Here is a 57525-nt window from a genome sequence, read left to right on the forward strand (position 1 = left end):
GCCGGCGACATCCAGCTCACCAGCGACGGACTCACGGCCAGCTCGCTGACCGCGAACGCCAGCGGCGCGATCCAGATGTCCAACGGCACCAGCCATGTCGGGACGATCCACGGGCTGAGCGGAACCAACATCAGCTTCACCGGCGACGCCTTCACCATCGACGGCGATATCACGGCCGACGCCGCCACTGGCATCGTCAGCCTGACGGCGGACAGCGGGAACCTCAGCCAGGCGGCGGGCACGATCTCGGGCGCCTATGTGAGCCTGACGTCGAACAACAGCTCGGTGCTGCAGGATGCGGCCGCGAAGGTCGTGGCAGGCAGCGGCCTGGCCGTCACCAGCGCCCATGGCGACATCGCGCTCAAGGGCGCGAATGATTTCAACGGCACCAACGGCAGCACGCAATTCATCTATGGCAGCGGCAAGAACGTCTGGATCCACAATCTCGGCAGCATCGCCTTTACCGGCGGCACCGTCGGGGCGCTCAACCTGTTCTCCGACAATGGCGCGATCACCCAGGCCGGCGCGATCACCGCGGCCAGCCTGAACGCGAGCGGCGGAACCGGCGTCACGCTCAACACCAGCGGCAACGCGATCGACACCGTGGGCACATTGAACGGCGGCACGGGCAACGTCACGCTCAAGACCGCCAACGCGCTCACCCTGACGGGCGACATCGGCGGCAACACCGTCACGCTGACCGGCGCCAGCACGATCGTCCAGAACGCCGGCGCGATCACCGCGAACAATTTCACCGCCAACGGCACGGCTCTAGCGTTCAACGGCACCAACTATGTCAGCCAGATCGACGTCCTGAACGCCAGTGCCGGCAGCGCCTCGTTCATGAACCGGTCCGGCATCCTCATCGGCGGCCATGTCAGCGCGACGCAGGATGTGTCCTTGACCTCGCAGATCGGTGCGATCGGCGGTGCGGGCTATGTCTCGGCCAACGCGCTGAACCTCTCGTCCGCGCGGAACATCACGCTCGACAATGCAGCGAACGCGTTCAGCAGCCTGACGCTCTACGCCATGGCCGGCGACGTATCGCTGACCAACCATAACGGCTTCCAGATCGCCGCCGGCGGCGTCAACGCCGACATCCACAGCGTGACCTTCGATCTCGGCGGCGGCGCGCTCACGGCATTCGACGCCAACAGCAAGATCACCACGGGCCGGCTGAACCTCACCGGCAACGGCAGCAACGCCACCGTCTATGGCGGCGCCACCTTCGGCCTGGGCGACATCACGCTCGGCACCGGTACGCTCGATGTCACCGTGGCGGGAAATCAGGACCTGGCGCTGGGCGGCGACATCCTCGCCCGCATCGTCTCGCTTTCGAGCGGGGGGACGATCACGCAGAGCAGCGGCGTGGTGACGACCGGCACGCTCAACCTGTCGTCGCATGGCGCGATCTTCTTCGACAGCGCCAACAATGTCGCCGGCATCGGCGCAGTCGACACGCATGGCCCGGGCGATTTCGCTTTCCGCAACGCCGGCGACCTTGTCCTCACCGGCGCCGTCACCGTGAACAAGGCGACGCTGAACTCGAACACCGGCTCGGTCACCGGCAGCGGGCTCACGGCAAACACGCTCGTGGTCGACGCCGCGACGGGCATCAACCTTTCGGGCAGCCTCGCTTTCTTGCGGGATCTGACGAGCGCCACCGGCGGGATCGACATCAGCAGCAGCAGCGGCGTGCTGAACCTCTATGGAAACATCAACAGCGGCCTTGCCGGCACGACGCTCAGCGCCGCCGGGATCACCCAGACTTTGGGGATCATCACCGCTGGCGCGCTGACTATTTCCTCGACCGGCGATGTCGATCTGACCAAGGCGAACCAGGTCCAGAGCACTGGCACGATCAGCACCGGCACCAACTTCTTCCACTTCGCCAACGCCGGCGGCTTCAACGTCGGCGGTTCGATCATCGCGGGCAATGTGGAACTCACGGCCGGGGGAACCGGCTCGATCACCCAGACCAGCTCCACCGTTGCCGCGGCGACGCTGACGGCGACGGCGGGCGGCGACATCAGCTTCGATCGCGCCAACAGCGTCGGCCTGTACAATGCCCAGGCCGGCACCGGCCGCACGATCACGCTGCGCAACGACGCGGACCTGGTCGTCAAGGCGATCACCGCGCAGGATGGCACGGTCAACCTGACCTCGAATACCGGATCGGTCGGCCAGCAGGTTGTGCCCGGCAATTCGATCTGGACCGGCACGCTCAATGCCAATGCCGCGACGGGCATCGATCTCAGCCAGTATAATTACGTCAATACGCTCGGCAATCTGAGCGCCGCCGACTCGATACGGTACAACAGTGCCGGCACGGTGATGCTCGGCGGAAACATCAGGGCCGGCGGCACGCTGGCCATGAACGTCGGGGGCTATATCGGCCAGCTCACCGGCACGATTGCCGCGGATCATCTCGATCTGAACGCGACAGGTATCGCGCTGATGAGCGCGAACGACATCGGCTCGACCAACGCGAGCAACCTCGTCGCGACCGACGACATCACCTTCCATTCGGCGAACGCGATCCTGCTTGGCAATGTCAGCACCTCGGGGCTGCTTTCGCTCACCGCAGACAGCGGCGACGTCCGGCAGATCGCGGCGTTCGCCGCCGACCGGCTCGATGTCAGCGCGGTTGCGGGCGATATCGTGCTCGATCGGGTCAATTCGGTCAGCACGCTCAACGACGTCACCGCCGGCGGCAGCTTCCGCCTCGGCAGCGACCGCAGCCTGACGCTCGACGGGCGGATTTCCGCGCCCGGCCTGGTGAAGTTCAGCATCGACGGCAGCCTGATCCAGACCGGCACCACCGGCATCTTCACCAATGCGCTCGAGGCGAGCGCGACGGCCGGCCTCAGCCTGCTGAACCACAACCATGTCGGGCAGGTTTCGCTCGATGGTGGTGGGCACGACGTGCGATTCCACAATGTCGGCGCCATCGCGATCAATTCGATCAACGCGGCGGGTGCCACGATCGAGCTGATCTCCGACACCGGCACGATCACGCAGAGCGACCCGGTGAACGGCGCGCTGATCGGCTCGCTGATCGTCAACGCGGCCGGTGGCGCCACGCTGCTGGGCAGGGACAACCAGATCGCGCATCTCGACGTGATCAGCGGCGGCGATGTGAGCATCGCCAGCGGCACCAATGGCTATGGCGGCATCATGACCGTCGACCGGATCGCCGCGGCGGGCCGGCGCGTATGGCTCACCAACAGCGTCGCCGCGATCAACGGCGGCAATATCACCGCGGACTATCTGTACCTGTTCGGGCTCGGCGTCGATCTCACCGCAGCCGCCAACAATGTCGGCACGCTCAATGCGCACACGCCCGGCGGGAACCTTGCCTTCACCAACACCGGCGATCTCCTGATCGACGGGATCGTGACCAACGGGGCCACCGACGTCACGCTGCGCAGCGAGCAGGGCGCGATCACGCAGGCGAACAATGCGATCGTCACCATCCGCGGGCTTACCGCCTATGGCCGCGACGGCGTATATCTCGGCGGTGCGATCGATCGGATCGACGGACTCTCGGCGGCCAGCGACAAGAATGTGACCGTCTTCTCGAGCCATGCGCTCGATATCGCGGGAGACATCACCGCAGGGAGTGCCACGCTCCAGTCCAATAGCGCGGGCGGCGCCATCAACCAGAGCGCCGGTACCATTACCGTGGACCGCCTCTACGCCGGCGCGTCCGGTGCCATCGGCCTCGATCGCGCCAACCATATCGGCGAGATCACGGGGCTGAGCTCGCTCAACGGCGCCACGATCAGCCTGACCACCCAGGGCAACCTGACGCTCGACGGCTTCGTGACGGGCGGCGACCTCAATTTCGACACCGGCACCGGCAGGCTGAGGCAGGTCAGCGGCACGCTCTCGGGCGGGCGCGTCGCGGTCACCGCGGGCGACGTCGTGCTCGACGGGGCCAATACGGTCTCCGAATATTATCTCGCCTCGACCGGCGATGCGACGCTGCGTGCCGCCGGCGCGCTGCGGATCGGCGGCCAGGCGAATTCGATGACGGTGCGCGCGGGCGGCGCGATCACGCAGCTCAGCGCGCTCTTCGTCGGATCGCTCGACGCGAGCACGACCAGCGGCGGCATCAGCCTCAACCTCGCCAACCATATCGACACGATCGCCGGGCTGGGCGGCTCGGATGTCTTCGTCCACAATGTCGTCGACCTGGATATCGCCGGCGACGTGAATGGAGGCAGCCAGGCCTATTTCCTCGTCGACGGCAGCCGGATCGTCCAGAGCGCGGGCACGATCTCGGCCGGCAACGTCACGTTTTCCGCGGGCGCCGGCATCGACCAGGCCTCGACCGCCAAGATCATCGCGAGCAGCTTCAACGGCACCGCCGGCGCTGGCCTGTCGCTGGCCGGCGCCAACCAGATCGACAGCGCCACGCTCTCCACCTCGAGCGGCAATCTGCTGTTCCGCAACAGCGGCAGTCTCGACGCCGCTGCCTTCACTTCGCCGGGCGACCTCACGCTGATTTCCGATACCGGCTCGATCACCCAGTCGGCGGCGCTGTCGATCGGCGGCACGGCGAGCTTCAGCGCGGCGGGGGACATCACGCTCGCCAATGGCGGGAACAGCTTCCTGTCGCTGGGCCTGATCAGTGCCGGCGGCAATCTCGACCTGCGGGCGACGAACCTGACGCTGACCGACGATGTCACGGCCCGGAACATCTGGCTCCAGACCACCGGTGGCATCAGCCAGCAGGGCGGCACCGTCACCGCCGACAGTCTGGGCGGCATCTCCAATGGCGGGATCGCCCTGGGCAATGCCAACCAGATCGCCTCGATCGGCGAGCTGCGCGCGCGGGCGGGCGACCTGACGCTGCACGTCACGGGCGATGTGAGCCTGACCAACGCGGTCGCCGCCGCGGGCAATCTCGTGACGCTCATTTCCGACACCGGCGGGATCACCCAGGCGAACAATCCCGATGCGGTGATCTATGGCAGCAGGCTCAATGCGAGCGCCGGCGGCAACATCACGCTGGGCGGCGCCAACCAGTTCGGCGTGCTCAGCCTCACCCTGCCGGGCAGCGCCACGGTCAACACCGTCGGCAACCTCATGCTGGCCGACACCGTCGACGTGGGCGGCGACCTGTCGCTCACTTCGGGCGGGCGGATCACCAGCTATGGCGTGACCGGCGGCGTGACCGGTACACTCACGTCGCACGCCCAGGGCGGCATCGCCATCGCATTCAACAGCGGCGATGTCGGCGCGTTCGGCGACCAGATCACTGCCTCGGGCGATGTCAGCCTCCTGAGCGAGCATGTCCACCTGACCGGCCGCGTCACCGCGAGCGGGGCCTTCAGCGTGCAGGCGACCAACGGCTCGGTCACCCAGGCGGCCGGCTCGGTCATCACCGCCGCCAGCGCCGACGGCTCGGCGACCGGCGACCTGCTGCTGGGCGGCGACAACACGATCGGCAGGATCAACGGGCTGTCCGCGGTCGGCGACCTGGCCTTCAAGACCAGCGGCGGCATCCAGATCGCCGGTGCGCTCACCGCCGGCAGCAGCGCGACCATGACGCTGATCGCGGGCGGGGACATCGACAATGGCGGCACCGCCGCCGTCTCCGGTGGCACGCTGATCGCATCGGCGGCGGGCCATTGGGTGCAGTTCTACGGCAACGGGCTGGTCTCGTTCGGCAAGCTCGGCGATACGAGCGCCGACAATTTCATACTCTACAACAACGGCGCGGTCGATCTCGTGGGCAACGTCGTCGTGACCAGCGGGATGGTCGTCGACGCGACCGGCGCCATCACCCAGTCCGACGGCAGCCTCACGGTCCGTTCGCTGTCGCTCTATGGCCGCGGCGGCGTCACGGCCGACCGGGAGAACCACGTCGTCCGGCTGCAGGGGAATACCTATTCCAGCGCTGCCTTCCGCTTCACCAATGCCGGGGACCTGACGGTTCTGGGCAATATCGGCAGCGGCGACGTCACGCTGAACGTGGACGGCGATCTCACCACCAATGCCGGGATCGGCACGCTGGGCGTCATCACGCTCAACGCCAACGGCATCCAGACCGGCGAACTCCGGGGCAACGACGTCATCGTCAATGGCGGCGCGCATGACGTGCACATCGGCCGGATCCTCTCGCAGGACGATGTCTCGGTGACCGGCACCGGCTATGTCAGCGTCGGCTCGCTCGACCTGCTCGGCGGCACCGATGTGGCGGGCGACGGCTATAATGTGCGGATCTCGGGCGGCGACGTCCTGCTGGGCGCCGCGAGCGGTGCCATCACGGCCTCGAACTATCTCAGCTATGGGGCGGGAGTCACGCCCGGCTCGGTCGCGATCCTGGCCACCGGCAACGCCACCGTCGGCGTCACGGATGCGAATGCCGCCATCGGCATCTCCGCTGCCGGCGACGTGCATGCGGAGTCGATCAACCAGTTGCGGATCGCCGGCGCCAGCGGCGCGAACGTCACGCTGATCGCGGGCACGGACCTGACGCTTTCGGGCAATTTCCTCGCGAACGGCGCGCTCACCGCCACCGCGACGGCGGGCGACGTGCTCGGCGCATCGGCTCGGCTCGGCGCGGGCCTGACGACGGACGGGGCCCTGACCGTCAACGGCGGCAACATCGCCCTGCTCGAGGCGAGCGGCAATTACGACGTGACGCTCAACGGCACCGGCGCGGTCGATATCGGCCTGGTCTATGTCGGTCGGAGCTACACGCTGAAGGGCGCCAGCTTCCTTGGGGCCGCGCTGACGCCGGTCGGCACCCGGACGGGCGACTGGAGCCTGACCAGCCTGGGCGATCTCGACCTGGGCGGAACCACGCTCGAATATCCCCGCGCCATCGACTTCCAGATCGACGGCCTGCTCAGCAACGGCACGATCCGCTCGGCCGGCGGCGCGGTGACCGGTTCGGCCGGCACGATCAACCTGTACGAACTGCTCGGCGCGACGGGCGTCGACGTCTCCACCACGACCGGCGGGTTCGAGGCCTTCCATGTCGATGGCGGCACCGGCATCGCCCGCATCGCGAGCGCGACCGCGATCGACCTGACCGGCAGCATCGAAGCCGGCGGCGACGTGCATCTCTCCACCGGCAGCGGCGGCATCGCCACGGGCTATGCCAGCGCGGGCGGCAGCATCACGCTGTACGCGCAGGGCGGGAACGCGGTCCTGCGCCAGGCGAAGCTCACCGGCGCGGCTGGCGATCTCCTCGTGCAGAGCACCAGCGGCGATGCGGTGCTCGGCGCGGACAATTACCCGGGCGTCGGCAACGACACCTATTTCGAGCGCGCAGCGGGCGCGACCGGCAATGCCAGGATCCTGGGCAGCACCGGCGCGTTCGTGAACCTCGATCATTCGGCAGCGCTGACCCAGGTGATGGGAGCGGACGCCGCGGTCAACCTGCGGAACGGCGACCTGTCGATCGATACGCTGACGGCCAATGCGGGCACCGCCAGCGCCTATCTGGGCAACGGCGCGCTCACCGTGAACACGGCCTCGGGCGACACGGTCGATCTCCAGGCGATGGGCGGCAACCTCGTCCTGGGCGGCGGCGGCATCACCGCCAACGATCTCTATCTGACCAGCAACCGCGTGGTCGACACCACTGCCGTCTCCCTTCTCGAGGCCGGCAACTATCTCGAGATCGACGGCGGCGAGGTCCGGGCAGCCTCGCTCGGCTCGGGCGGCGACCTGGTCGTGAACGGCGATACCGGCGGGATCGCGATCGACGCGTTGCGCGCCGGGCGGGATGCGTCGGTCGTCACCACCGGCAACCTGGCGATCGATCGGATCTCGCTCGCGGGCGGTGGCCAGTTCGCCGCAGGCGGCACCGCGACGGTGCGCAGCCTGGCCGCGGCCGACGGCTTCGCGCTCGTCGCGCAGGGCAATGTCGTGCTGGGCGCCGATGCGGGGGTGAGCCCCGGAAGCCATTACTCGGTCGAGACGGGCGGCACGCTGGGCGGCTGCGGTTGCGGCAGCGGCGGCGGGACGGTCGCCTCGCTGGGCGGCGATGTGTCGATCAACCTGTTCAGCGTGACGGGCGTGCTCGACGCGGTCAGCGCCGCCACGGGCGATGTCGGCATCTCGATCGGCTCGGGCGATCTGGGGATCAATTTCCTGCAGGGCCACAACATCGCCGCTTCGGTGCCGGGCGTGCTCACGGTGACGAACGTGGAGAGCGGCGGCGGCAGCTATTCGCTGACCGCGGCGGACTTTGGCGGCCTTGCGCTCAGCCCGACCCTGTCCGCCGGCGCCACCCTGGGCGACGTCACGATCATCGACACCGATGGCGACCTCAGTTCGGCGGGCTTCCTCCAATCCTCGGGCAATATCCGTGTCGAGGCGCGGGGCGGGGCGATCACCGGCGCCTTGACCCTCATCGCCGCCGGCGACGTCACTGCGATCGGCCGGGGCGTAGGGCTGCAATATGTGTCCGGTCGCGACGTCACGATCGATGCCGGTACGGGCACCGCCGCGATCTCCAGCTATCTGAGCGTCGACCGCGACTACACGGTCACCGCCGGAGACTTTGCGGGCAATGTCCTGGCGGTCAACGGCGCCCGGGCAGGCGCGCTCCGGATCACCGACACGGTGGGCGATTTCGACTTCGGCGCGAACGGCTTCGCCTTTGGCGGCGCGATCCGCATCGATGCGCTGCACGGGGCGCTGCGGGTCGGGGCGCTGGATGCCGGCGCCGGCATCCTTCTGAACGGTTCGGGCGTCTCCGCCGGCATGCTCCGCGCGGATCAGGGCGGGATCGAAGTGGCGAGCAGCCAGGGCATCGATATCGACGGCGCCCATGCGCTCGATTCGATCCGCTTCCAGGCGGGCGGCAATCTGCGCCTGGGCGAGGCCTCGCTCAGCGGCACCGGCGCCAATATCCTTGCGCTCGGCGCGGGCGGGGACCTGGTGTTCGGGGCGGCCGACCAGGCCTCGATCCTCGGCAGCAGCGTCTTCCGCAATCTCGGCACGCCGCTGAGCGGCACGAGCATCCAGGCCGACGGCGCGGTCGCGATCAACTTCTACCGGGCCGATGCGCTGGCCGGGATCCGCGGCGGCACCGTGCAGCTCGCGGTCAGCACCGGCGACTTCTCGGCGGGCGCCATCCGGGCGGTCGGCGCGATCGCGGTGCAAGGTCCTTCGGGCAGCCTGGCGCTCGGCAACCTGACCAGCAACGCGGGCCACATCGACGTCGCGGGCCAGGGCAATACGACCCTGGGCGACGTTTCCGGCAACTTCGTCGTCAACCTGCTCTCGGGTGCCGGCAACCTGGCCTTCGGCAATCTCGGCGGTGGCGACGTGCAGCTCACCGCGGCCGGCGGAATCACCGCGGCGAGCGTCTCGGCCGGCACGCTTGGCGTGGTGGCGATCGGCGGCAATGCCGATCTCGATCACAACGGCACCGGCTCGCATGTCGGCAGCCTGGGCAGCGTGACGATCGGCAATGGCGACTTCCTGCTGCGCAACCTCCAGGACCTGAGCCTCGACGGCGTGATCGATGTGAACGGCGTGCTGGACTTGCAGGTGGCCGGGGCGCTGACGCAGAACGCCTATTACATCGTCGCCGATCGCCTGCAGGGCAGCGTGACCGGCGCGGCGGTGCTGGGCGGCGGCAACAGCATCGGCGCGCTGGGCAATTTCTCGAGCAACGGCCTGAAGCTCGGCAACAGCACGGCGCTAGCGATCGACGGCCTCGTCCAGGGCAATGCCGGCGCGGTGACCATCGCCTCGCATGGCGGCATGACGATAACCGCCAATGGCCGCATTGCCTCTTCGGCCGCGGGGGATGCGATCACGCTCTCCTCGGACGGCCGGTTCCTCAACCTGGCGGGGGCCGGGACCCTCGCCACGCCGAACGGCCGCTGGCTGATCTACACCCAGACCGGCGGCAATTCGGGCCATTCCGATCCGAACAACGATTTCGGCGGGCTGGCGGGCACCAGCTATTACGGCGCCATCTATGATTTCGGCGCCGGCAGCTTCACCACCGCGCCGAACGCGGGCAACCGCTTCGTCTATGGCTATCGCCCGGTGCTGACGGTCACGCCGGACAGTTTCCACGTCACCTATAACGGCGCGGTCCCCGTCCTCACCGCGACGATCACCGGGCTGGTGAACGGCGACAGCGGCAGCGCGGCCTGGTCGGGCGCGGCCGCACTCAGCGGTGCGCGCCGCGACGCCGGGACCTATGCGGTCTATTCCGCGCTCGGCTCGCTGGCATCGGACATGAACTATGCCTTCGGCTTCGGCATGGGCACGGTCGTGGTCGATCCCCGCGTGATCAGCGCGATCCTCACTGCCGACAGCCGCATCTATGACGGCACCACCAACGCCACCGGCAGCCTCGCGCTGAGCGGCCTGATCGATGGCGACCAGGTGGCGGCGAGCGGCGTCCTCGCCTTCGACAGCAAGAATGCGGGCAGGCGCATGGCCACGGCGAGCGGCATCACCCTCTCGGGCGCGGATGCGGGCAACTATGTCGTCAACACGACGACGACTGCGCTGGCGGACATCCTCGCCAAGACGATCACCGCGACGCTTTCGGCCAATGGCCGCACCTATGACGGCACCACCAATGCCACCGGCAGCCTTACGCTGAACGGCCTGATCGGCAACGACCAGGCGGCCGCGAGCGGCACGCTGGCGTTCGACAGCAAGAATGCCGGCACGCGCACCGTCACGGCGAGCGGGATCACGCTGTCGGGCGCGGATGCGGGCAATTATGTGGTCAGCGGCACGGCGACCGCGCTGGCGGACATCCTCGCCAAGGCGATCACCGCGACGCTGACGGCCAATGGCCGCACCTATGACGGCACCACCAACGCCACCGGCAACCTGGCACTGAACGGCGTGATCGGCGGCGACCAGGTGGCCGCGAACGGCACGCTGGCGTTCGACAACAAGAATGCGGGCATCGGCCACACCGTCACGGCGAGCGGCATCGCGCTCTCCGGCGCCGATGCCGGCAACTATATCGTGGGCACGACGGCGACGGCGCTGGCGGACATCCTCGCCAAGACGATCACCGCGACGCTGACGGCGAACGGCCGCACCTATGACGGCACCACCGCCGCCACGGGCACGCTCGGCCTGAACGGCGTGGTCGCGGGCGATACGGTGTCGGTCGGCAGCACCGGCATGGCCTTTGACAGCCGCAACGCCGGCGTCGGTCGCACGGTCACGGCGAGCGGCATCACCCTCTCGGGCGCGGATGCGGGCAATTATGCGGTCAGCGGCACGGCGACCGCGCTGGCGGACATCCTCGCCAAGGCGATCACCGCGACGCTGACGGCCAATGGCCGCGTCTATGACGGCACCACCGCCGCCACCGGCACGCTCGGCCTGAACGGCGTCGTCCTGGGCGACCAGGTCGGCGTGAGCGCCGGCAGCATCGCCTTCGACAGCAAGAATGCCGGCAGCCGCACCGCCACTGCCAGCGGCCTCGCGCTGAACGGCGCCGATGCGGCGAACTATACGATCGGCGGCACGGCCACCGGTGCCGCGACGATCGCCCAGCGTGCGATCACCGCCACCGCGACGGCGGACAGTCGCGCCTATGACGGCACCACCGGCACCACCGGCCGGATCGCGCTTACCGGCGTGATCTCGGGCGACGCGGTGACGGGCACCGCCACCTATCGCTTCGCCGATGCCAATGCCGGCACCGGCCGCGCGGTGCAGGTGAGCGGCCTGGCGCTCACGGGTGTGGACGCGGGGAACTACGCCGTCAGCCTGTCCGGCGCGCCGGTGATCGCCGACATCACCCGCCGTGCGGTGACCGTGACTGCGCAGGATGCGACCAAGCTGTTCGGCCAGCCCGATCCGGTGTTCGGCTATGCCGTCTCCACCGGTTCGCTGGTGAACGGCGACGGCTTCACCGGCGCGCTGGCCCGCATCGCCGGCGAGCAGGTGGGCAGCTATGCGATCGGGCAGGGCACGCTCGCGCTGTCGGCCAATTATCTGCTCACCGTGATCCCGGGCACGCTCGTGATCAGCTTCACCCGATCGGGCGCCGATGCCAGCGACGCCCTCAGGATGCTGCGAGTCCGCGGCGGCAGCGGCTTCTCGCTCGACCAGAACCCCTCCCGGAATCTCGAGGGCGATGGCGAGCGCGAAGGCGCTGGCGACGGAGACAAGTAGCAAGAGAGCCCGCGCGGTCCGGCCGCGCGGGCTCTCGGCCCTTTTCGGGGGGCGGGCGCCGCGCGGGTCGCGGCGCCCAACGAACCGGGCGCGGCGCATGCGGAACGATTGATCTGGATCAATCCCTCGGCCGCCGATCGGCGTCCAGGTGCAGCGTCAGGTCGGCCCAGGCGTGTCCGTGGCGCAGCATGTGCCGGGTCAGCCGCTCATAATATTGGACGAAGCGCCGGACCTCGGCATCGGACATCGGCCCGCGTGCGGCATGTTCCTGCTCGATCCGCCAATCGGCCACCACGTCGAAGCCGGGCGCCTCGAGGAAGACGAGCTGGTCGATCCGCGCCCAGAGCGCCTGATAGGCACCGGCCAGCCGTGCGTTCACCCAGCGCCGCCAGCGGCCGTCCGCATCGTGCACGCGCTCCAGGTCGTTGATCGGCGCGACGAGCTCCGCCGCCGCCTGGGGTCGCATGCCCAGGCACCAGCCCTCCAGGATCAGCATTTCGGCGGGCCCGGCCACGCGCTCGGGGCTGCCGGGCTCGTCGCGCGCCTTGTCGAAGCGGGGGAGCAGGGCGGGGCCGTGCGCCAGCGCTTCGATCGCCGCCAGCCCGGCGGCGACGTCGTGCGTGCCCGGCACGCCGCGCGTGCGCAGCAGGGGATGCACGGTCTCGGCGAGTCGTTGCCGGGCGGCACCGTCGAGATAGAGATCGTCGAGCGACAGCACGGGGCAGCCGAAACGGGCCGCCAGCGCGCGCGCGATCGTCGACTTGCCGCTGCCCTGCGCGCCGGCGATGCCGAGCACGAAGGGCCGCCGCCGGCCCGGGCGGAGCCGGGCGGCGATGATCCCGGCCGCGGCGGGGAGAGGCTGTACCTTGTCCATCTCCCCGCTTCTTAGCTTGCGCACTGCCAGCGCTGTCAAATATGGCTGTCACAGGCCGGGGCTGCCTCCCGGCGGGGAAAGTGATGTCCAGCCGTCCCACGATCAAGGAAGTGTCGAAGATCGCCGGCGTGTCTTTCAAGACCGTCAGCCGGGTGCTCAACAACGAGAAGCATGTCAGCGAAGAGACGCGCCGCCGGGTCGAGGAAGTCGTGGCGCGGCTCAACTTCCGCCCGAGCCATGCCGCTCGGACGCTTGCCGGGCGCAAGTCGTTCCAGGTCGGCCTGCTCTACGACAATCCCAGCCCCTATTACATCTATCACGTGCAGACCGGCGCACAGCAGCGCTGCACAGAGCTTGGCTATCGCCTGCTGCTCCAGCCGATCGACAGCCAGTCGCCGGATCTCGTCTCGAACGTGCTCGCGCTGATCGACGAGACGCATCTCGACGGCCTGATCCTCTCGCCGCCGGTGACCGAGGCCGCGGCGCTGCTCGACGAGCTCGACCGGCGCGGGCTGCCCTATGTCCGGATCGCACCGGGCACGCGCAAGGATGCCGGCATGTCGGCATCGATGGACGATATTGCCGCCGCGCGCGAGCTGGTCGGGCATCTGATCGGGCTCGGGCATCGCCGCATCGCGATGATCCGCGGCCTAGACAGCCACGCCTCCTCGGCGGATCGCCTCGCCGGCTACAAGGCCGAGCTCGCGGCGCACGGCATCGCCTTCGATCCTGCGCTCGTCGTCGCCGCCGAGAACGACTTCGCCTCGGGCGCGGCGGCTGCGCGCGCGCTGCTGGCGCGCAAGGAGCGGCCTAGCGCGATCTTCGCCGGCAATGACGACATGGCCGCCGGCGCGCTCGCCGTCGCGCATGAGAACGACATCGACGTGCCGGGCGCGCTCTCGATCGTGGGGTTCGACGATTCGGACCTGGCGCGGGCGGTGTGGCCGCCGCTCACCACCATCCGCCAGCCGGTGCACGAACTCGCGGCCGCCGCGGCCGAGCTGATCCTGGGCGGCAATGCTTCCCAGCCGCGCGTCACGCTCGAGCATCAGCTGGTGGTGCGGGCGAGCACGGGGCCGGCCGCGCGGTAACCAAGGCCTGTCCCGTCGCCGGACAGTGGTTAACCATAGGTAACGCTGGCGGCAAAAGTTAAGAAGTCGTTAACTGCTGGCCATGCAACGCCAGCTCGTCATCGAGGGCTACGCGCCCCGCCGCCACCCGTTCCGCCGCCACGTCCGCCGCGCCGTGGCGCAGCAGCGCAAGTTGCGCGACGACAGCGACGTGAAGCTCTTCGCATTGAGCTTCACTGCCTTCTTCGTCTGCTTCTTCACGTTCATCGCCTGACGGCGGGGCGCCGCCGCCCCGCTCCGGGTTCGGCGTCAGCCGAGCCGCATCAAGGGAGCACGTCCGGCACATGCGGCGCGTCCTCGGCCTTGTAGAGCCGATTCGCGCACCAGGCCGAGGCCAGGCAGAGCACCACCACGACCAGGATGCATTCGGCCACGCCGATCCCGGGAATGTTGCTCACTCCGAAGATGCCGACCGATCCGAACACCATGAAGCCCGAATTGACGATGTTGTTCGCCGCCACGGTGCGCGCGGTCTGCGATTTCTCGACGGTGGTGGTCAGGAAGGCATAGAGCGGCACCACGAACATGCCGCCGGTGATCGCGATCGCGATCAGCAATCCCAGCACCGCCCAGCCCAGCGGCATCATCACGAACGCGGCGGTCTTGATCAGCGGCCCGTCGTGCACCGGCCAGAAGCGCGCGACGAAATAGAAGGCGATCACGAACATCATCATCGTCAGCACCGAGCGCACGGCATATTTCGCCGAGACATGGCCCTTGAGCAGCCGGTTGATGATCACCGATCCGATCGCGATGCCGACCGAGAAGATGCCCAGGAACACGCTCGCCACGTCCTTCTGGGCGTGGAACACGTTCTTGACGAGCGGCGGGAAGAGCACGCCCAGCACCGCCGCGATCGTCCAGAACACGCTGATCGAGATGATCGCGAGATAGAGGCGGCGGATGTGCATGGTGGCCGAGATCAGCCGCCACGAGGCGCGGAAGATGTTGTAGTCGATCTTCAGCGTGGTGAGCGGCGGGGCGGCGGGGATCCGCAGCGAGGCGAACCAGCCGGTCACCGCCACGCCGATCACCGCGAAGGCGGCGGCCTTTGCGCTGAGCACGCCGCCGGCGATGGTACCGCACAGGATGGCGATATAGGTGCCGGCCTCCACCATGCCGGTGCCGCCCAGCACTTCGTCTTCCTCCAGATGCTGGGGCAGGATCGCGTATTTGATCGGGCCGAAGAACGCCGAGTGGATGCCCATGCCGACGAGGGCGACCAGCATCAGCTCCAGATTCTTGAGGAAGATGCCGGAGGCGCCCACCAGCATGATCAAGACCTCGGCGGCCTTGATGATCCGCATGATCTTCGCCTTGTCGTAGGTGTCGGCGAGCTGGCCGGCGAGCGCGGAGAAGAGGAAGAAGGGCAGGATGAAGATGCCGGTGGCGATCGCGCTGAACCGGGTCTCGTCCTCGACCGAATTGAAGATCTGGTAGGTCGCGAAGAAGATCATCGCGTTCTTGAACAGATTGTCGTTGAACGCCCCGAGGAACTGGGTGACGAACAACGGCAGGAACCGGCGCTCCCGCATCAATCCGAGCGCCGCACCATGCATAGAACTACCTTCACCTCTGTGCGCGGGCTTTCCCGCTATATGAGGCGCGGGCATAGCCGAGGGAAATGCAGGGCGGCAAACGGTTATTGGGTTTCCCTCTGGTCCCCTCCCTTCCGGGGCGGGGAACCATGCGCTCACCCCCCGCAAGACTCCCGCACGATCAGATCCGTCGGCAGCCGCTCGGCGCTGGGATCGGGGGAGGGATCGAGGATGCGCGAGACCAGCTGGCGGCCGGCCTCGAACGTGTCCTGCCGGATCGTGCTGAGCGCAGGCGTGGAGAGCCGTGCGAGCAGCATGTCGTCATAGCCGACCACCGATACCTGGTTCGGCACCGACACGCCCGCCCGGCGCAGCGCGCGGATCGCGCCGAGCGCGATCAGGTCGGACGAAGCGACGATCCCCTCGAAATGGACGTGGCGCCGCAGCAGCCGGCTCACCGCCGCATCGGCCGATTCGAGCTCGAAATCGACCGGCACCACCAGCTTGGGATCCATCTCCAGCCCGGCTTCCCGGAGCGCTTCGTCGTAGCCGCGCTTGCGCTGCATCGATTCCGGATCGGTGCCGCCCAGGAACAGGATGGCCTTGCGCCCCAGCCGGGCGAGATGGGCGGTCGCGCGGCGCCCGCCGAGCTGGTTGTCCGAGCCGATCGAACAATAGAGCTGCCCGGCCATCTGCGCCCCCCATACCACGAAATTGGCATTGGATTCGGTCAGCTGGTTGAACGCGTCGTGCAGCATGGACTGGCCGAGGAAGATCACCCCGCTCGCCCGGCTGGTCGTGGTGGTGGCGACGAGGTCCGCATAGTTTGCCGGGGTGGTATGGCTCACCGTGAAGTCGCAGTCGCGCGCGCGGGCCGCCTCGCCGATGCTGGCGAGCAGCTCGAGGAAGAAGGGGTGCGAGAGCGGCAGCGGCCGGCCGCGCATGAAGGGCGTGACGATCACGATCGTCCCCTCGGCGCCCACCGGCGCCGCCGGCATATAGGGGCGGAAGGGATAGTCATGGTCGCGTGCCAGCGCCCAGATCCTCTGCTTCGTCCGCGCACTGATCAGCGGATGATCGTTGAGCGCCCGCGAGACGGTCGAGATCGATACGCCGGCCAGCTGCGCGAGATCCTGCAGCGTCGTATTGTTGTTGCTACTGCTGCCCATTGTGCCCAAGCTTGAGGAAAGCCGAATACGGCCAGTTTAGAACGGTGAGGGGGGAGCATTGCAAGCTGGCGACGCGAGCGACGCGCCGCGGGTACCGCGGCTCGGCTTGCTGCAGATCTGGAACATGTGCTTCGGCCTGCTCGGCATCCAGATCGTCTGGGGCCTGCAGAACGTCAATACCAGCCGCATCTTCCAGACCCTGGGTGCCGAGCTCGACGATCTGGCCATCCTGTGGATCGCCGGCCCCGCCACGGGGCTGCTGGTCCAGCCGATCATCGGCCATCTGAGCGATCGCACCCGCGGCCGGCTCGGCCGGCGCCGGCCCTATATCCTGGCGGGCGCGCTGTGCACTGCGCTTGCCCTGTTCCTGATGCCCAATGCGGCCAGCCTCTGGGCCGCCAGCCTGATGCTGTGGGTGCTCACTGCCTCGATCAATATCGCGATGGAGCCGTTCCGGGCGCTGGTGGCGGACCGGGTGCCCGAGAGCCAGCGCACCGCCGGCTTCGCGATGCAGGTGTTCTTCATCGGCACGGGCGCGGTGTTCGCCTCGGCCTTGCCCTGGATGCTCGTCCACTGGGCGGGGCTGAGCGGCCAGCCCGCGCCGGGCATGCTCCCGCAATCGGTGCGCATGGCCTTCTATATCGGCGGCTTCTGCCTGTTGGCGGCGGTGGGCTGGACGATCGTCACCACTCCCGAATGCCCGGCGCCGGCGCGGCCGGCCGAAGCGGCGATGCCGCCGCACGTCCTGTCGCCCGAACGCGCCGCCTCGCTGCTTCGCCACGGCATGGCCTGGATGCTCGCGGGCCTGGGCATCGCCGGCGCCGCGGCCCTCGCCGGCTGGAAGCGCGAAATCTATGTCGTCGCGGGCATCTGCTTCCTGTTCGGGCTGCTCCAGGCAGTGGTGGTCCGCCTGCGCCGGCTCGGGCGCAGCTCGATCGGCATTCTCGAGATCGTAGAGGATATCCGCTCGATGCCGCTGCTGCTCAAGCGGCTCGCCATCGTCCAGTTCTTCACCTGGTACGGCCTGTTCGCGATGTGGATCTATACCGTGCCCGCGCTGGCGCTGCGCCACTATGGCACCGCCGATCCCGCTTCGCCGGGCTATAACGCCGCCGCCGATTGGGTGGGCGTGCTCTTTGCCGGCTATAACGGCGTCGCGGCGCTGGGCGCGTTGCTGCTGCCGGGCATCGGCGAGCGGCTCGGCCGCCGCGCCACGCATGCGCTGTGCCTGGCGTTCGGCGCCGCGGGGCTGCTCGGCTTCCTGCTCGTCGCCGATCCGGTGGCGCTCTGGCTGCCGACCCTCGGCGTCGGGCTCGCCTGGGCGGCGATCCTGTCCATGCCCTATGCCATGCTTGCCGGCAGCGTGCCGCCGGGCAAGGCGGGCGTCTATATGGGCATCCACAACATGTTCCTGGTGATCCCCCAGCTCGTCGCCTCGACGATGCTCGGTCCCCTGGTCGGCCGTGCCTTTCACGGCCAGGCCGAATATGCGCTGGTCCTCGCCGCCGCCGCGCTGCTGATCGCGGCCGGCTTCGCGCTCACGCTCCCGCCCGGCGCCGATACCGGCATCCGATAACATCGCCGACGGACCGGCGTGCGGAGTTGCGCTGCTTTGCATTGCATTGCCAGTTTGTGCAAAACTTGCATTGATTGCAAGGTAAAATTGCATTGCGCGACTCGTCCATGGTCAGGTGATTCCAATCGGTTTCGGCAGGGTTTCGGAATAATATTGTTATATTATAATGCTATAGATCGGTTTCAATTTTCGAGAATTTCCCTCTTGCGGTCATGCTCAATTTACGCAAAGTTACGCAAAGAGCTTCCCGGCAGGGCCGTCGGCGTTTTCGCGCCAGCGGATCGGGTGGCTCGCGGTGGATGGTGGCGCCGTAGAGCGTCGTCGGCACGTAAGGAGGGTGTCTTGGGGGAAGCGCGGCATGGCCGGCTTGCGATCATGCGCAGCAGCGCAGGGCGTTGCCGCACGCGCATTTCCACGCACCGACAAGGGAATTGACGCGATGCCGCGGGGCGGGGGCTCCGGGGCGTCGTGCGTGCAACAGCTCCGCAAAGGAGCGACGGAGGGAGGAAAGATGAAGCAGACCACCATCTTGCGGGGCGGTGCCTCGCTTGCCGCCATGGCCCTGATGGGTCTTGCCGGCATCGCCCAGGCGCAGACCGCCCCGGCGCCGGCCCGTGCGCCCGAAGCGGCCCAGGAAGAGGACGGCTCGCCCACGATCGTCGTCGTCGGCGTCCGCAAGGCGCTCGAGACCGCGCAGACGATCAAGCGCGATTCCGACACCGTTGTCGATTCGATCACCGCGACCGACATCGGCGCCTTCCCGGACACCTCGGTGTCGGGCGCGCTCCAGCGCGTGCCGGGCATCACCACCTCGCGTCTGCAATCGACCGACGATTCGACGCACCCCTCGGGCGAGCCCACCGGCGTGCTCATCCGCGGCCTCACCTTCGTTCGCACCGAATTCAACGGGCGCGACAGCTTCTCGGCCGACAGCTATCGCGGCCTCAACTTCAACGACGTCTCGCCCGAGCTGATGGCCGGCGTCGATGCGTACAAGAACCAGACGGCGGAGATGATCGAGGGCGGCCTGGCCGGCACGGTCAACCTGCGCACCCGCCTGCCGTTCGACCAGAAGGGCCTTGTGGTCGCCGGCAATGCCAAGGCGACCTATGGTACCCGCTCGAAGGAATGGACCGGCGAGTTCTCGGGGCTGATCTCGAACACCTGGGATACCGCGATCGGCCGCTTCGGCCTGCTCGCCGATTTCGCCCGCAGCCATGTCGTCACGCGCACGGAAAGCGTGATCATGGACAAGATCGACACCTTCTGCACGACGGGCTCGACCAATGCCTCGGGCGGCGGGATCGTCAATTCCGACGGCTCGGTCGCCTGCGCCTCGAACCCGTTCGGCGGCTCGGGCTGGGCCTATATTCCGGACGGCATCCGCTATTCGCAGGTCGATTATGATCGCACCCGCCGCGGCATCTCGGCCGCGGCGCAATATGAGAACAATGCCGGCAATTTCCGGATGACCGCGCAGTACAACGACAGCGAATATCACAATGCCTGGCTCGAGCGGGCCAGCCATGTGATCTTCCAGGGCGACGCGTATGGCAAGTCGGCCTTCTATCCGCGGACCAGCTCGTTCCTCGGCGCCGCGCCGGGCACCTCGCCCTTCGTCTTCGGGGCGGATGGCATGCTCCGTTCGGGCACGCTCACCCAGGCGCATGGCAGCTGGCGCGGGAGCTGGGACAGCACCCAGGAAGCGATCAACACCGGCTCGGCCGTGCCGGGCCTGCCCTTCGTCAACAATTGCGCCGCGCCGTCGGTCTGCACCACGTTGCAGGACGGCCTCTATTTCCAGAACGAGGCACGCAACTTCGATCACCGCGAGCGGACCCAGGACCTGTCGGGCAACATCAGCTGGGATCCGACCGAGAAGCTGCACGTCAATCTCGACGTGCAGCACATCTGGGCCAACACGACCAATGACGACATCCTCGTCGCGGTCGGCTCGATGGCCAACATGCAATACGCCACGAACCGCGACGGCACTCCCCAGGTGAAGCTGCTGCCCGGCTCGAACGTCAACTACGCCACCGGCGGCCTCTCCAACCCGCACAATTACTGGATGCCGTTCATCCAGGCGCACATGGAGGACAATGACGCCAAGGAAACCGCGTTCCGCGGCGACATCGCCTATGATTTCGACGAGGGCGGCTGGCTCGATTCGCTCAAGGTCGGCGTGCGCTATGCGGATCGCAGCCAGACGGTCCGCTACTCCACCTTCAACTGGAGCCCGGTCGCGGCTTCGTGGAACTGCAACGGCCCGGGTTTCAACATCGACAATACCACGGGCGGCGCCTATCCGGCCTGCAATGCCGGCCACCCGGACTTCAAGGGCTATGGCGCGGGCATGTGGGAGTCGGTGACGCTCGGCGACGGCTTCTACAATGGCGGCGTCTACGACAATCCGGCGCTGGTCTACATGAACCGCGCCACGCTGACGGATCGCGCCCGGCTGGTGCAGGGAGTGAGCGGCGCGACCACCAATTCGCCGATGGGCTGGCAGCCGATCTGCGACCGCGCCGACGCCACGATCGAGGGCTGCTACCTTCCGTCCGAGGTGATGCACGTCAAGGAGAAGACCAAGGCCGCCTATGCGATGCTCCGCTTCGGCGGGGACGGCATGAGCATCGGCGGAGTCAATGTTCGCGGCAATATCGGCCTGCGCTTCGTGCGCACCGAGATCGCCTCGGACGGCAGCGTCGGCTATCCGCTGACCACCACCTTCAACAACTATGTTCCCTGCGGCGGCCCGCTGCCGACGGGCTGGGTGGTCAACCCGATGTGCTTCGTCACCCCGGCGGTGGCGGCGTTCGCCAGCGGCGGCGGCAGCCCCAACAGCTACAAGGCGAGCTATGACAACTGGCTGCCGAGCTTCAACCTGCGCCTCGGCCTCGACGACAAGAGCTTCGTGCGCTTCGGCTATTCGCGGGGCATGTCGCGCCCGGACTTCGGCCTGTTGCGCAACTTCGTCTCGATCCTGGGGCCGGATCTCAACGGCAGGCCGGACTCGCCCTATCTGGTGAAGAACGGGGCGGGCACGGTGACCGGCTATAATTTCGTGTTCCGCGCGGAATCGGGCTTCCCGGCGCTGAAGCCGGTCACGGCCGACCAGTTCGACCTCACCTTCGAGCATTATTTCGGCCGCAGCAGCTCGTTCACGATCGACGGCTTCTACAAGAAGCTGAACGGCACGATCTCGTACGGCGAGTTCCTGCGCAGCTTCACCAACAACGGCTCCACCCAGACGGTGCTGATGCGCGGTCCGCGCAACGGAGCCGGCGGCGGCGAGCTGAAGGGCGTCGAGGTCGCGTTCCAGACCTTCTTCGACTTCCTGCCCGGCGTGCTGAGCGGCTTCGGCACGCAGCTCAACTACACCTTTGTCGACCAGTCGGGCATCAGCAACTCGAACCTGGTGACGCAGGGCGCGCTCGATGCGGGGGGCACCGGCGGCTTCGGCGCGGGCCTGGACGTCTCCGGCGGACGCGGCGTGGTGATCGACTCGCACCAGCTGGCGGGCATCTCCAAGCATACGTTCAACGCCGTGGCGCTGTACGAGAAGGGCCCGGTGGCGATGCGTCTCGCCTATAACTGGCGCTCGCGCTTCCTGACCAACAATCTCGACTGCTGCATCGGCCTGCCGGTGTTCCAGAAGGCGGCGGGCTTCCTCGACGGGTCGCTGCGCTTCTCGCTGGCCAAATGGGTCGAATTGTCGATCGAAGGATCGAACCTGCTCGGCACCACCACGGTGTTCCAGCAGCAGATCTTCGGGGACTCGAGCGCCACGCCGAACGCCAAGCCGGTGTTCCGCGACGCGAACTGGAGCCGCGTCGACCGGCGTTTCCAGTTCGGCGCCCGGTTCAAATTCTAACTCCCCTCGGCGCCGCCGGTACCCTTCATTCCCGGCGGCGCCAGTTTTTCCATTTCACGAGCGGGTGTCATGCAGCCCAGGTCGAACCCATCCCCGGCGCCGCTGCGCGTCGTCATCGTCGGCGGCGGGACCGCGGGCTGGATGTGCGCGGCCGGCCTCGCGCGCCTGCTGCCGCCGACCGACTATGCGCTGACGCTGATCGAATCCGACGAGATCGGCACGGTCGGCGTCGGCGAAGCCACGCTGCCGCACATCCGCGAGTTCAACGCGATGCTCGGGCTCGACGAGGCCGAGTTCATGCGCGCCACCCAGGGCAGCTTCAAGCTCGGCATCGAGTTCGTCGGCTGGGACAAGCCCGGCGGCCGCTATGTCCACCCGTTCGGCAGTTTCGGCGAGCGCTGGGGCGGGATCGACTTCCAGCATCATTGGCTGCGCGCCCGGGCCGCCGGCCAGGACGTCGGCGACTGGTTCGACCATAGCTTCGCCGTGGCGATGTGTCGCGAAGGCGTGTTCGACCTGCCCGACGAGGACCTGCGTTCGATCCGCTCGACCTTCTCCTATGCCTATCACTTCGATGCCGGCCTCTATGCCGAATATCTGCGCCGCTGGGCGACCCCGCGCGGCGTGCGGCGGATCGAAGGCAAGATCGTCGACATCGCCCGCAACGCCGAAAGCGGCCTGGTCGAGAGCGTCGCGCTCCAGTCGGGCGCCGCGATCGCGGGCGACCTGTTCATCGACTGCTCGGGCTTCCGCTCGCTGCTGCTCGGCCAGAGCATGGGCGTCGCCTGGCACGACTGGAGCGCATGGCTTCCCTGCGACCGCGCCATGGCGGTGCCCTGCGCCGGCGCGGCGGGCATCACGCCCTTCACGCGCTCCACCGCCCAGGCCGGCGGCTGGACCTGGCGCATCCCGCTCCAGCATCGCACCGGCAACGGCTATGTCTTCTCGAGCAGCTTCTGTTCGGAGGAACAGGCGCGCGAGACCATCCTGGGCGCGATCGACGGCGCGCCGCTCGCCGATCCCCGGCTGCTCCGCTTCCAGGCCGGCCGCCGGGCGCGGGGCTGGGAGGGGAATGTCGTCGCGATCGGATTGTCCTCGGGCTTTCTCGAGCCGCTGGAATCGACCAGCATCTTCCTGATCCAGGCCGCGGTCACAGACCTTGCCAACCTGATGCCCCTGCCCGGCGGCGGCCCGCCCGATCCGCGCCTGGCGGCCGAGTTCAACCGGCTGTTCGCGATCCATTACGACCGCACCCGCGATTTCCTGGTGCTCCACTACACGGCGAATGCGCGCCATGGCGAACCGCTCTGGGACCATGTGCGCAACATGGCGCTGCCCGACAGCCTGGCGCACAAGATCGCGCTGTTCCGCTCGAGCGGCCGCGCGCCGGACTATAAGCTCGGCCTGTTCTCGCGCGACAGCTGGCTGGCGGTGCTGATGGGGCAGGGGATCCTGCCCGAGGCCCATGACCGGCTCGCCGATCGCGCGCCGCTCGACGAAGTCGCCGATCGCCTGGCGGAGCTCAGGGAGCGCATCGCCACCAACGCGGCGGCCTTGCCCGCGCATGCCGAGTTCATCGCCAGCTATTGCTCCGCTGCGCGCGGCACCGCGGACGACCGGGCGGTGACGGCATGAGCCGCCCCTTCACCGTGATCGTCGCCGGCCGCGACGCGCCGCTCTGGCTCGCCGCCGCCGCGCTGGCGCGCGGGCTCGCGCCCTCGGGCGTGCAGGTGGAGGCAGTGGCGCTGCCCAGCGCGCTCGCGTCGGTGGATGCCCATGCGACCTTCCCGGCGCTGGAGGCGCTGCACAACCAGCTCCGCATCGACGAGACCATGCTGCTCCGGGCCACGGGCGGCAACCTGACGCTCGGCCGGAACTTCACCGACCTTGCCGGCGCCTGGCCCGCTTTCCTCCATGCCTATGGCTCGGCCGGAACCCAGATCGGCGGGCGCGACTTCTTCGCGCATTGGGTCAAGGCGCGGGCCCATGGGCTCGGCGTGCCGCTGGACGACTTCTCGCTCACTGCCGCCGCCGCGCGCCAGGGACGGCTGATGCTGCCCGACGCGGAGAACGCGATCTATGGCCGCTGCGACTATGGCTATCACCTGCCGGCGATCCCCTATGCCCGGCTGCTGCGCGCGGCGGCGATCGGTCACGGCGCGACAGCGCATGCCGCGGAGCAGCTGACGGTCGAGCGCGCAGGCGATGCGATCGTGGCGCTCGATCTCGGCGCGGGGCGCCGCCTCGCCGCCGACCTGTTCGTCGATGCGGGCGGTGTGCTGGGCGGTGCGCATCTGAGCTGGCGCGCGCATTTCCCGGTCGACCGCGTCCTCACCGCGGCTGGTCCGCCCTTCGCGAACATCCCGGTCTATGCCGAGGATCGCGCCGGCCCCACCGGCTGGACCGCGCTCCATCCCGGCCGCCCGGCGACCTTCGTCATGCATGCCTGGTCGAGCGCGCATGCGACCAACGAGGAAGCGCTTCGGGCGGCCGGCGCGGCTGCCGGCCTGCCGCTGGCGGGGGTGCGGATCGCCGCCGTCGAGCCCGGCCGCCCCGCGCGGCCCTGGACCGGCAACTGCGTCACTCTCGGCGCGGTCTTCGATCCCGTGCATGGCCTCGACCTGCTCGGGCTCCAGGTCGGGCTGGTGCAGCTGCTCGCGGACTTTCCGGCGACCGCGCATTTCGCCGCCGAGCGCGACGAATATAACCGCGCCGCCGGCGCGGCGCTCGACCGGCTTCGCGATTTCCAATCCGCGCATTACGCGCTCGCCCGCTATGCCGGCCCCTTCTGGGACGCGGCGCGGGCGGGCACGGTCTCGCCCGATCTGGCGCATGCCGTCGCGCTGTTCCGTGCCCGGGCCGAACTCGCGCCGTTCGAGGAGGAGAATCTCCCGCCGGACAGCTGGCGTGCGCTGTTCCTCGGGCACGGCGTCGAGCCGGAAAGCTGGCCGCCCGCGATCGACCGCGTGCCGCCCGAGGAAGCGAAGGCGCAGTTCCGCCGCATGCTCGGCTTCGTGCGCGAGCAAGTGCTGCGCCAGCCGACGCAGGAGGCATATCTCGCCGGGCTCGCCGATGGCTGAGCCGCTGCGCTGCGCCGCCGGCCCCGAGCTCGGCCCGCTCGACGGCCTGCCGCGCGTTGCCGCGCGCGCCGCGCCACCCGCCGCCGATCTCGCGAGCCTGATCGAAACCGGCGAGCCGGTGGTGCTGAAGGGGGTGTGCGAGCATTGGCCCGCACGCGCCGCCGGCCGGGCCGGAGCGGGGGCGCTTGCCGCCTATCTCAAGGGCCTCGATCGCGGCGGGCCGGTGCCGGTGATGGAGGCGCCCGCGCGCACCCTGGGCAAGTTCGGCTATGGCACCGACCTGCGCGAGTTCAACTTCATCCGCCGCAGCGCCCGGCTGGGCGACGCGCTCGACCGGATCCTGCGCCTCGCAGGGGAAGAGAATGCGCCCCATGTCGCGGTCCAGATGCTGCCGCTGGCGGCGCAGATGCCCGATTTCGTCGCGCAGAACCCGATGCCGCTGCTCCCGGCGGATGTGGTTCCCCGCCTCTGGGTCGGCGGCCCGGCCCACACCCGCACGCACAATGATCGCGACCACAACCTCGCCTGCGTCCTTGCCGGGCGGCGGCGCTTCCTGCTTTTCCCGCCGGACCAGGTGGCGAACCTCTATGTCGGCCCGCTCGACAATCCGCCGCCGCTCTCGCTGGTCGATCCCGAGGCGCCCGACCTCGCCCGCTTCCCGCGCTTCGCCGATGCGCTGGCCACGGCCCGGGTGGCGTTCCTCGATCCCGGCGATGCGCTCTTCCTGCCGCGCTACTGGTGGCACCATGTCACGTCGCTGGGCCCGTTCAACGCGATGGTGAATTACTGGTGGGGCGACGATGCCCCGGGCGTGGAACAGCCGCACGACGTCTTCCTCGCCGCGTTGCTGGCCTATCGCCGGCTGCCGCCCGCCGAGCGCGGCTATTGGCGGGCGATGTTCGAAACCCATGTCTTCGCCGAGGACGGCGCGGCGCACATCCCGCCCTCGCAGCGCGGGCTGCTGGGCGAGATGCGCGCGAGCGAACGCGCCGCGCTCCGCCAGCGCCTGCGCACTGCATTCCTCAAGTCATGATCTCCCCACAGGAAAGAAATCGGATGACCTCTCGCACCCTCGTCACGCTCCTCGCGTTCGCACTGCCCGGCACTGCCTTTGCCGGGAGCCGCGAATGTGCCCAGTCGCCGGGCAAGGTGCTCGAAGTCTGCGTCTCGATCGAAGGTGGCGCGGCGCTCTACGAAGTGAAGCGCGGCGACCAGCTCGTCATCGCTCCCTCGAACCTCGGTCTGGGCTTCGCCGGCGAGCCCCAGGCCCGCTATACCGCGATCACCGATGCCCGCCGCGCCGCTTCGGACACCAGCTGGGAGCAGCCCTGGGGCGAGCAGCGCCGCATCCGCGACAACCATAGCGAGCTCGCCGTGACGATCGCGGGCGACACTGCGCTGAACAAGGCGATGCAGGTCACCTTCCGCATCTTCGACGACGGGATCGGCTTTCGCTATTCCTATGCCGGCATCGCCGATGGCCAGCAGGTGCGCGTCATGGCGGACCGCACCCAGTTCAGGACGAAGGGGGCGTATCAGGCCTGGTGGTATCAGGGCCTGGGCCAGGAGCGCGACGAATATCTCTACACCCAGACCGATGCGCGGCGGATCACCCTTGCCGAGACGCCGCTGACGCTGAAGGGCGACAACGGGCTCTATCTCTCCTTCCACGAAGCCGCGCTGGTCGATTTCCCGAGCATGCTGCTCCAGGGCGACGGCGCCGGCACGCTCACTGCCTGGCTGATGCCCTGGCCCGATGGCGTGGGCGCGAAGAAGACCGGCCCGTTCACCACGCCCTGGCGCACGCTGCTGATCGGAACCACGCCCGGCGCGCTGGCGGACAGCCGGATCGAACTCAACCTCAACGCGCCGAGCAGGCTCCCCGATATCGGCACGTGGTTCAAGCCCGGCAAATATGTCGGCGTCTGGTGGGAGATGCATCTCAACCGCACCACCTGGGGCAGCGGGCCGACCCATGGCGCCAACAACGACAATGTGAAGCGCTATATCGATTTCGCCGCGAAATACGGGTTCGACGGGGTGCTCGTCGAAGGCTGGAACCAGGGCTGGGACGGCGAATGGATCGACAATGGCGACAAGTTCAGCTTCACCCGATCCTACCCCGATTTCGACCTGCCGATGCTGTCGGCATATGCGAAGTCGAAGGGCGTCCACCTGATCGGCCATCACGAGACTGCCGGCGCAGTGGTAAACTATGAGAACCAGCTCGAAGCCGCGCTCGATCTCTACGCCAGGGTCGGCGTGCCGGCGGTGAAGACCGGCTATGTCCGTCATTCCGGCGACATCCTGGACCGCGAGGGCGGCAAGCAATGGTTCGCCGGCCAGTTCATGGTCCGGCATCACCTCAAGGTCATCGAGGCCGCGGCGGCGCGCCATATCGTGATGGACACGCATGAGCCGGTCAAGGACACGGGCCTGCGGCGCACCTGGCCGAACTGGGTGAGCCGCGAGGGGGCGCGCGGCCAGGAGTTCAATGCCTGGGGCCGCCCGACCAACCCGCCCGAGCATCTGACGATCCTGCCCTTCACCCGCATGCTGGGCGGGCCGATGGACTTCACCCCGGGCATCTTCGACCTAGAGCACGGCAAGACGCTGCTGACCGAGCGCAATCAGTCGACGCTGGCCGCGCAGCTTGCCGAATATGTCGTGCTCTATTCGCCGATCCACATGGCGGCGGACCTGCCCGAGAATTACGAGAAGCATCGCGACGCCTTCCAGTTCATCCTCGACGTGCCGACCGACTGGGAGATGACGAAGACGCTGGCGTCGGAGATCGGCGACTATGTCGTGGTCGCTCGCCAGGCGCGCGGTGGCGGCGACTGGTATCTGGGCGCGATCACCGACGAGATGGCGCGCAAGCTGCCCGTGAAGCTCGATTTCCTGGAGCCGGGTCGGAAATACGAGGCACAGATCTACCGCGATGCCCCGGACGCCGACTATGTGAAGAAACCGGTTGCCTATGCGATCGAGAAGCGGGTGGTGGGCAGCGCCGACACGCTCGCTCTCGACCTTGCGCCGGGGGGCGGCCAGGCGATCCGTTTCAAGCTGCTGAAGTAGCGCCGGCTAGCGAAGTAGGGCCAATCCCGTTCCCCGGCGGAGGCCGGGGCCCGGTATCGGCGAAGCCGGTGAGGTGGGGAGACCTCTCAACCGAGGTTGCAGCTGGACCCCGGCCTTCGCCGGGGAACTGCCGGGCGTGACGCTGCAACGCCATCCCTGCACGGGCCGGTTCGACGAAAGGCGCGGGGATGACGGGAGGGGGAGTGCGGTGGTAGAGCTTGCCCGATGCTCACGCTGCCCAATATCCTGACGCTCTCGCGCATCCTCGCGGTTCCGCTCCTCGCGGCGTTTCTCTGGTGGCCCGAATGGCGGCTGGGCTATGGCATCGCCTTCGCGCTCTACTGCCTGATGGGCATCACCGACTATTTCGATGGCTATCTCGCCCGGGCGCAGGGGACGGTCTCCAAGCTCGGCGTGTTCCTCGATCCGATCGCCGACAAGATCATGGTCGCCGCGGTGCTGCTGATCCTCGCCGGGCGCGGCGTGATCACCGATCTCCATCTGGTCCCCGCGCTGGTGATCCTGGTGCGCGAGATCGCCGTGTCGGGCCTGCGCGAGTTCCTGGGCGGCATCCAGGTCTCGCTGCCGGTCTCGCGCCTCGCCAAGTGGAAGACTACGCTCCAGCTCGTCGCGCTGGGCGGGCTCATCCTTGCCGGCGCGCTGCCCTTTGCCTGGCTGTGGGACACCGCGCTCGCCGCCTTCTGGCTCGCCGCCGCGCTTACGCTGATCACCGGTTGGGACTATCTGCGCGTCGGCTTGCGGCACATGGACAGCTGATGGACCTGCTCTATTTCGCCTGGGTCCGCGAGGCCGTGGGGGTAGGGCATGAAACCGTCGACCCGCCCGAGGCGGTCCGCGACGTCGCCGATCTGGTCCGCTGGCTCGCCACCCGCAGCCCCGGCCACGCCGCCGCCCTTGCCGATCCCGCGCGGCTCCGCGCCGCGATCGATCAGCGCTTCGTTCCGCTCGACGCGCCGCTCGGCGATGCGCGCGAAGTCGCGCTCTTTCCCCCGGTCACCGGCGGATGATCCGCGTCTCGATCGATCCCGCGCCGATCGAGCTGGCGCTGGAACTGGCGGCGCTGGAAGCGCGCGGCGCGGGCGGAGTGGCGAGCTTCACCGGCGTGGTCCGCGGCGATGGCGGCGTGACCGCGCTCGAGCTCGAACATTATCTCGGCATGACCGAGGATGCGCTCTGCACGCTTGCGGAGGCGGCGATGGCGCGCTGGAGCCTGTTCGGGGTGACGATCCTCCACCGTGTCGGCCGCATGGGAGCGGGCGAGCGCATCGTCTTCATCGGCACCGCCGCCGCGCATCGCCGCGAGGCGCTCGACGCCTGCGCCTATCTGATCGACCGGCTGAAGACCGACGCCCCCTTCTGGAAGCGCGAATGGCGGGGAGACAGTGCGACTTGGGTCGAGCCGCGCAGTTCCGATGCAGAGGCGGCAGAGCGCTGGCAAGCTTAAGGCGTCAACGATAGCGTATGCGGCAGCTAGGTCAGCTACGCGAAGCCTCTATGCAGCCGGGCTAGGGCCGGGCCTCGGCCAGCACGTCGGCCAGCAGCCGGAAGTCGCGCTCCCTTGGGGAAGCCTTGCGCCACACCAGCGCGATCCGCCGCGATGCATTCTCCGCCTCGAGCGGCCGCGCCGCGACCTGGGTATGGTCTAGGATGCCCGAATCCACCGCCATCTCCGGCAGCATCGTCACGCCCAGCCCATTGTCGACCATCTGCACCATGGTGTGGAGCGACGTGCCGAGCATCGTCGCCTCGGCGCGCAGTTCCGGGCGGTTGCAGGCGGCCAGCGCATGTTCCTTCAGGCAATGCCCGTCCTCGAGCATCAGCAGCCGCGTCTCGTCGATCTCGGCCGGGCGGATCGAAGCGCTGGGGTCCATCTCGCCCTCCGGAAAGGCGACGAACAGCCGGTCGTCGAACAGCGACGCCGTCTCCACATCGCCGCACGCATAGGGCAAGGCGAGCAGCACGCAATCGGTGCGGCCATGATGCAGCCCTTCACAGGCCTGGCCGCTGGTCTCCTCGCGCAGATAGAGCCTCAGGTCGGGATAGTCGCGGCGCAGCTTCGGCAGGATGCGCGGCAGCAGGAAAGGGGCGATGGTGGGGATCACGCTCATCCGCATCTCGCCCGAAAGCGGCCGCCCGGCGGCACGGGCAAGATCGCCCAGCTCGTCCGCTTCGCGCAGCACCCGCCGCGCCTTGTCCACGATGCGTTCGCCCAGGGGCGTGAAGCGCACCACGCGGCGGGTACGCTCGACCAGCACCACGCCGATCAGCGTCTCCAGCTCGCGGATGCCGGCGGAGAGCGTCGACTGGGTGACGTAGCAGCTTTCCGCCGCCCGGCCGAAATGGCCATGGTCCTTGAGCGCGACGAGATATTGGAGCTGCTTGAGCGTGGGGAGGTAGGTGGTCTGCGCCATTGATCGCCTGTATCGATGATTGGCGCATATATAAGTGGCGTGGGCGATAACTCAAATCCTCCCCGAGACGGGCTCGGGGAGGATTTGGAAGTCAGGCCGCCTCGCTCAGCTCGTCCGGCAGGCGGATCATATAGTCGAACGCCGAGAGCGCCGCCGTCGAGCCCGCGCCCATCGCGATCACGATCTGCTTATAGGGCACGGTGGTGCAGTCGCCCGCCGCGAAGATGCCCGGCTGCGAGGTCTCGCCGCGCGCGTCGATCTCGATCTCGCCGCGGTTCGACAGGGCGATGCTGTCCTTCAGCCACTCGGTATTGGGCACCAGGCCGATCTGGACGAAGATGCCCTCGAGCTCGATCCGGTGCTCGGTGCCGTGGTTGCGATCCTTGTAGGTGAGGCTGGTCAGCTTCTCGCCGTCGCCCGCCACCTCGGTGGTCAGCGCCGAAGGGATCACCTTCACGTTCGGCAGGCTGCCCAGCTTGCGCTGGAGCACCGCATCGGCGCGCAGCTGGCTGTCATATTCGATCAGCGTCACATGCGCGACCAGCCCGGCCAGGTCGATCGCGGCCTCGACGCCCGAATTGCCGCCGCCGATCACCGCCACGCGCTTGCCCTTGAACAGCGGGCCGTCGCAATGCGGGCAATAGGTCACGCCCTTGTTGCGATATTCCTCCTCGCCGGGCACGCCCATCGTCCGCCAGCGCGCGCCGGTGGAGAGGATCACGGTGCGCGCATGCAGGCTCGCGCCGCTTTCCAGCACCACTTCGTGCAGCCCGCCTTCCTGTCGCGCCGGCACCAGCTTCGCGGCGCGCTGGTGGTTCATGATGTCGACGTCATAGTCCTTGACGTGCTGCTCCAGGTGCGCGGCCAGCTTCGGCCCCTCGGTGTGCGGCACCGAGATGAAGTTCTCGATCGACATGGTGTCGAGCACCTGGCCGCCGAAACGCTCCGCGGCGATGCCGGTGCGGATGCCCTTGCGTGCCGCATAGATCGCCGCCGCCGCGCCGGCGGGGCCGCCGCCGACCACCAGCACTTCGAACGGCTCCTTCGCCGCGATCTTCGCCGCGGTGCGCTTGGCGGCACCCGTGTCGATCCTGGCGACGATCTGCTCCAGCTCCATCCGGCCGCTGGCAAAGGGCTCGCCGTTCAGGAACACGCTGGGCACCGCCATCACCTTGCGCGCCTCCACCTCGGCGGGGAACAGCCCGCCATCGATCGAGACATGCGTGACGCGCGGATTGAGCACCGCCATCAGGTTCAGCGCCTGCACCACGTCCGGGCAGTTCTGGCAGGAGAGCGAGAAATAGGTCTCGAAGGCGAAGTCGCCGTCCAGGTTCCGCACCTGCTCGATCAGTTCCTGCGCCGCCTTGCTCGGATGGCCGCCGACCTGGAGCAAGGCGAGCACCAGCGACGTGAATTCATGCCCCATCGGGATGCCGGCAAAGGCCACGGCGATATCGGTGCCGGTGCGGCGGATCTGGAAGCTGGGCTTGCGCGCATCGCTGCCGGTGCGAGCCACGGAGACCTTGTCGGAAAGCGCCGCGATCTCGTCGAGCAGTTCCGCCAGCTCGCGCGACTTGGCATCGTCGCCCAGCGAGGCGACCAGCTCGATCGGCGCGCGGATGTTCGCGAGATAGCCCTTGAGCTGCTGGGTCAGGTTTGCGTCGAGCATGGCGGAAACTCCACAAATTCAGATACAAAACGGCCCGGGACGAGGGGGATGGTATTCGTCCCGGGCCGCACGGTGGCGCCCGCAAGGGGGGCTAGACGGGCGCCTGGGGGATCAGATCTTGCCGACCAGGTCGAGCGACGGCGCCAGCGTCTCGGCGCCCTCTTCCCACTTGGCGGGGCAGACTTCGCCCGGATGCGCGGCGATGTACTGCGCGGCCTTGATCTTGCGGAGCAGCTCGGTCGCATTGCGGCCAACGCCCTCGCTGGTGATCTCGACCAGCTGGATCACGCCCTCCGGATCGACGACGAAGGTGCCGCGATCGGCCAGGCCCTGGCCCTCGCGAAGCACGTCGAAATTGGTCGACAGGACGTGGTTCTGGTCGCCCAGCATGTAATAGTTGATCTTGCCGATCGCGGGCGAGGTGTCGTGCCAGGCCTTGTGGCTGAAATGGGTGTCGGTCGACACCGAATACACCTCGACGCCCATCTTCTGGAGCTGCGGATAGATGTCCGCCAGGTCCTCCAGCTCGGTCGGGCACACGAAGGTGAAATCGGCCGGGTAGAAGAAGAACACCGCCCACTTGCCCTTCGTGTCCGCGTCGGTGACCTGGACGAACTTGCCTTCCTTATAGGCCTGCGCGGTGAACGGCTTGATGGTGCTGCCGATGAGAGCCATTGCTTGGTATTCCTCCAGAACGGGGGTTGTTGTTGCAATGGCGAGATAGGGCTGCTGCGGCGCAATGTGAAATTGGAAAGCCCGTTCGCGATGATCGGTTTAATCGATCAATTTCGGCCGAATGATTGATTGCATGATTTATCTGCAATGCCATGCAGCTATGGCGGTCAAACCCCGATCTTCACGAGGCGCGGCAATGCTACCGTCAAGGGAAAGCATGCTGCGCTGCAGGATATCAAGGCCTAATCCTTGCGCGGCGGGGCAGGAGTCAGCATCACCGGCGGCCCGCAGGGCTTGAGCTCGGCGGTCGCCATCGTGCGTGCCTTCAGGAACAGCGCAGTCGCCACCGCTTCGTCGGGCAGCCGCACCGTGCCGCTGCTGAGAAGCTTTCCGTCACGCGAGAAGCGCTCGCCCCGGAACGCTTCGCCGCGGCGCGCGGCTTCCAGCGCTTCGGTCCGATAGGCCAGGGCGCCCGACTGCGCCATCGTGATCGAGGCGCTGGCGATGGGTGATTCCGGCCCGCGCTGGAGCCGGACCCATCCGCCGGTAGCGGTGCCGGGCCTCGCGTGTGCCGGAGACCATAGGAGCCGCTCCGGCGGGCCTTCCAGCCCCTCCGCAACCTCGCCATAGCTGCGGATGGATAACTGGCTGGGCGCGTTCAGCGCGTCGCCCTCGGGCCGATAGCTGGCGTCGAGCACGAAGCTGCGGTCGGCATTGGGAGACTGGAGCCATACCCAGTTCACGCGCATCGGCTCGGCACCGTCCTGCCCGATCAGCACCATCATCTCCAGCACGCCCTGCCTTACCGTTGCGGCGGCGCATTTCTTCTCCGCCTGCGCGGCGGGCATGCTCGCCAGAATGATGGCCAGCCCGGTCGTCCAGAACATGAGAATCCCCCTCCTTGCCGCGCACGATCCTCGCGGCGGGATCGCCTGGCAAGATGATTCCGTGCCGGAACGGCCGGATCAGATCGACCGGGCGAACATCGAGATCACGGTGATCAGGATCATGCAGCCCAGGATAAGGTCGAGCGGGCGGCGCGCGCCGAGCCAGTCGACGATCCTGGTCCAGCGCCGCTGCCACGGGCCCTCATAGGCGCCCAGGCGCCGGATGCGCGCGCGGCGGCGCACTTTGCTACGGTCCAACATGGCCGGGATATGGGCGGGCCCGGCATTAAGCTTCGAGAGGGAAAGCGCGCCCCGGCATAAGGATCGCGTAAAGTCCGGCGCGCTCGCCGTTCAACGCGTCAGCGCGACATACACCGAATAGGCGCTGGTGATGGTCAGCAGCACGCCCACCAGCGTCATCAGCGCGCGCGTGGGCACGCGCTTGGCGAGCAGGCCGCCGAACGGCGCCGCGATCAGTCCGCCGATCAGGATGCCCACGGTCTGCAGCGTGAAGGCCGCCCAGCCCAGCGTGGCGATGAACGCGGCCGAGACGGTGGCGGTGAGGAAGAACTCCACCGTGTTCACCGTGCCGATCGTGGTGCGCGGGCTGGCGCCCTGGACGAGCAGGTTGCTGGTCACCACCGGCCCCCAGCCGCCGCCGCCGGCCGCATCGAGGAAGCCGCCGGCCAGGCCCAGCGGCTCGATGATCTTGGGCTCGCGCGGCTCCACCTTGCCGCGCCAGGCGCGATAGAGCAGATAGACGCCGATCGAGGCGAGATAGGTCATCACGAAGGGGCGGGTGACCGAAGCGTCGATGTTGCTCAGCACATAGGCGCCGATCACGCCGCCGATCACGCCGGGGATCAGCAGCCGGCCGAACAGCTTCCAGTTCACGTTCTTGTGCCAGATATGGCTGGCGCCCGACGCGGCCGTGGTGAAGGTCTCCACGGTGTGCACCATCGCCGATGCCTGTGCGGGCGGGACGCCCATCACGCTCACCAGCAGCGTGGAGTTGATCACTCCGAACGCCATTCCCAGCGCGCCGTCCACCATCTGGGCGGCGAAGCCCACGGCAATGAACGGCAACAGGGCGGAAAGGTCGATTCCAAAGATCATTCGCACCTTGAAGTTTGGGCCGGAGAGGAATGGATGACGGCGGCGACGCGTTCCAACAAGATACATAGTGTTTAGCGCGGCAAAGCCTGGGATGGGCCGTTCTGGAAATCGGAAGGATCATGCACTAAATGGGCGCGGCAAAGGGGAACCGGCCATGTTCCAGCGTCTTAAGGCGTATCTAGATTCCATCCGCGCCCGCGATCCCGCGCCGCGCAGCCATGCCGAGATCCTGCTCTATCCGGGCGTGTGGGCGCTCGCCTATCACCGGATCGCCCATGCACTGTTCCGCAACCGCCTGTTCTTCCTCGCCCGCGTCGTCAACCACTGGTCGCGCTTCGTCACGGCGATCGACATTCATCCGGGCGCGAAGATCGGCCGCAATTTCTTCATCGACCATGGCTTCGTCGTGATCGGCGAGACCGCGGAGATCGGCGACGACGTCACCATCTATCAGTGCGTCACCCTGGGCGGCACCAGCCCGGACAATGGCGTGGGCGGCAAGCGCCACCCGACCATTCGGGACGGAGCGATCCTCGGCTCGGGCGCGCAGGTGCTGGGGCCGATCATCGTGGGCGAACGCGCCCGCATCGGCGCCAACGCCGTGGTTACCCGCGACGTGCCCGAAGGCGCGGTGATGGTCGGCATCCCGGCCAAGTCCACGCTGGTCGAGGCGCAGAAGTGGCAGAAGGATTTCGTGCCCTATGGCACGCCGTGCAGCGAGCTGTTCGATCCGCAGACCCAGAAGCTCGAGATCATGCGCTGCGAACTGGAGGCGATGCGCAAGCGGCTCGATGCCGTACTGGCCGAGCGCCGCGAGCAGGGGGAGCAGCGCGACAGCGCCTAGATGGGTACCGTAACTCCGCTCCCCATCGGACGTCCCGGCCAGGTCGGCTTCGAGCGCCCGGAGCTCACCCGCATCCTCGATCTCTACGGCCGCATGGTCGCCGCCGGGCATTGGCGCGACTATGCGATGAACTTCGACACCGATGCCGCGATCTTCGCCGCCTTTCGCCGCGCCGCCGAACGCCCGGAATACCGGATCGAGAAGCGCCCGGCGCTGCGCAACCGCCAGGGCATGTGGGCACTGGTCAACGAGAGCGGGATGATCCTCAAGCGCGGGCACGAACTGGGCCCGGTACTGGCTCCGGTCGAACGGCGGCTGATGAAGCTGGTTGAGGAATAGGGCGGGCCCGCACCGCAAACCCGCACCCGCTGCATCATGCCTGCACCGCAACCTGCCAGTCCGCCCGCATGCCCCAGCGCGCGCTCGCCCTGTTCCTGACCAATGCCGTCGGAATCTGCCTCTTCCTGGCGCTGGCCTCGCAATTCTGGATCGAGCCCGAATGCACCGACGTGCCGGATGGCTTTGCCTGGTTCGTCGAAGCTGCACCTGTCTTCGGCGCGTTCGCACTGGTCAATTGGATCTGGTTGTTCTGGGCCGGTGGGCGTTGTCGCCGGTTGGCGGTGCTGCTGATCGTCGCCATCCCGGGGTGCTGGGCGCTGCCATTGCTCGTCGACAACGCCTGGCTTGGCCTGTGAGGCATTGGCGGAGAACCGGGGGCGCCTGCCCCGCATCGTCCCCGTGCCCGTCCTGCCTGCGGGATGGCCGAGGCTTCCGCGCCGCGCTATGCCCGCAGGCTGATCGAGAGGAGATTGTGGTGACGGATGGCGTGAAGCTGGAGGGCAAATGCCTGTGCGGTGCGGTGCAGGTGCGGATCGCGCCGCCCGAGCCGCATATCGGCGCCTGCCATTGCGGAATGTGCCGGCGCTGGGGCGGCGGCCCCGCTCTGTCGCTCAGGCTGGTGTCCGATCCCGAGATCGCAGGCGCCGAGCATGTCGTGCGTTATCCGTCCTCCGACTGGGCGGAGCGCGGCTTCTGCCGGACCTGCGGCACGCATCTGTTCTATTTCTACCGGCCGCAATCGGGCTATTCCTTCCAGGCCGGCCTGTTCGAGGGCCTCGACGGCTATGACCTGGGCGAGGAGATCTTCATCGACGAGAAGCCGGGCTATTATGATTTCGCCGGCGAGCGCGAACGGATGACCGGAGCCGAGGTGATAGCGAAGGCCGGGGTCGAGGGCGCCTGACGCCGCGCGCTTTCGGCAATCGCCCGGATCAGCGCTCCCAGGCCGCCGGGACCGGGCTCATCCCCCCGGTCTCGCGGATCACCACCAGCGTCTCGAAGGTCCGCACGCGTTCGTCCGCCGAGAAGAGCCGGCGGACCAGATCGTCATAGCTCTCCATGTCGCGCGCGATGACCCGCACCGCGAAATCATGGTCGCCGGTGACGTTCCAGGCCTCCATCACTTCGGGCTCGGCGCGGAAGATCTCGAACATCTCGGCCACCGTGTTGGCATTCTCGCGTTCCAGCGTCACCAGCACGATCATCGAGAGCGGCCAGCCCAGCGTCCTCGGCCGCACCACGGCGATCTCGCGCTCGATCACGCCGGTCTCGCGCAGCCGGCGGATGCGGCGATAGCAGGCGGGGGCGGAGAGGCCGACCTTCTCCGCCAGCATCGCCACCGGCTGCTGCACATCGACCTGAAGCAATTCGAGCAGCTTGAGGTCGAACGAATCGAGCGATTCAATCTTCGTCATCGCAACAGCATAGGGCGATAAAGTTTATCGCATAACCGCAAAGATAAACCGCTCTTATCGACGGAAACCCCTATCTCTCGGCGCGTTCCTTCCACATCCGGTTCGAGTATCGTCCGATGAGCAGTCTTGCCGCCCCCCGGTCCCTTTCCCCGCGCCTCGATGCCGTCGGCCTCGGCGCATTGTTCCTGTCGATGCTGTCGGTCACTATCGGCGCGACGTTCGCCAAGCAGCTGTTCCCGCTGGTCGGTTCCGAAGGGGCGACCGCGCTGCGCCTGATCGTCGGCGCGGCGATCCTCTCGGCGATCTTCCGGCCGTGGCGGTTGCGGTTCGACACCGGCTGGCGTTCGCTGCTTGGCTACGGCCTCGTGCTCGGGGTGATGAACCTCAGCTTCTACAAGGCCCTGTCCTACATCCCGCTCGGCATCGCCATTGCGATCGAGTTCACCGGCCCGCTCGCGGTCGCGGTGCTCACGTCGCGCCGCCGGATCGATTTCCTGTGGATCGGGATCGCGGTGTTCGGCCTGCTGCTGCTCCTGCCGATCTGGAAGGGGGCCGCGCATCTCGACTGGCGCGGCGTCGCGCTCGCGCTGATCGCCGGCGCTTGCTGGGCGGCCTATATCCTCACCGGCCGCCATGCCGGCCAGGCGCATGGACCCGCCGCCGCGGCCGGGGGCATGCTGATCGCGGCCCTGCTCGCCGTCCCTGTCGGCGTGGCGCATGCCGGCGCCGCGCTGCTGCGGCCCGAGGCGTTGATGCTCGGCCTGCTCGTCGGCATCGTTTCCAGTGCCATCCCCTATGCGCTCGAGATGATCGCGCTGCCGCGGCTGCCGGCCAACACTTTCGGCACCCTGCTCAGCGCCGAGCCTGCGGTGGGCGCGCTGATGGGGCTGTTGCTGCTCGGCGAGGTGCTCACCGGCACCCAGTGGCTGGCGGTCTGCCTGATCGTCGTCTCCTCGGTCGGCACTGCAATCAGCGCCCGTCCCGGCGCGGCGATCGAGCAGCCCTAGACGGGAAAACCCCTCCCGTGCCGGGGGCACGGGAGGGGCAGGGTTTGGAAAGCCGGGCTGGGGACCTTGCTTTCCGCGTGAAGGGCCTATGTCAGGATCAGGCCGTCACGATCTGAGTGGGCGGCAGCCGCTCCTCGAGCCCGCCGAGCAGGCCGACGACGATGCGGCGCACCGGTTGCCAGAAGGCGGAAAGCAGCAGCAGCGCCGATCCGATCACCAGCGCGGTGAGCGCCGCCGCCAGCTCGACCGCACCGGTCGCCTGGAACAGCGCATACATCGCCCAGAGCACATAGATCAGGCTGGAGACGAGCAGCGCGCGGCGGTCGACCGCCAGCGCCACGAAGGCGAAGGCCACATAGAGCGCGATCACCACCGCGGCGACCGGGCCGGTCACCTCGCCGTCGAACACGCCGAGCATGTGGAACACCGGATGCGCGATCAGCGGCGCCGCGGCGAGGTGCAGCCAGAAGGCGACATCCGAGCGACGGGTGCGGCGCTGCAGGTCGCTCATGTCCCAGCGCATCGCGAAGAAGAACATCGCCACGCCCGCAACCAGCAGCATCTCGTTCACCCAGTCCTTGGCCTGGGGCACGAAGGCGAGCACCAGCGAGACGGCGACCCCGACCAGCGCCAGCGCGCCGGCCGCCACGGTGATCGGCACCATGAAGCGCTTCCAGTGGATCCAGGTGGCGGCGGCGGTCAGCAGCCCCACCACCGCGGCGACGCCGCCGGCCAGCTGCTGCTTCTGCAGGTCGCTCGCCAGGTGCATCTGCTCCTCGATCCAGGGGATGTTGGCGGCGAAGATGCCCGAGAGGCACGCCCCGACGCCGCCGACAAAGCCGAACGTCAGCAGGATCGAGGGGAGCGCCATGCGGCGGCGCGCAGTGAAATATTCGGCGAGCATCCAGCTCGTTGCCGCCACGGCGAAGCCCCCGCCGATCATGTTGCCGCCGACGACGCGCTCTTCCGGCCCCGCGCCGATCAGCATCACCCCGAAATAGGCGCCGATGCGGGCCGCGGCGACCAGGATCAGCGCGGCGGCGATCGCCACGAAGATGTCGTTGAAGCCGGTGAGCAGCTTGAAATGTTCTTCGTCCACCGCGGGCGCCGCTCGGCGCTCGGCGACATAGTTGCGCAGCGCATTGGCGGCGGCGGGGGATAGCGCCCCCGCTTCCACGGCACTGGCCAGATCGCTCTCGCTGTACATGGCAGTTTCCTCCTGTGCGGAGGTTGTACCATATGTGTATTAGTGATGCAATACGGTGAAGCGGTGCGCCGCACCTTTCCCTGGAAGGAAGGGGAGCTTCAGCCCTGTTGCAGCTTGCTCAGGATCAGCATCGTCTGCTCGCTGCCCGAGCCCGGCACGATCTCGCCGGTCCGGTCGGTGATCTGAGCCCATTGCGCCTGCACTGCCTCGGGGGTCAGCGCCGCCAGCCTTGCGCCCTGGGTCAGCGTCACATAGGCGGCCTGGACCACCCCGCCGCCCGCGCCGACGATCTGGTTGGTGGGCGCGTCCTCGGAGACGAGGAACAGCGCGGCAGGGGCGACATTCTCGGGGGCGAAGGCCTTGAAGGCCTCTTCGGGGAACAGGTCCTCGGTCATCCGCGTGCCCGCCACCGGGGCGATCGTGTTGACCTTGATCCCGTATTTGGCGCCCTCGAGGTAAAGCGTCTTGGTCAGCCCGGCCAGGCCGAGCTTGGCCGCGCCGTAATTCGCCTGGCCGAAATTGCCGAACAGGCCGGTAGACGAAGCGGTCATCAGGATGCGGCCGTAATTCTGGTCGCGCATCGTCTGCCACACTGCCTTGGTGCAATTGGCCGAGCCGATCAGATGGACGTCGACGACGAAGCGGAAATCGGCCGGCTCCATATTGACGAAGCTCTTGTCGCGCAGCACGCCGGCATTGTTGATCAGGATGTCGATCCGGCCCCATTTGGCCTTCGCCGCCTCGACCATCGCGACCATATGGTCGTAATCGGTCACGCTGCCGCCATTCGATATCGCCGCGCCGCCCAGCGCCTCGATTTCCTCGACGACCTTGAGCGCCGCGTCCGAATGGCCGGTGCCGTCGCGGGCGCCGCCCAGGTCGTTGATCACCAGCTTCGCCCCCCGCTTCGCCAGCTCGAGCGCATAGGCGCGGCCCAGGCCGCCCCCCGCACCGGTGACGATGGCGACGCGGTCCTTGAAGTCGATGGTCATTGGTCTCTCCCGATATCGGGAGAAGCTTAGGCAAGGCGACGCGCGCGATACAACCTAAACCGTCACCGGGTGCGGCGAAGACGGCGGAGGTGCGTGCAAGCCGCACCCCCGGCCATGGTTCATCGCGACTGGCGGCAATGGTCCTTGATGGTCCTGGAGCAGCGCGGATAGCTCTTCGGATCGGAGGGCATCGGCGCGGCCGCCTCGGGTGCGGGGGGCGCCGGAGCCGCTGCTGGCGGCGCGGGGGCCGTCGCCGCATCCGGGGCGGCGGGCGCTTCCGGCGCCGCGGGTGGCGGATTGGTGGCCGGGGGCGGCGGGGCCGCCGGATCGGCAGGCATGGCGGGATCGGCCGGCGGCGGTGGCGGCGTAGCGTCGGTCGGCGGCGCGGGCGGGGTGGGGGCAGGGGCCGGCACGGTCTGCGGGGCCGTCTGGGGCATGTCCTGCGCGATGGCGGTGCCGCCCATCGCCAGGGCCGATGCCAGGAGCATGAACTTCATCGAAACTTCCTCTCTGTCGCCCACCCGCCTGCCTCCAGAAAACGCATGTGCCGGGCGCGACGTTGCGCGCCCGGCACATTCGGTCCCGCAAAAAGGGGCGATCGGCGCTATTGGCGCTGACGGCACCCGTCGAACTGGCCGCGCTTGCACATGGGATACACCGCCTTGGGTGCCGGCGGCGGGAAGGCCTGGGTGGGCGTCTGCGTGCTGGGCACGAAGACCACCTGGGTTCCCGGCGGCGGCGTGGAGCCGGTGCTGAACAGCGGCGCGGCCGGCGCGTAGCCGCCCAGCTTGCTGGCATCGTTGTTGGTGGGGGAATCGGCCTTTTGCGCCGAAGTCTGCGCATGCGCGGCGCCAGCGACGAGGGTCAGCGCGGCGGCCAGGGCAAGTAGTTTCATGGGATGCGTCTCCTGAAACCGGGCGAGATCGTTACGCCCGTGCCTGCAACGCGAGGAGACGCAGTTGGTTTCGTTAAATTGTGGTCATGTGGGGAGGGTGTGCCGCGGCGGGATGACGAAGCGCCCTCCCGAAGGAATTGCGGCTGCGCCACCCGGCTCGCCCCCGGGCGGCGACCATGAACGCGGGATGCCCCCGGGGCGGAAGGTGGCAGGGGGCTCCAACCACCAACCGTCGCCCCGGCCCGGTGCGGGAATCCATTGGGAGACAGGCATCGGACAGGGGGCGTGCGGGCGGGAATCGCGGCCCGGCTCACCCCGGCACAAGGCCGGGGCGGCTGCGGGTCGGCCGGGGGCCATCCCTCACCCCGTCGTCCCTTCCTCACCCCGTCGTCCCCGCAAGGGCGGGGATCCAGGACCGGGCGCGAAGCCGGCACGGGGGAGATCCCGCCCAGCCCGGAAGCGGTCGCGCGAGGGTGTCGATATCCTCCGTTACCCCGGATTCCCGCCCTTGCGGGAACGACGGCATCTGCCGATCGGGCCTTGGCTCAATTCCCCGCGTCGAGCGCATATCCCGCAGAGCGCACGGTGCGGATGATGTCCGGCCGGTTGCCCTTGTTGATCGCCTTGCGCAGTCGGCGGATGTGCACGTCCACCGTGCGGCTCTCGATGTCGCTGTCATGCCCCCACACCGCATCGAGCAGCCGCTCGCGCGAGAACACCCAGCCCGGATGCTCGAGGAAATGCTTGAGCAGCCGGAACTCGGTCGGCCCCAGCTGCACCACTTCGCCCGCGCGGCGGACCTTGTGGCCCACCGTGTCCATCTCGATGTCCGAATAGGTCAGCGCCTCGCCGGCCAGGGCCGGGCGCACGCGGCGCAGCACCGCGCCCACACGGGCGACCAGCTCGCGCGGGGAGAAGGGCTTGGTGACGTAATCGTCCGCCCCGGTTTCCAGACCGCGCACCCGGTCTTCCTCCTCGCCGCGCGCGGTGAGCATGATGATCGGCACATTGGCCGTCTCGGGCATGCGGCGCAGGCGCCGGCACACTTCGATCCCGCTCAGGCCCTCGACCATCCAGTCGAGCAGCACGATGTCCGGCGTCGCCTCCTTGGCGAGCAGCAGCGCCTCTTCCCCATCGGGCGTGTGCTTCACCTCATAATCTTCGCGCTTGAAGTGATAGGCGACCAGTTCCGCGATCGCGGCGTCGTCCTCGACGAGAAGCATCTTCACTCGGGCCATATATTCCCCGTTTCCCCGCTCAGTTCGCTTGGGCCTCGCCGGTCTCGCGCTCGGCCATGTAATCGCCTGTCGCCGCGAAATAGACCATTTCGGCCACGTTGGTGGCGTGATCGCCAATCCTCTCCAGGTTCTTCGCCACGAACAGCAGGTGCGCCACCTGGCTGATCGTCCTCGAATTCTCGACCATGTAGGTCACCAGCGTGCGGAAGATCGAATCGTAGAAATCGTCGAGCGCATTGTCGCGCGCGCAGATTCTCACTGCCGCCTGGGCATCGCGCGCCGAATAGGCGTCGAGCACGTCGTGCACCATGTCCGCCGCCAGCTGCCCCATCGCGGGCAGGATCGAGACGACGTCGATCCGCTCCTCGCCCGCCTCGCCATGGATCATCGGCACGCGCTTGGCGATGTTCTTGGCATAGTCGCCGATCCGCTCGATCACCGCGGCGATCTTCAGCGCGGCGATGATCTCGCGCAGATCGTCCGCCATCGGCGCGCGCAGCGCGATGACGCGGACGACGAGCTTCTCCAGCTCGGCCTCGATCGCGTCGATCTGCTTGTCCTTCTGGCGCACTTCGTTGGCGAGCGCGGTGTCGCCCCGCTGGAGCGCCAGCATCGCGTCCTCGATCGCCTGCTCGGCCAGGCCGCCCATCTGCGAGATGAGCGCGCGCAGCTGCCCGATGTCCTGATCGAACGCCTTGACGGTATGTTCGTGGCTGCTCGCCATTTGCTACTCCTAGCCGTAACGGCCGGTAATGTAATCCTTCGTCCGCTCCTGCTTCGGCGCGGTGAAGATATTGTCGGTATCGCCATATTCGACCAGCTGGCCGAGATGGAAGAAGGCGGTCTTCTGGCTGACGCGTGCCGCCTGCTGCATGTTGTGCGTCACGATCACGATCGCATAGCGCCCGCGCAGCTCGTGGATCAGCTCCTCGATCTTGGCGGTGGCGATCGGGTCGAGCGCCGAGCAGGGCTCGTCCATCAGGATCACTTCGGGGTCCACCGCGATCGCGCGGGCGATGCACAGGCGCTGCTGCTGGCCGCCCGAAAGCGCGGTGCCGCTGTCACTCAGCCGGTCCTTCACTTCGTCCCACAGGCCGGCGCGGCGCAGCGATCCTTCGACGATCCCGTCCAGCGCGACCTTGGAGGCGGCCAGGCCGTGGATGCGCGGGCCATAGGCGACATTCTCGTAGATCGACTTGGGAAAGGGATTGGGCTTCTGGAACACCATGCCCACCCGCGCGCGCAGCTGCACCACGTCCATCGCCGAGGAATAGATGTCCTCGCCGTCCAGCATGATGTCGCCGGTCACCCTGGCGGAGGCGATGGTGTCGTTCATCCGGTTGAGGGTGCGCAGGAAGGTGGACTTGCCGCAGCCCGACGGGCCGATGAACGCCGTCACATGGTCCATGTCGACGTCGATCGAGACGTCGCGGATCGCCTGCTTGTCGCCGTAGAAGACGTTCACGCCCCGCGCCGACATCTTGTGCCCGGTCGCCGTTGCAGTGGAAAGGGGAGTGGCGTCGGTCATTACCAGCGGGTCTCGAACTTGTTGCGAAGATAGATGGCGAGCCCGTTCATGGCGAGCAGGAACACCAGCAGCACGATGATCGCCGCGCTGGTCTTCTCCACGAAGCCGCGGCTCACTTCGTCCGACCACAGGAAGATCTGCACGGGCAGCACGGTGGCGGGATCGGTGAAGCCCTGGGGCGCGGTGACGATGAAGGCGCGCATGCCGATCAGCAGCAGCGGCGCGGTCTCGCCCAGCGCACGGGCCATGCCGATGATCGTGCCGGTCAGGATGCCGGGCATGGCGAGGGGGAGGACATGGTGGAAGACCACCTGGATCCGGCTCGCGCCGATGCCGAGCGCGGCGTCGCGGATCGAGGGCGGCACGCCCTTGATCGCGTTGCGGCTGGCGATGACGATGACGGGCATGATCATCAGCGCGAGGGTGAGCCCGCCGACCACCGCCGCCGAGCGCGGCAGGAGCGGGCCGAAGCTGTGGCCGCCGATCTGCCAGGTGCCCAGGAACACCGCGAGCCCGAGCAGGCCGAAGATGATCGAGGGCACCGCCGCCAGATTGTTGATCGAGACTTCGATCAGGTCGGTCCAGCGGTTCTTCGGCGCATATTCCTCGAGATAGATCGCGGCGAGCACGCCCACAGGGAAGGCGATCAGGAACGTCACCAGCATCGTCAGCAGCGAGCCCTTGAGCGCGCCCCAGATGCCCACCGCCACGGGATCGTTCGAATTGCTCGCGGTGAAGAAGCCCCAGTTGAAGCCGGTGCGCAGCTTGCCGGCGCTCCGGAGCCTGCTCGCATCCGCCTGCGCCGCCGCGGTGCCCTCGCCGCGCGCACCCATCTCGAGCGCAGTCGAGGCGGGCACCCAGATGGTCCTCTTGCCGCCCAGGATCGAGGGGTCCGCCTTGATCGCGTCGCGCACCGTGATCCAGGCGCTGTTCGCCGCCAGCGAATGATCGCCGCCGCTCTCCGCGGCGATCTCCACCTTGTCCTGCAGCCCGGCGCCCGACAGCGCCAGATCGGCGCCCGGCGTCGAGAGATGCGTGCGGTCGACCGCGAGCCCCATCTTCGGGAAGTCGAGATCGAGCGCCACTTCGCTGCGGGTGAAGCCGCGCGCGCCGTTCGCCACCATCGTCGCGATCAGAAAGGCGAGGAAGGCGGCGGAGAGGATCACCGCCAGCATGCCGAACAGCTTGAAGCGCCGCTCGGCCGCATAGCGGCGGCGGATGCGCTTCTGCATCGCCGCGCCCTTCCAGTCGGTCGGCGTCCGCTCGGGCGCGGGGGCAGGGGCGGCGCGCTTACTCATAGGCTTCGCGATACTTCTTCACGACGCGCAGCGCGACGATGTTGAGCAGCAGGGTGATCACGAACAGCGTCAGACCCAGCGCGAAGGCGGCCAGCGTCTTGGGGCTGTCGAACTCGCTCTCGCCGGTCAGCAGGTCGACGATCTGCTTGGTGACGGTGGTGGCGCTCTCGAACGGGTTGAGCGTGATGTTCGCCGCGCCGCTGGCGGCCATCACCACGATCATCGTCTCGCCGATGGCGCGGGAAACGGCGAGCAGCACGCCCGCCACCACGCCGGGCAGCGCGGCCGGCAGGAGGACGCGCGAGATCGTCTCCGAATTGGTCGCGCCCATCGCCAGGCTGCCGTCGCGCATCGCGGTGGGGACGGCGGCGATCGAGTCGTCCGCCAGCGAGGAGACGAAGGGGATGATCATCACGCCCATCACCAGGCCGGCGGCCAGCGCGCTCTCGGCCGAGGCGAAGGGCATGCCCAGATGCACCGCCAGGTCGCGCACCGCCGGCGCCACGGTCAGCGCGGCGAAATAGCCATAGACCACGGTGGGCACGCCCGCGAGGATCTCGAGCATCGGCTTCATCCAGGCGCGCACGCGGGGCGCGGCATATTGGGTCAGGTAGATCGCGCTCATCAGGCCGAACGGGATGGCGACCAGCATCGCGATCACCGCGCCGATGAAGAAGGTGCCCCAGAACAGCGGCACCGCGCCCAGCGACTTGCCCGGATTGTTCGGGTCGATCAGCTGCGGGCTCCAATGCGTGCTGAACAGGAAGTCCTGCGGCGGCACCATCGCGAAGAAGCGGATCGATTCCCAGAACAGCGACAGGAAGATGCCGATCGTCGTCAGGATCGCGATCAGCGAGGCGACGAGCAGGATCAGCATCAGCCCGCGCTCCACCCGGGTGCGGGCGCGGAAGGCGGGGCTGATCCGGCTGAACGCGAAGGCGCCCCCGGCAAAGGCCAGCAGGATGGCGATCGCCGTGCCGGTCCAGCCATAAAAGGCGATCGCCTCGCGCATCGGCGCGACCAGCGCGTCGGCGGTAGGATCGAAGGTCGAATCGGCCCGGCCCAGCGCCACGTCGCGCGCCTCGCCCAGGATCGTGTCGCGCTCGAACGCGAAGTCGGAGAGCTGGGCGGCGGCTGGCGCCTTGAGCACCTGGTCCCTGATCAGTGCGGGGCTGAGCGCGGTCCAGGCCGCGACGAACAGCAGCGCGGGCAGCACCGTCCACATCGCCACGTACCAGCCATGCTGCGACGGCAGCGAATGCAGCCGCTTCTGTCCGCCGCGATCGAACCGCACGGCGCGCGCGCGTGCGGTCAGCCAGCCGATCAGGCCAAGGCCGACCACCACGAACAGGAGCGCGAAGACATTCACCAGGACGTCAGCTCGGTACGGGATTCAGGAAGGGAAGCGATGATGTCCTCGTTTCAGTGCAACTGGGAGGGATCGAGCGCAATCCCCTTCTCGATGATCTCGGCCGAATGTTCCTGCACCTCGCTCGGCGCCGCGATCAGCCCGCGCTTGGTCAGCTCGCCCTTGGGCTTCCACATGGTGGCATAGAGGTTCAGGAAGTCCTGCATCCCGCGCACCGCCTTGATGTGGCGCTGCTTCACATAGATGTAGAGCGGGCGGCCGCCCGGATATTTGCCGGTGACGATCTCGTTGTTGGTCGGCTCCACGCCTTCGATCGGCGTGCCGTGCAGCCGGTCGATATTCTCCTCGAGATAGGAATAGCCGAAGATGCCGAGCGCGTTCGGGTTCTGGCTCAGGCCCTGGACGATCAGATTGTCGTTCTCGCCCTTGTCGACATAGGGGCCGTCGTCGCGGATGCGCAGGCACGCGTCCTGGAACTTGGCGGGATCGCTGCCGGCCTTGAGCGCCTTGGCCTCGGGATAGGCCTCGAGGCAGCCCGGCTCGAGCATCAGTTCGGTGAAGGCGTCGCGCGTGCCGCTGGTCGAGGGCGGGCCCATCACATAGATCGGGATCGCCGGCAGCGACGGATTGACGTCGCGCCAGGTCTTGGCGGCGTTGGGCTTGCCCATCGGGTTCGCCGCGAGCGCGAGATACAGGTCCTTGCGGCTGAGCTTGAGCCGGGGTCCCGCATTGCTCTCGGCCAGCACCACGCCGTCCAGCCCGATCTGCACTTCCAGAATCTCGCCGACATTGTTCTTCTGGCACGTGTCGTATTCGGTGCGCTTCATCCGGCGCGAAGCGTTGGCGATGTCGGGATATTGCGATCCCACGCCTTCGCAAAAGGCGCGGAAGCCCGCGCCCGAGCCGATCGATTCGATCACCGGGGCCGCGCGGCGCTTGTCCTGGTTGACGAAGGCCTCGGCCACTGCGGTGGTGAAGGGGAAGACGGTCGAGCTGCCCACGGCGCGGATCGGGCGGGTGGTCCCGCTGTCGCAAGCCGAGAGAGCCACTGCGGAAAGCGCGAAAAGCACAAGTCTGCCAAGCATCGCCGTCTCCTGTCCCTGGGATTGTAAGAATCACGGGGCACGCGCCCGGACGGCTGCCCCCATCGGGGCCCTTCGGCTCCTAGCGTGACAGGTTCATGACACCAGCTTTCAGGACAGGCGGTGGACGGGCAGCAGCACGGTCACCGTCGAGCCCTTGCCCACGGTGCTGGCGATATCGAAGCGGCCGCGGTGGCGCTCGACGATGTGCTTGACGATGGCGAGCCCCAGCCCGGTGCCGCCCAGCGTGCGGCTGCGCCCCGAATCGACCCGGTAGAAGCGTTCGGTCAGGCGCGGCAGATGCTCGGGCGCGATGCCCTCGCCCTGATCGGTCACGGTCAGCCGCACCATCGATTCGCCCTCGGGCGTCAGGCTGACGAGGATCGGCGTGCCCTCGCGGCCATATTTCATCGCGTTGCCGATCACGTTGTGGAGCAGCTGGCTCAACTGCGAGGCGTCGCCGCGCACCGGCTCGGTCTCGGCGATCTCGGTGACCACGTCCGCCGCGCGCGGCGCGCCGGAGAGCTCCAGGCACACTTCGTCGATCAGCTCGTCCATCGCCACCGGATTGTCCGGCGCGCGATATTTCTCCGCCTCGATCCGGCTGAGCGAGATCAGGTCGTCGATCAGCCGCTGCATGCGGCGCGCCTCGTCGTGCATGATCTTCAGAAAGCGCTTGCGGATGCCGGGGTCCTCGCTCGCGCCGTCTTCCAGCGTCTCGACATAGCCGAGCAGCGAGGCGAGGGGGGTACGCAGTTCGTGGCTGGCATTGGCGACGAAGTCGACGCGGATGCGCTCGCTGGCATAGCTGCCGGTGCGGTCGATCAGGTGGACGATGCGGCGCCCGTCGCCCAGCGCGGTCACGCGCATCTCCCAGCGCTGGTCGCGCGTGCCCAGGCCGACCAGGTGGATCGGCGCGGAGGAATCATGGTCGTTCGGGTTCATCAGCCGTTCGGCGGCGGCGGGGTGGCGGATGGCGACGCGCACGTCCTCGCCCAATATGTGCTGGCCGAGCAGGGTGCGCGCGGGCGGATTGGCGGCGATCACGCGCCGGTCGGCGATCAGCAGCACCGGCTCGGCGATCGCGTCGAGCACTTCGCCGATGCCCGGGCCCTCGGCCGCCGCCGGAGCGGTGTCGAGCGGGCCCATCGGGTCGCCGCCCGCCGTCGCCACCAGCACGGCGGCGACGCCGCACACCAGCATGACCAGGCTCGCCTGCACGTCGCCGTTGAGCAGCAGCCCCGCGAGCGCGCCCGCGGCAGCGATGCCGAGCGCCACGAGCGCCTTTATGCCAGGGGAATAGGGCATTTGCGCGCTCTTCTAGGGGCGGGGTGGGAACTCGGCAACGCCTCTCGATTTCAAACCCGCGCCTCCATTCCTCCTGTAGGAAGCCGGGACGCGCCCTCCCGCAATTTACGATTGCGAAACGCCGGCGGGCGCAGGACAATGCGCCATGGCAGACGAAGATCCGCTTCCCAAGGCCAGCCGCCGCGCGCTGATGCTGGGCGCCGCGAGCGCGTCGGCGATCGTCTCGATCCGCCCGGCGCTGGCGCAGACCAATGCCTCGGTGATGAACTGCGAGATCCCGGTCCCCGATCCCGGCCGCGCGGGCCAATATGTCGCGGCGGACGGCAAGCTTGTCCCCGCCGGCACGCAGGGCGCCTTTCCCGCAGCGGGCACGCCGTTCAAGGCCGAGGACGTCAAGCGCGCGCTGAACGGCGGCACGCTGCCCGGCACCACGTACGAGCAGAGCCGCGCCTATACCAACTATATCCGCCGCCTCCAGTCGGGCGCCAGCGGCTTCACCTGCTTCGCCTCGCTGCAGATGCCGCGCGGCTGAAGGCCGTGGCCGATCCGACTGCGCGACGATGCGATGATGTGAACAAGGGAAGAAGGAAGCGGGCTCACGCGGAGACGCGGAGACGCGGAGAGAGTCCCTTCGGCGAGCCCGGGCGCCGCGCCGGCGGCAGGATCTCGGCGCCGGCGCCGATTACGGGCATCGCGCGCGCGATGCGGAATGGCCTCCGCGTCTCCGCGTCTCCGCGTGAACATCTTCTTCGTTGCGTCGCGGCGTCGTTGCGCGAAGATCGGCGATGACCAGCTATCGCGCCGCGCCGCCGGAAACGCTGCGCATCGTCCCCCTGGACGCGCTCACACTGATCTATCACCGCGCGTCGGGCATCACCCATGTCGTCGATGCGCCGGTGCCCGAGCTGCTCGAGGCGCTTGGCGTCGGCGAATTCACCGTCGATCAGCTGCTCGCAACGCTCCAGGACCGGTACGACCTGCTCGACGCCGATCCCGCGGCGCTGGCCGTGCGCCTGGACGAACTCGTCCAGGCCGGCCTGGTGGAGCGGCTGTGAGGCACGCCACGCGTCTCGCCATCGGCCCCGCGGCCTTCCGCATCGGCAGCGACTGGCGCGCGCCGATCGCCGCGCTGGACGATCTCTATCGCGACTATCCGAAACCGGAGGTTCCGGACTTCAACGTCCATCTCTTCGCCGCGCGGCCCTGGCGGAAATTCCTCCGCCCCGCCGTCCATATCGGCGGCGACTACACCATTCCCGACGCCGCGCCGCTGCCGCTGGCCCAGGGGCTGCTCGCTGCCGAGATGGGGATGAACCTCCAGATGGCGCTCGCCCAGCGCCGGTTCCTGCTGCTGCATGCATCCGCGGTCGAGCGGGGCGGAAGGGCGGTGCTGATGACCGGCATCTCCGGCGCAGGCAAATCCACGCTGGCGGCGCTGCTGATGGCGCGCGGCTGGCGGCTGATGGGCGACGAGTTCGTGCTGATCGATCCCGCCACCGGCCTGGCGCATGGCTTTCCCCGGCTGATCAGCCTGAAGAACCAGGCGATCGCCGTCGTCCGGGCCGCGCTGCCCGATGCGCGGTTCGGGCCGCTGCTTCCCGGCACGCCCAAGGGCGACATCCGCCATCTCGTTCCCGATGCCCGGGCGATCGCCGCGATGGCCGCGCCCGCCGAGCCGGCGCTCCTCCTGTTTCCGCGCTTCGGCTTCGACGCCGCCGAGCGCCCGGTGCCGCCGAGCGAGGCGTTCGTCCGGCTGACCCAGGCATCGACCAACTATGTCCATCTGGCCGAGCGCGGCTTCGATGCGCTCACCCGGCTCGTCCGGACGGTGCCGGCGCGGGCAATCGACTATCCGGACACCGAAAGCGGCATTGCCCTGGTCGAGGCGCTGGCATGACGCCCGGCTGGCGCCTGGCCCATGTGCTGCGCGCGCCGAGCCTCGCCATGGATTTCACTGCGCGGGAATGGACCGAGCTCTTCGCCGTGGCCCGGGCCGAGCAGATGGCGGGCACGCTGGCCCACCGGCTGAACGGCCTGGCGCTCCCCGCCGCGGTGCAGCGCCTGGTCGACGACGCGATCGCCTCGGCCGGGCAGGTCCGCCTGGCGGCGCTCTGGGAGGCCGAGATGGCCCGGCGGGCGCTGGCGCCGCTGGGCATGCCGGTCGTTTTGCTCAAGGGCACCGCCTTCGCTGCCGCCGGGCTTTCGCCCTCGGTGGGCCGCAACATCGGCGATCTGGACATTCTGGTCCCCCGCGACCGGATCGGGGAAGCAGAGGCCGCCTTGCTCGCCGCCGGCTGGGAATGGGTGAAGCCCGATCCCTATGACGATGCCTATTATCGCCGCTGGATGCACGAGCTGCCTCCGCTGATCCATCGCGAGCGCGACCGGATGATCGATGTCCACCACACGATCCTGCCGCTCACCGCCCGGATCACCCCGGACGCCGAGGCGCTGCTGGCGGCCAGCGAGCCGCTTGGAAACGGCCTGTCCATCCTTTCCCGTCCGGACCGTCTGCTTCACGCCGCGGCCCATCTTCTGGCGGACGGCGATCTCGCCGGCGGGATGCGCAATCTGTGGGATATCCATTGCATGTTCGCGTCCGGAGCATCCTCTGGCCTGACGGAGCGCGCCCGTCGCCACGGCCTGATCCGTGAAATGGCCCGCGCCGCCCGCCTGTCGCACGCCCTGTACGGCACCGAGGTGCCCCCGGAATGGCAAGGTCTCGGCGTCATCGACCGCCTCTATCTCCGCCGCCTGACGGCGCGGGACGGCTGGGGCCGCCAGACCCGGAAGCTCACCCGGCTGGGCTTCTATGCACGCAGCCACTGGCTGCGCATGCCGCCCCTGATGCTCGCCCGGCATCTCTGGACCAAATATCGCAAGGGCTATCGGCCGGTCGGCTGAAGGCGCTGAAACAAAACAAGAACAAATCCTTGCCCCGCAGGGCCCTTGCGGCTATCCTGCGCGGGCATTCGAGGAGAAGGGATTGCCATGTTCCGCAAGGTCGCTTTCACCATGTACCCGGTCGTCGATCTCGCGCGGGCGCGCAGTTTCTACGAGGAGACGCTCGGCCTGCCGCCCAGCCAGGGGCCTGAGGGGATTCCGTGGATCGAATTCGATCTGCCCGGCGGTGGCTGTCTTGCGCTCACCAACGTCACCGGCGACCGGCCGGCCTCGGATGCCGGCGGCACGATCGCCTTCGAGGTCGAGGACCTTGATGCGCTCTGCACGGAGCTGGAAGGGAAAGGCGTCACCTTCAAGAGCGACCTGATCCACTCGCCCGTCTGCCGCATGCGCGTGATCGAGGACAGCGAAGGCAATGCCATCCTGCTCCACCAGCTGAAGGATCGGGGCTGATTCTCTCCGTCGTCGTCCCTGCCCGTGCGGGGGCGACGGTTTAAGTTCAGGCCGGAAGCTCGACGACTCCCAGCCGCTCGAGCGCCGGCACCAGCTCGGCATAGCTGTCGATGACTGCGTCGGCCCCCAGTTCCGCCACCGGCTGCGAAAGGAAGCCGAAGCTGACGGCGATGCTCGGTACCCCGGCATTCCTCGCCGCCAGCGTGTCGAAGATCGAATCGCCTACGAAGGCCGCGCGCCCGCCGCCGCAGCGGCGGATCATTTCCCGCAGGGGCAGGGCGGAGGGCTTGGCGTTGCCCTTGCCCATCGTGTCGCCGCCGATGATCGTGGCGAAGCGGCGGTCCAGGCCCAGCTCGGCGATCAGCTTCACTGCGAGATATTCGAACTTGTTGGTGACGATGCCCAGCACCACGCCCCGCGCCGCCAGGGCGTCCAGGGCCTCGATCATGCCGGGGAAGGGCCGCGAATGGTCCGAGACATGGTCGCGATACCAGTCGAGCAGCGCCGGGTAGATCCGCGCCATCAGCGCTTCGTCATAGCCGCCCGATGCCTCCAGTGCCTGTTCGAGCATGTGCCTGGCGCCGCGCCCCACCATCGTCATCACCGCCGCCCTGTCGAGCAATGGCCGCCCGGCCAGTTCGAGCGCGTGGTTGGTCGCGCCCACCAGATCGGCACTGGTGTCGATCAGGGTGCCGTCCAGGTCGAAGCCGACGATGTCGAAGGGGAAATCAGCCATCGCGGTGCTGCCTGCCAGCGGACCTATGGAATTGGCAAGCTTATCGTGGCAGGGGGCGGGTGCACGGAGGGAAAATGACGGCACCGATTGCAGCAATCATCCTCGCGGCCGGCAAGGGCACGCGGATGAAGTCGGACACCCACAAGGTGCTCCACCCCATCGCAGGGCGGCCGATGCTGCTCCATCTGATCGACAGCGTGAAGGCGCTGGGCGCCGAGCGCGAAGTGGTGGTGGTCGGCGCGGGCCGCGAGCAGGTCGAGGCGGCGGTCCATCCGCTCGGTGTCGAGACCGCGGAACAGGCCGAGCAGCTCGGCACCGGCCATGCCGTGCGCATGGCGGAGGGCGCGCTTGCGGGTTTCCAGGGCGATGTGCTGATTCTCTATGGCGACGTGCCGCTGGTCACGACCGAGACGATGCGCCGGATGCTCGACGCGCTCCATGGCGATGGCGGCCCCAGCGTGATCGTGCTCGGCTTCCGGCCGGTCGATCCGGGAGCCTATGGCCGGGTGATCGTCGGCCCCGACGGCCGGCTCGACAAGATCGTCGAGTACAAGGACGCCACGCCCGAGGAGCGGGCGGTGACGCTTTGCAATTCCGGCCTGATGGCAGTGCGCTCGGTGGACCTGTTCCGCCTGCTCGCCCAGCTCGGCAACGACAATGCGGCGGGCGAATATTACCTCACCGACCTGGTCGAGCTGGCGCGCCGGGACGGCCGCTTCTCGGTCGGGATAGAGACCGATGCGATCGAAGTGGCGGGGGTGAACAGCCGCGGCGAGCTCGCCATGCTCGAACAGGAATGGCAGCAGCGCCGCCGCGCCCGCGCGATGGTGGAAGGAGCCACGCTGATCGCGCCGGAGACGGTGTGGTTCGCCCATGACACCCAGGTCGGCCGCGACGTGACGATCGCGCCCAACGTGGTGTTCGGCCCCGGCGTCTCGGTGGCGGACCGGGTTACCATCCATGCCTTCAGCCATGTCGAGGGCGCCGAGATCCTGTCGGGCGCGGATATCGGCCCCTATGCGCGGCTACGTCCCGGCGCGCGGATCGAACAGGGCGCCAAGGTCGGCAATTTCGTCGAGATCAAGAAGGCGGTGATCGGTCCGGGCGCCAAGGCCAATCATCTAAGCTATATCGGCGATGCCGTGGTGGGCGCGGGGGCGAATATCGGCGCCGGCACGATCACCTGCAATTATGACGGATTCTTAAAGTACCGGACAGTGATCGGAAACGGCGCCTTTGTAGGTAGCAACAGCGCCCTGGTCGCGCCCGTCACCATCGGCGACGGCGCGATCGTGGGCGCCGGATCGGTGGTGACGCGCGATGTCGAGGCCGATGCGCTGGGGATCGTGCGGGCCGAGCAGCAGGTGAAGCCGGGCTGGGCGCGCAAGTTCCGCGAAGCGATGAAGGCGAAGAAGGAGGCGGCGAAGAAGTGATGCGCATGCGAACCCTGTTCTCGATGCTTGCATTGACCGTCGCCGCGCCGGCCGTCGCGCAGACTGCCGCGCCGATGAACCCGGGCCAGGCGATCGAGGCCGTCGCGGCCTCGAAGACCGGCGAGGTCGAGGGGGTGTTCGAGTTCGTCGTCGCCTCCGCCGGCGCAGGCGGGTTCAGCGTCTATCTGAACTCGGCGGCCAATTATCGCGACCCGGGCAACCTCACGATCGAGCTGCATTCGGCGGCGATCGCCGCACTGAAGCAGAAGCTCGGCGGCTATCCGGAGGACCTGCTCGCCGGCAAGCGCGTACGCGTGAAGGGCATTGCCCGCCGCGTGCCGGTGGGTTCGCATTTCCAGACGCGCATCGCAGTCGACAGCATCGCCCAGATCGAAATCCTCGGCTGATCGCCGGGCCCAGAACAGGAACACCCAGAGCATGTGCGGAATCGTCGGAATCGTCGGCAAGGAGGAAGTCGCGGAGCGGCTGTTCGACGGTCTCAAGCGCCTCGAATATCGCGGCTATGACTCGGCGGGCATCGCCACGGATGTCGACGGCCGGATCGAGCGCCGCCGCGCCTCGGGCAAGCTGGTCAATCTGGGCAAGGAGCTGGCGGCCAATCCGCTGCCCGGCACCACCGGCATCGCCCATACCCGCTGGGCGACGCATGGCGGCCCGACCACCAACAACGCCCACCCGCACGCCACCGGCGAAGTCGCGCTGGTCCACAACGGCATCATCGAGAATTTCAAGGGCCTGCGCGACGAGCTGATCGCCCGCGGCCGCACCTTCGAGAGCGAGACCGACAGCGAAGTCGTCGCGCATCTCGTCAGCGAGAAGGTCGAGGCCGGCATGGCCCCTGCCGAAGCCGTCGCCGAAGTGCTGCCGCGCCTCCACGGCGCCTTCGCGCTCGCCATTCTGTTCCGCGAGCATCCGGATCTGCTGATCGGCGCCCGTCTCGGCTCGCCGCTGGTCGTCGGCTATGGGGAGGGCGAGACCTATCTCGGCTCGGACGCGCTGGCGCTTGCCCCGCTCACCCAGCGCATCGCCTATCTCGAGGAAGGCGACTGGGTCGTCATCACCCATGACGGCGCCCAGATCTTCGACAAGGACAACAATCCCGTCGAGCGGCCGATCACCATCTCGGGCGTCACCGGCGATCTCGTCTCCAAGGGCAATCACCGGCACTATATGCTCAAGGAGATCTACGAGCAGCCGATCGTCGTCGCCCAGACGCTGCGCGCCTATCTTCAGCGGATGGAGGAGCGGGTCACGCTGCCGATCCCCGATTTCGACCTGTCGGCGATCCGGCGCGTCACCATCGTCGCCTGCGGCACCAGCTTCTATGCCGGCATGGTCGCCAAATACTGGTTCGAACAATTCGCCCGCGTGCCGGTCGACCTCGATGTGGCGAGTGAGTTTCGGTATCGCGCGCCGGTGATGGAAGAGGGGGGGCTGATGATCGTCATCAGCCAGTCGGGCGAGACTGCCGACACGCTCGCGGCGCTCCGCCATGCCCGTGCCGAGGGCCAGACGATCGCTGCGGTGGTCAACGTCCCCACCAGCTCGATGGCGCGCGAGGCGGACCTGCTGCTGCCGACGCATGCCGGGCCGGAAATCGGCGTCGCTTCCACCAAGGCGTTCACATGCCAGCTCGCGGTGCTCGCCGCGCTCGCCGCCAATCTCGCCAAGGCCAAGGGCAAGCTCTCCGAGGTCGAGGAGAAGGCGCTGGTCAAGCATCTCGCCGAAGCGCCCGCGGCGCTCAACGGTGCGCTCGCCTATGACGAAGCGATCCAGGCGATGGCCGGGGTCGTGGCCGCGGCCCGCGACGTGCTCTATCTGGGCCGCGGCACCGATTATCCGCTGGCGCTGGAAGGTGCGCTGAAGCTCAAGGAAATCAGCTATATCCACGCCGAGGGCTATGCCGCCGGCGAAATGAAACACGGCCCGATCGCGCTGATCGACGATGCCGTGCCGGTGATCGTGATCGCCCCCTCGGGTCCGCTCTTCGAGAAGACCGTGTCGAACATGCAGGAAGTGCAGGCGCGCGGCGGCAAGGTGATCCTGATCTCGGACTATGACGGGATCGAAGCGGCGGGCGAAGGCTGTGTGGCGACGATCACCATGCCCAAGGTCCACCCGCTGATCGCGCCGCTGGTGTATGCGGTGCCGGTGCAGCTGCTTGCCTATCATGTGGCGGTGGCCAAGGGCACGGACGTCGACCAGCCGCGCAACCTG

At 68.1% G+C, this 57525-nt stretch carries 47 protein-coding genes (2 of these 47 only partly in view); 25 read left to right on the forward strand and 22 right to left on the reverse strand.

Translation table 11 applies throughout. From position 1 onward, the window contains the following. Positions 1–12138 carry the 3' portion of a YDG domain-containing protein gene (locus FHR20_RS02345; RefSeq protein ID WP_167298045.1) on the forward strand. Its footprint begins 6516 nt before the window's first position, so the window shows 12138 of its 18654 coding nt (coding positions 6517–18654); its start codon lies beyond the left edge, outside the window; the stop codon is at positions 12136–12138. Between the two features lie 118 nt (positions 12139–12256). On the opposite strand, the gene FHR20_RS02350 is transcribed toward FHR20_RS02345, so the two are convergent. Continuing rightward, entirely contained in the window at positions 12257–13012 is a 756-nt protein-coding gene (locus tag FHR20_RS02350) for a kinase (protein ID WP_208413371.1), read from the reverse strand. 83 nt (positions 13013–13095) lie between these two features. Here FHR20_RS02350 and FHR20_RS02355 point away from each other — a divergent pair, with 83 nt between their 5' ends. Together FHR20_RS02355 and FHR20_RS02360 are read left to right on the forward strand one after the other, a co-directional pair. After that, entirely contained in the window at positions 13096–14103 is a 1008-nt protein-coding gene (locus FHR20_RS02355; protein ID WP_167298046.1) for a LacI family DNA-binding transcriptional regulator, read from the forward strand. An 82-nt stretch (positions 14104–14185) separates the two neighbouring features. Continuing rightward, positions 14186–14356 carry a hypothetical protein gene (locus FHR20_RS02360; RefSeq protein ID WP_167298047.1) on the forward strand — a complete coding sequence of 57 codons (171 nt, stop codon included), beginning with the start codon at positions 14186–14188 and terminating at the stop codon, positions 14354–14356. Between the two features lie 49 nt (positions 14357–14405). Here FHR20_RS02360 and FHR20_RS02365 read toward each other — a convergent pair whose 3' ends face one another. Further along, positions 14406–15677 carry an MFS transporter gene (locus tag FHR20_RS02365; RefSeq protein WP_425057371.1) on the reverse strand — a complete coding sequence of 424 codons (1272 nt, stop codon included), beginning with the start codon at positions 15675–15677 and terminating at the stop codon, positions 14406–14408. Positions 15678–15835: 158 nt separating this feature from the next. After that, positions 15836–16849 carry a LacI family DNA-binding transcriptional regulator gene (locus FHR20_RS02370; protein ID WP_167298049.1) on the reverse strand — a complete coding sequence of 338 codons (1014 nt, stop codon included), beginning with the start codon at positions 16847–16849 and terminating at the stop codon, positions 15836–15838. 58 nt (positions 16850–16907) lie between these two features. On the opposite strand from FHR20_RS02370, the gene FHR20_RS02375 reads away from it, so the two are divergent. From FHR20_RS02375 to FHR20_RS02415, 9 genes are all read left to right on the forward strand, one after another. Next, positions 16908–18425 (forward strand): MFS transporter, encoded by a 1518-nt coding sequence (locus FHR20_RS02375; RefSeq protein WP_243857100.1) that lies wholly within the window; start codon positions 16908–16910, stop codon positions 18423–18425. A gap of 511 nt (positions 18426–18936) precedes the next feature. Continuing rightward, the gene (locus tag FHR20_RS02380) at positions 18937–22302 is read left to right on the forward strand and encodes a TonB-dependent receptor (RefSeq protein WP_167298050.1); all 3366 of its coding nucleotides are present in this window, start codon (positions 18937–18939) and stop codon (positions 22300–22302) included. 69 nt (positions 22303–22371) lie between these two features. Beyond that, positions 22372–23937 (forward strand): tryptophan halogenase family protein, encoded by a 1566-nt coding sequence (locus FHR20_RS02385; RefSeq protein ID WP_167298051.1) that lies wholly within the window; start codon positions 22372–22374, stop codon positions 23935–23937. Continuing rightward, on the forward strand, positions 23934–25382 hold the full coding sequence (locus FHR20_RS02390; protein WP_167298052.1) for a tryptophan 7-halogenase: 1449 nt from the start codon (positions 23934–23936) through the stop codon (positions 25380–25382). Before FHR20_RS02385 ends, FHR20_RS02390 begins: the two co-directional genes overlap by 4 nt. Then, positions 25375–26415, forward strand: coding sequence for a cupin-like domain-containing protein (locus tag FHR20_RS02395; protein ID WP_167298053.1), 1041 nt, complete (start codon positions 25375–25377; stop codon positions 26413–26415). Before FHR20_RS02390 ends, FHR20_RS02395 begins: the two co-directional genes overlap by 8 nt. 23 nt (positions 26416–26438) lie before the next feature. Continuing rightward, positions 26439–28460 (forward strand): glycoside hydrolase family 97 protein, encoded by a 2022-nt coding sequence (locus FHR20_RS02400; RefSeq protein ID WP_167298054.1) that lies wholly within the window; start codon positions 26439–26441, stop codon positions 28458–28460. Between the two features lie 225 nt (positions 28461–28685). After that, entirely contained in the window at positions 28686–29237 is a 552-nt protein-coding gene (pgsA, locus tag FHR20_RS02405; RefSeq protein ID WP_086128762.1) for a CDP-diacylglycerol--glycerol-3-phosphate 3-phosphatidyltransferase, read from the forward strand. Continuing rightward, positions 29237–29488: a molybdopterin converting factor subunit 1 gene (gene moaD, locus FHR20_RS02410; RefSeq protein ID WP_167298055.1), complete on the forward strand. Its 252-nt coding sequence runs from the start codon at positions 29237–29239 to the stop codon at positions 29486–29488. The genes pgsA and moaD overlap by 1 nt, the downstream gene beginning before the upstream one ends. Continuing rightward, entirely contained in the window at positions 29485–29925 is a 441-nt protein-coding gene (locus FHR20_RS02415) for a molybdenum cofactor biosynthesis protein MoaE (protein WP_167298056.1), read from the forward strand. The genes moaD and FHR20_RS02415 overlap by 4 nt, the downstream gene beginning before the upstream one ends. A 61-nt stretch (positions 29926–29986) precedes the next feature. Here the strand turns inward: FHR20_RS02415 and FHR20_RS02420 are convergent, their stop codons facing one another. From FHR20_RS02420 to FHR20_RS02445, 6 genes are all read right to left on the reverse strand, one after another. Next, positions 29987–30892 (reverse strand): hydrogen peroxide-inducible genes activator, encoded by a 906-nt coding sequence (locus FHR20_RS02420; RefSeq protein ID WP_167298057.1) that lies wholly within the window; start codon positions 30890–30892, stop codon positions 29987–29989. Positions 30893–30983: 91 nt separating this feature from the next. Beyond that, on the reverse strand, positions 30984–32561 hold the full coding sequence (gene ahpF, locus FHR20_RS02425; protein ID WP_167298058.1) for an alkyl hydroperoxide reductase subunit F: 1578 nt from the start codon (positions 32559–32561) through the stop codon (positions 30984–30986). Positions 32562–32672: 111 nt separating this feature from the next. Continuing rightward, the gene (ahpC, locus tag FHR20_RS02430; protein WP_086128770.1) at positions 32673–33236 is read right to left on the reverse strand and encodes an alkyl hydroperoxide reductase subunit C; all 564 of its coding nucleotides are present in this window, start codon (positions 33234–33236) and stop codon (positions 32673–32675) included. A gap of 242 nt (positions 33237–33478) precedes the next feature. Next, the gene (locus tag FHR20_RS02435) at positions 33479–34123 is read right to left on the reverse strand and encodes a hypothetical protein (RefSeq protein ID WP_167298059.1); all 645 of its coding nucleotides are present in this window, start codon (positions 34121–34123) and stop codon (positions 33479–33481) included. Between the two features lie 78 nt (positions 34124–34201). Then, positions 34202–34384: a hypothetical protein gene (locus tag FHR20_RS02440; protein WP_167298060.1), complete on the reverse strand. Its 183-nt coding sequence runs from the start codon at positions 34382–34384 to the stop codon at positions 34202–34204. 90 nt (positions 34385–34474) lie between these two features. Next, a complete protein-coding gene (locus tag FHR20_RS02445; protein ID WP_167298061.1) occupies positions 34475–35239 on the reverse strand; it encodes a sulfite exporter TauE/SafE family protein in 765 nt (254 codons plus the stop codon). Between the two features lie 154 nt (positions 35240–35393). Between FHR20_RS02445 and epsC the strand changes: the two genes are divergently transcribed. The 4 genes from epsC to FHR20_RS02465 all read left to right on the forward strand — a co-directional run bounded on the left by epsC (position 35394) and on the right by FHR20_RS02465 (position 37326). After that, a complete protein-coding gene (gene epsC / locus FHR20_RS02450; protein ID WP_167298062.1) occupies positions 35394–36083 on the forward strand; it encodes a serine O-acetyltransferase EpsC in 690 nt (229 codons plus the stop codon). Further along, entirely contained in the window at positions 36084–36422 is a 339-nt protein-coding gene (locus FHR20_RS02455) for a DUF2794 domain-containing protein (RefSeq protein WP_167298063.1), read from the forward strand. It abuts the gene before it with no gap. 68 nt (positions 36423–36490) lie between these two features. Further along, entirely contained in the window at positions 36491–36778 is a 288-nt protein-coding gene (locus FHR20_RS02460) for a hypothetical protein (protein ID WP_167298064.1), read from the forward strand. Positions 36779–36897: 119 nt separating this feature from the next. Beyond that, the gene (locus FHR20_RS02465) at positions 36898–37326 is read left to right on the forward strand and encodes a GFA family protein (protein ID WP_341786394.1); all 429 of its coding nucleotides are present in this window, start codon (positions 36898–36900) and stop codon (positions 37324–37326) included. Between the two features lie 28 nt (positions 37327–37354). Here the strand turns inward: FHR20_RS02465 and FHR20_RS02470 are convergent, their stop codons facing one another. Further along, positions 37355–37837, reverse strand: coding sequence for an Lrp/AsnC family transcriptional regulator (locus tag FHR20_RS02470; RefSeq protein ID WP_086128776.1), 483 nt, complete (start codon positions 37835–37837; stop codon positions 37355–37357). Between the two features lie 116 nt (positions 37838–37953). Here FHR20_RS02470 and FHR20_RS02475 point away from each other — a divergent pair, with 116 nt between their 5' ends. Beyond that, positions 37954–38844: an EamA family transporter gene (locus FHR20_RS02475; RefSeq protein WP_167298065.1), complete on the forward strand. Its 891-nt coding sequence runs from the start codon at positions 37954–37956 to the stop codon at positions 38842–38844. Between the two features lie 97 nt (positions 38845–38941). On the opposite strand, the gene FHR20_RS02480 is transcribed toward FHR20_RS02475, so the two are convergent. The 11 genes from FHR20_RS02480 to FHR20_RS02530 all read right to left on the reverse strand — a co-directional run bounded on the left by FHR20_RS02480 (position 38942) and on the right by FHR20_RS02530 (position 49761). Continuing rightward, entirely contained in the window at positions 38942–40051 is a 1110-nt protein-coding gene (locus FHR20_RS02480) for a hypothetical protein (protein ID WP_167298066.1), read from the reverse strand. Positions 40052–40149: 98 nt separating this feature from the next. Beyond that, positions 40150–41043: an SDR family NAD(P)-dependent oxidoreductase gene (locus FHR20_RS02485; protein WP_167298067.1), complete on the reverse strand. Its 894-nt coding sequence runs from the start codon at positions 41041–41043 to the stop codon at positions 40150–40152. Between the two features lie 119 nt (positions 41044–41162). Next, a complete protein-coding gene (locus FHR20_RS22655; protein ID WP_208413372.1) occupies positions 41163–41540 on the reverse strand; it encodes a hypothetical protein in 378 nt (125 codons plus the stop codon). A gap of 107 nt (positions 41541–41647) precedes the next feature. Continuing rightward, positions 41648–41938: a hypothetical protein gene (locus FHR20_RS02495; protein WP_167298068.1), complete on the reverse strand. Its 291-nt coding sequence runs from the start codon at positions 41936–41938 to the stop codon at positions 41648–41650. A gap of 545 nt (positions 41939–42483) precedes the next feature. After that, positions 42484–43176 carry a phosphate regulon transcriptional regulator PhoB gene (gene phoB, locus FHR20_RS02500; RefSeq protein ID WP_086128782.1) on the reverse strand — a complete coding sequence of 231 codons (693 nt, stop codon included), beginning with the start codon at positions 43174–43176 and terminating at the stop codon, positions 42484–42486. Positions 43177–43195: 19 nt separating this feature from the next. Next, positions 43196–43900 (reverse strand): phosphate signaling complex protein PhoU, encoded by a 705-nt coding sequence (gene phoU, locus FHR20_RS02505; protein WP_086128783.1) that lies wholly within the window; start codon positions 43898–43900, stop codon positions 43196–43198. 9 nt (positions 43901–43909) lie between these two features. Further along, positions 43910–44704, reverse strand: coding sequence for a phosphate ABC transporter ATP-binding protein PstB (pstB, locus tag FHR20_RS02510; RefSeq protein ID WP_167298069.1), 795 nt, complete (start codon positions 44702–44704; stop codon positions 43910–43912). Beyond that, the gene (gene pstA / locus FHR20_RS02515) at positions 44704–46002 is read right to left on the reverse strand and encodes a phosphate ABC transporter permease PstA (protein WP_243857101.1); all 1299 of its coding nucleotides are present in this window, start codon (positions 46000–46002) and stop codon (positions 44704–44706) included. Before pstA ends, pstB begins: the two co-directional genes overlap by 1 nt. Further along, positions 45995–47371 (reverse strand): phosphate ABC transporter permease subunit PstC, encoded by a 1377-nt coding sequence (gene pstC, locus FHR20_RS02520; protein ID WP_167298070.1) that lies wholly within the window; start codon positions 47369–47371, stop codon positions 45995–45997. Before pstC ends, pstA begins: the two co-directional genes overlap by 8 nt. A gap of 53 nt (positions 47372–47424) precedes the next feature. After that, positions 47425–48456 (reverse strand): substrate-binding domain-containing protein, encoded by a 1032-nt coding sequence (locus FHR20_RS02525; protein WP_167298071.1) that lies wholly within the window; start codon positions 48454–48456, stop codon positions 47425–47427. A 108-nt stretch (positions 48457–48564) separates the two neighbouring features. Then, entirely contained in the window at positions 48565–49761 is a 1197-nt protein-coding gene (locus FHR20_RS02530) for an ATP-binding protein (RefSeq protein ID WP_167298072.1), read from the reverse strand. A 145-nt stretch (positions 49762–49906) separates the two neighbouring features. Here FHR20_RS02530 and FHR20_RS02535 point away from each other — a divergent pair, with 145 nt between their 5' ends. The 5 genes from FHR20_RS02535 to FHR20_RS02555 all read left to right on the forward strand — a co-directional run bounded on the left by FHR20_RS02535 (position 49907) and on the right by FHR20_RS02555 (position 53118). Then, a complete protein-coding gene (locus FHR20_RS02535; protein WP_167298073.1) occupies positions 49907–50293 on the forward strand; it encodes a hypothetical protein in 387 nt (128 codons plus the stop codon). Positions 50294–50546: 253 nt separating this feature from the next. Further along, entirely contained in the window at positions 50547–50816 is a 270-nt protein-coding gene (locus FHR20_RS02540; protein ID WP_167298074.1) for an HPr-rel-A system PqqD family peptide chaperone, read from the forward strand. Next, complete coding sequence (locus tag FHR20_RS02545) at positions 50813–51658, forward strand: HprK-related kinase A (protein ID WP_167298075.1); 846 nt, start codon at positions 50813–50815, stop codon at positions 51656–51658. Before FHR20_RS02540 ends, FHR20_RS02545 begins: the two co-directional genes overlap by 4 nt. Beyond that, complete coding sequence (locus tag FHR20_RS02550) at positions 51655–52665, forward strand: nucleotidyltransferase family protein (RefSeq protein ID WP_167298076.1); 1011 nt, start codon at positions 51655–51657, stop codon at positions 52663–52665. Before FHR20_RS02545 ends, FHR20_RS02550 begins: the two co-directional genes overlap by 4 nt. An 87-nt stretch (positions 52666–52752) precedes the next feature. Continuing rightward, positions 52753–53118, forward strand: coding sequence for a VOC family protein (locus FHR20_RS02555; RefSeq protein WP_167298077.1), 366 nt, complete (start codon positions 52753–52755; stop codon positions 53116–53118). Positions 53119–53164: 46 nt separating this feature from the next. Here FHR20_RS02555 and FHR20_RS02560 read toward each other — a convergent pair whose 3' ends face one another. Then, positions 53165–53854: an HAD hydrolase-like protein gene (locus tag FHR20_RS02560; protein ID WP_167298078.1), complete on the reverse strand. Its 690-nt coding sequence runs from the start codon at positions 53852–53854 to the stop codon at positions 53165–53167. A 74-nt stretch (positions 53855–53928) separates the two neighbouring features. Here FHR20_RS02560 and glmU point away from each other — a divergent pair, with 74 nt between their 5' ends. The 3 genes in view from glmU to glmS are tightly spaced (at most 31 nt apart) and all read left to right on the forward strand, a layout consistent with a single transcriptional unit that may run on beyond the window. Next, complete coding sequence (gene glmU / locus FHR20_RS02565) at positions 53929–55287, forward strand: bifunctional UDP-N-acetylglucosamine diphosphorylase/glucosamine-1-phosphate N-acetyltransferase GlmU (protein ID WP_167298079.1); 1359 nt, start codon at positions 53929–53931, stop codon at positions 55285–55287. Positions 55288–55292: 5 nt separating this feature from the next. Then, a complete protein-coding gene (locus FHR20_RS02570; RefSeq protein WP_167298080.1) occupies positions 55293–55694 on the forward strand; it encodes a hypothetical protein in 402 nt (133 codons plus the stop codon). 31 nt (positions 55695–55725) lie between these two features. Next, positions 55726–57525: the 5' portion of a glutamine--fructose-6-phosphate transaminase (isomerizing) gene (gene glmS, locus FHR20_RS02575; protein WP_167298081.1), read on the forward strand. 24 nt of this gene lie beyond the right edge of the window; 1800 of the gene's 1824 nt are visible here — the first part of the coding sequence; its start codon is at positions 55726–55728; the stop codon falls past the right edge of the window.

Origin of the sequence: Sphingomonas leidyi (assembly GCF_011761945.1) — a bacterium.
Lineage (GTDB): Bacteria > Pseudomonadota > Alphaproteobacteria > Sphingomonadales > Sphingomonadaceae > Sphingomonas > Sphingomonas leidyi.

Excerpts from the sequence above, each read along its gene's own strand:
- FHR20_RS02445 (WP_167298061.1), bottom strand. The coding sequence starts at position 35,239 with ATGATCTTTGGAATCGACCTTTCCGCCCTGTTGCCGTTCATTGCCGTG.
- FHR20_RS02350 (WP_208413371.1), bottom strand. The coding sequence starts at position 13,012 with ATGGACAAGGTACAGCCTCTCCCCGCCGCGGCCGGGATCATCGCCGCC.
- moaD (WP_167298055.1), top strand. The coding sequence starts at position 29,237 with ATGGACCTGCTCTATTTCGCCTGGGTCCGCGAGGCCGTGGGGGTAGGG.
- FHR20_RS02365 (WP_425057371.1), bottom strand. The coding sequence starts at position 15,677 with ATGCGGGAGCGCCGGTTCCTGCCGTTGTTCGTCACCCAGTTCCTCGGG.
- FHR20_RS02570 (WP_167298080.1), top strand. The coding sequence starts at position 55,293 with ATGCGAACCCTGTTCTCGATGCTTGCATTGACCGTCGCCGCGCCGGCC.
- pstB (WP_167298069.1), bottom strand. The coding sequence starts at position 44,704 with ATGACCGACGCCACTCCCCTTTCCACTGCAACGGCGACCGGGCACAAG.
- pstA (WP_243857101.1), bottom strand. The coding sequence starts at position 46,002 with ATGAGTAAGCGCGCCGCCCCTGCCCCCGCGCCCGAGCGGACGCCGACC.
- FHR20_RS22655 (WP_208413372.1), bottom strand. The coding sequence starts at position 41,540 with ATGAAGTTCATGCTCCTGGCATCGGCCCTGGCGATGGGCGGCACCGCC.
- FHR20_RS02435 (WP_167298059.1), bottom strand. The coding sequence starts at position 34,123 with ATGTTCTGGACGACCGGGCTGGCCATCATTCTGGCGAGCATGCCCGCC.
- FHR20_RS02475 (WP_167298065.1), top strand. The coding sequence starts at position 37,954 with ATGAGCAGTCTTGCCGCCCCCCGGTCCCTTTCCCCGCGCCTCGATGCC.
- FHR20_RS02470 (WP_086128776.1), bottom strand. The coding sequence starts at position 37,837 with ATGACGAAGATTGAATCGCTCGATTCGTTCGACCTCAAGCTGCTCGAA.
- FHR20_RS02540 (WP_167298074.1), top strand. The coding sequence starts at position 50,547 with ATGACCAGCTATCGCGCCGCGCCGCCGGAAACGCTGCGCATCGTCCCC.
- FHR20_RS02495 (WP_167298068.1), bottom strand. The coding sequence starts at position 41,938 with ATGAAACTACTTGCCCTGGCCGCCGCGCTGACCCTCGTCGCTGGCGCC.
- phoU (WP_086128783.1), bottom strand. The coding sequence starts at position 43,900 with ATGGCGAGCAGCCACGAACATACCGTCAAGGCGTTCGATCAGGACATC.
- FHR20_RS02355 (WP_167298046.1), top strand. The coding sequence starts at position 13,096 with ATGTCCAGCCGTCCCACGATCAAGGAAGTGTCGAAGATCGCCGGCGTG.
- FHR20_RS02560 (WP_167298078.1), bottom strand. The coding sequence starts at position 53,854 with ATGGCTGATTTCCCCTTCGACATCGTCGGCTTCGACCTGGACGGCACC.
- FHR20_RS02550 (WP_167298076.1), top strand. The coding sequence starts at position 51,655 with ATGACGCCCGGCTGGCGCCTGGCCCATGTGCTGCGCGCGCCGAGCCTC.
- pgsA (WP_086128762.1), top strand. The coding sequence starts at position 28,686 with ATGCTCACGCTGCCCAATATCCTGACGCTCTCGCGCATCCTCGCGGTT.
- glmU (WP_167298079.1), top strand. The coding sequence starts at position 53,929 with ATGACGGCACCGATTGCAGCAATCATCCTCGCGGCCGGCAAGGGCACG.
- FHR20_RS02480 (WP_167298066.1), bottom strand. The coding sequence starts at position 40,051 with ATGTACAGCGAGAGCGATCTGGCCAGTGCCGTGGAAGCGGGGGCGCTA.
- FHR20_RS02525 (WP_167298071.1), bottom strand. The coding sequence starts at position 48,456 with ATGCTTGGCAGACTTGTGCTTTTCGCGCTTTCCGCAGTGGCTCTCTCG.
- FHR20_RS02535 (WP_167298073.1), top strand. The coding sequence starts at position 49,907 with ATGGCAGACGAAGATCCGCTTCCCAAGGCCAGCCGCCGCGCGCTGATG.
- FHR20_RS02395 (WP_167298053.1), top strand. The coding sequence starts at position 25,375 with ATGGCTGAGCCGCTGCGCTGCGCCGCCGGCCCCGAGCTCGGCCCGCTC.
- FHR20_RS02460 (WP_167298064.1), top strand. The coding sequence starts at position 36,491 with ATGCCCCAGCGCGCGCTCGCCCTGTTCCTGACCAATGCCGTCGGAATC.
- FHR20_RS02420 (WP_167298057.1), bottom strand. The coding sequence starts at position 30,892 with ATGGCGCAGACCACCTACCTCCCCACGCTCAAGCAGCTCCAATATCTC.
- FHR20_RS02530 (WP_167298072.1), bottom strand. The coding sequence starts at position 49,761 with ATGCCCTATTCCCCTGGCATAAAGGCGCTCGTGGCGCTCGGCATCGCT.
- FHR20_RS02390 (WP_167298052.1), top strand. The coding sequence starts at position 23,934 with ATGAGCCGCCCCTTCACCGTGATCGTCGCCGGCCGCGACGCGCCGCTC.
- FHR20_RS02385 (WP_167298051.1), top strand. The coding sequence starts at position 22,372 with ATGCAGCCCAGGTCGAACCCATCCCCGGCGCCGCTGCGCGTCGTCATC.
- ahpC (WP_086128770.1), bottom strand. The coding sequence starts at position 33,236 with ATGGCTCTCATCGGCAGCACCATCAAGCCGTTCACCGCGCAGGCCTAT.
- FHR20_RS02360 (WP_167298047.1), top strand. The coding sequence starts at position 14,186 with ATGCAACGCCAGCTCGTCATCGAGGGCTACGCGCCCCGCCGCCACCCG.
- phoB (WP_086128782.1), bottom strand. The coding sequence starts at position 43,176 with ATGGCCCGAGTGAAGATGCTTCTCGTCGAGGACGACGCCGCGATCGCG.
- FHR20_RS02370 (WP_167298049.1), bottom strand. The coding sequence starts at position 16,849 with ATGGGCAGCAGTAGCAACAACAATACGACGCTGCAGGATCTCGCGCAG.
- FHR20_RS02380 (WP_167298050.1), top strand. The coding sequence starts at position 18,937 with ATGAAGCAGACCACCATCTTGCGGGGCGGTGCCTCGCTTGCCGCCATG.
- FHR20_RS02455 (WP_167298063.1), top strand. The coding sequence starts at position 36,084 with ATGGGTACCGTAACTCCGCTCCCCATCGGACGTCCCGGCCAGGTCGGC.
- FHR20_RS02400 (WP_167298054.1), top strand. The coding sequence starts at position 26,439 with ATGACCTCTCGCACCCTCGTCACGCTCCTCGCGTTCGCACTGCCCGGC.
- ahpF (WP_167298058.1), bottom strand. The coding sequence starts at position 32,561 with ATGCTCGACGCAAACCTGACCCAGCAGCTCAAGGGCTATCTCGCGAAC.
- FHR20_RS02555 (WP_167298077.1), top strand. The coding sequence starts at position 52,753 with ATGTTCCGCAAGGTCGCTTTCACCATGTACCCGGTCGTCGATCTCGCG.
- FHR20_RS02415 (WP_167298056.1), top strand. The coding sequence starts at position 29,485 with ATGATCCGCGTCTCGATCGATCCCGCGCCGATCGAGCTGGCGCTGGAA.
- FHR20_RS02440 (WP_167298060.1), bottom strand. The coding sequence starts at position 34,384 with ATGTTGGACCGTAGCAAAGTGCGCCGCCGCGCGCGCATCCGGCGCCTG.
- epsC (WP_167298062.1), top strand. The coding sequence starts at position 35,394 with ATGTTCCAGCGTCTTAAGGCGTATCTAGATTCCATCCGCGCCCGCGAT.
- FHR20_RS02485 (WP_167298067.1), bottom strand. The coding sequence starts at position 41,043 with ATGACCATCGACTTCAAGGACCGCGTCGCCATCGTCACCGGTGCGGGG.